The organism is Haloarcula regularis, from assembly GCF_029338315.1.
GTDB classification, from domain to species: domain Archaea; phylum Halobacteriota; class Halobacteria; order Halobacteriales; family Haloarculaceae; genus Haloarcula; species Haloarcula regularis.
In genome coordinates, this window is record NZ_CP119795.1 from 56,322 (window position 1) to 112,831 (window position 56,510).

The 56,510-nt window shown below is 57.3% G+C and carries 45 protein-coding genes and 7 pseudogenes (1 of these 52 only partly in view); 20 read left to right on the forward strand and 32 right to left on the reverse strand.

Features of this window, described 5'->3' with window-relative positions; translation table 11 throughout:
* The 4 genes and pseudogenes from P1N55_RS19270 to P1N55_RS19285 all read right to left on the reverse strand — a co-directional run.
* Positions 1–239, reverse strand: partial view of a DUF7558 family protein gene (locus P1N55_RS19270; protein ID WP_204749963.1) — the 5' portion only. Its footprint begins 97 nt before the window's first position; only the first 239 of its 336 coding nucleotides appear in the window; it begins with the start codon at positions 237–239; the stop codon falls past the left edge of the window.
* Positions 239–529, reverse strand: coding sequence for a hypothetical protein (locus P1N55_RS19275; RefSeq protein WP_276278774.1), 291 nt, complete (start codon positions 527–529; stop codon positions 239–241). Before P1N55_RS19275 ends, P1N55_RS19270 begins: the two co-directional genes overlap by 1 nt.
* A gap of 73 nt (positions 530–602) precedes the next feature.
* Positions 603–1,147: pseudogene (locus P1N55_RS19280) on the reverse strand (hypothetical protein).
* Between the two features lie 195 nt (positions 1,148–1,342).
* Positions 1,343–1,771, reverse strand: a pseudogene (locus P1N55_RS19285) (hypothetical protein); the annotation flags it as partial.
* 805 nt (positions 1,772–2,576) lie between these two features.
* Here P1N55_RS19285 and P1N55_RS19290 point away from each other — a divergent pair.
* The 3 genes from P1N55_RS19290 to P1N55_RS19300 all read left to right on the forward strand — a co-directional run bounded on the left by P1N55_RS19290 (position 2,577) and on the right by P1N55_RS19300 (position 6,334).
* Positions 2,577–2,783, forward strand: a complete 207-nt coding sequence (locus P1N55_RS19290) for a hypothetical protein (protein WP_276278775.1) — start codon at positions 2,577–2,579, stop codon at positions 2,781–2,783.
* Positions 2,784–3,206: 423 nt separating this feature from the next.
* Positions 3,207–4,376, forward strand: a complete 1,170-nt coding sequence (locus tag P1N55_RS19295; protein ID WP_276278776.1) for a hypothetical protein — start codon at positions 3,207–3,209, stop codon at positions 4,374–4,376.
* Entirely contained in the window at positions 4,376–6,334 is a 1,959-nt protein-coding gene (locus P1N55_RS19300) for a hypothetical protein (protein ID WP_276278777.1), read from the forward strand. Before P1N55_RS19295 ends, P1N55_RS19300 begins: the two co-directional genes overlap by 1 nt.
* 109 nt (positions 6,335–6,443) lie before the next feature.
* Here the strand turns inward: P1N55_RS19300 and P1N55_RS19305 are convergent.
* The 16 genes and pseudogenes from P1N55_RS19305 to P1N55_RS19380 all read right to left on the reverse strand — a co-directional run bounded on the left by P1N55_RS19305 (position 6,444) and on the right by P1N55_RS19380 (position 25,182).
* A pseudogene (locus P1N55_RS19305) lies at positions 6,444–7,966 on the reverse strand (primase-associated protein).
* Positions 7,963–8,846: pseudogene (locus P1N55_RS19310) on the reverse strand (DNA primase). The pseudogenes P1N55_RS19305 and P1N55_RS19310 overlap by 4 nt, the downstream one beginning before the upstream one ends.
* On the reverse strand, positions 8,843–12,667 hold the full coding sequence (locus P1N55_RS19315) for an ATP-binding protein (protein ID WP_276278778.1): 3,825 nt from the start codon (positions 12,665–12,667) through the stop codon (positions 8,843–8,845). Before P1N55_RS19315 ends, P1N55_RS19310 begins: the two are co-directional and overlap by 4 nt.
* Positions 12,660–14,894: a VirB4 family type IV secretion system protein gene (locus P1N55_RS19320; protein ID WP_276278779.1), complete on the reverse strand. Its 2,235-nt coding sequence runs from the start codon at positions 14,892–14,894 to the stop codon at positions 12,660–12,662. The genes P1N55_RS19315 and P1N55_RS19320 overlap by 8 nt, the downstream gene beginning before the upstream one ends.
* The gene (locus tag P1N55_RS19325; protein WP_276278780.1) at positions 14,878–15,999 is read right to left on the reverse strand and encodes a hypothetical protein; all 1,122 of its coding nucleotides are present in this window, start codon (positions 15,997–15,999) and stop codon (positions 14,878–14,880) included. Before P1N55_RS19325 ends, P1N55_RS19320 begins: the two co-directional genes overlap by 17 nt.
* A gap of 6 nt (positions 16,000–16,005) precedes the next feature.
* Positions 16,006–17,067, reverse strand: coding sequence for a hypothetical protein (locus tag P1N55_RS19330; protein ID WP_276278781.1), 1,062 nt, complete (start codon positions 17,065–17,067; stop codon positions 16,006–16,008).
* A 2-nt stretch (positions 17,068–17,069) separates the two neighbouring features.
* Positions 17,070–17,927: a hypothetical protein gene (locus tag P1N55_RS19335; protein WP_276278782.1), complete on the reverse strand. Its 858-nt coding sequence runs from the start codon at positions 17,925–17,927 to the stop codon at positions 17,070–17,072.
* The gene (locus tag P1N55_RS19340; RefSeq protein ID WP_276278783.1) at positions 17,924–19,657 is read right to left on the reverse strand and encodes a hypothetical protein; all 1,734 of its coding nucleotides are present in this window, start codon (positions 19,655–19,657) and stop codon (positions 17,924–17,926) included. Before P1N55_RS19340 ends, P1N55_RS19335 begins: the two co-directional genes overlap by 4 nt.
* Positions 19,658–19,685: 28 nt before the next feature.
* Entirely contained in the window at positions 19,686–20,105 is a 420-nt protein-coding gene (locus P1N55_RS19345) for a hypothetical protein (RefSeq protein WP_008580508.1), read from the reverse strand.
* A gap of 6 nt (positions 20,106–20,111) precedes the next feature.
* Positions 20,112–20,390, reverse strand: a complete 279-nt coding sequence (locus P1N55_RS19350; RefSeq protein ID WP_008580506.1) for a hypothetical protein — start codon at positions 20,388–20,390, stop codon at positions 20,112–20,114.
* 208 nt (positions 20,391–20,598) lie between these two features.
* Positions 20,599–20,781, reverse strand: a complete 183-nt coding sequence (xseB, locus tag P1N55_RS19355; protein WP_135822919.1) for an exodeoxyribonuclease VII small subunit — start codon at positions 20,779–20,781, stop codon at positions 20,599–20,601.
* A 2-nt stretch (positions 20,782–20,783) separates the two neighbouring features.
* The gene (xseA, locus tag P1N55_RS19360) at positions 20,784–21,836 is read right to left on the reverse strand and encodes an exodeoxyribonuclease VII large subunit (RefSeq protein ID WP_276278784.1); all 1,053 of its coding nucleotides are present in this window, start codon (positions 21,834–21,836) and stop codon (positions 20,784–20,786) included.
* Between the two features lie 78 nt (positions 21,837–21,914).
* Positions 21,915–22,556: pseudogene (locus P1N55_RS20185) on the reverse strand (DUF7504 family protein).
* A 150-nt stretch (positions 22,557–22,706) separates the two neighbouring features.
* Complete coding sequence (locus tag P1N55_RS19370; RefSeq protein WP_276278786.1) at positions 22,707–24,494, reverse strand: PAS domain S-box protein; 1,788 nt, start codon at positions 24,492–24,494, stop codon at positions 22,707–22,709.
* A complete protein-coding gene (locus P1N55_RS19375; protein WP_276278787.1) occupies positions 24,436–24,939 on the reverse strand; it encodes an exodeoxyribonuclease VII large subunit in 504 nt (167 codons plus the stop codon). The genes P1N55_RS19370 and P1N55_RS19375 overlap by 59 nt, the downstream gene beginning before the upstream one ends.
* 75 nt (positions 24,940–25,014) lie before the next feature.
* The gene (locus P1N55_RS19380) at positions 25,015–25,182 is read right to left on the reverse strand and encodes a DNA-binding protein (RefSeq protein ID WP_004048632.1); all 168 of its coding nucleotides are present in this window, start codon (positions 25,180–25,182) and stop codon (positions 25,015–25,017) included.
* Positions 25,183–25,318: 136 nt separating this feature from the next.
* Here P1N55_RS19380 and P1N55_RS19385 point away from each other — a divergent pair, with 136 nt between their 5' ends.
* From P1N55_RS19385 to P1N55_RS19395, 3 genes are all read left to right on the forward strand, one after another.
* Positions 25,319–25,618: a helix-turn-helix transcriptional regulator gene (locus P1N55_RS19385; protein ID WP_276278788.1), complete on the forward strand. Its 300-nt coding sequence runs from the start codon at positions 25,319–25,321 to the stop codon at positions 25,616–25,618.
* Positions 25,619–26,704: a competence protein CoiA family protein gene (locus P1N55_RS19390; protein WP_276278789.1), complete on the forward strand. Its 1,086-nt coding sequence runs from the start codon at positions 25,619–25,621 to the stop codon at positions 26,702–26,704.
* A gap of 68 nt (positions 26,705–26,772) precedes the next feature.
* Positions 26,773–27,738, forward strand: coding sequence for a competence protein CoiA (locus tag P1N55_RS19395; protein ID WP_276278790.1), 966 nt, complete (start codon positions 26,773–26,775; stop codon positions 27,736–27,738).
* 323 nt (positions 27,739–28,061) lie between these two features.
* Here the strand turns inward: P1N55_RS19395 and P1N55_RS19400 are convergent, their stop codons facing one another.
* The 3 genes from P1N55_RS19400 to P1N55_RS19410 form a co-directional block, all read right to left on the reverse strand.
* A complete protein-coding gene (locus P1N55_RS19400; protein WP_276278791.1) occupies positions 28,062–28,274 on the reverse strand; it encodes a KTSC domain-containing protein in 213 nt (70 codons plus the stop codon).
* Entirely contained in the window at positions 28,271–29,986 is a 1,716-nt protein-coding gene (locus P1N55_RS19405; RefSeq protein WP_276278792.1) for a HesA/MoeB/ThiF family protein, read from the reverse strand. The genes P1N55_RS19400 and P1N55_RS19405 overlap by 4 nt, the downstream gene beginning before the upstream one ends.
* A gap of 125 nt (positions 29,987–30,111) precedes the next feature.
* A complete protein-coding gene (locus P1N55_RS19410) occupies positions 30,112–31,095 on the reverse strand; it encodes an E2/UBC family protein (protein WP_276278793.1) in 984 nt (327 codons plus the stop codon).
* A 192-nt stretch (positions 31,096–31,287) separates the two neighbouring features.
* Between P1N55_RS19410 and P1N55_RS19415 the strand changes: the two genes are divergently transcribed.
* Positions 31,288–31,980, forward strand: coding sequence for an HFX_2341 family transcriptional regulator domain-containing protein (locus P1N55_RS19415; protein ID WP_276278860.1), 693 nt, complete (start codon positions 31,288–31,290; stop codon positions 31,978–31,980).
* 9 nt (positions 31,981–31,989) lie between these two features.
* On the opposite strand, the gene P1N55_RS19420 is transcribed toward P1N55_RS19415, so the two are convergent.
* The 3 genes from P1N55_RS19420 to P1N55_RS19430 form a co-directional block, all read right to left on the reverse strand.
* On the reverse strand, positions 31,990–33,225 hold the full coding sequence (locus P1N55_RS19420; RefSeq protein ID WP_276278794.1) for a phage integrase SAM-like domain-containing protein: 1,236 nt from the start codon (positions 33,223–33,225) through the stop codon (positions 31,990–31,992).
* 379 nt (positions 33,226–33,604) lie between these two features.
* A complete protein-coding gene (locus tag P1N55_RS19425; RefSeq protein WP_276278795.1) occupies positions 33,605–34,090 on the reverse strand; it encodes a hypothetical protein in 486 nt (161 codons plus the stop codon).
* The gene (locus tag P1N55_RS19430; RefSeq protein ID WP_276278796.1) at positions 34,083–34,955 is read right to left on the reverse strand and encodes a ParA family protein; all 873 of its coding nucleotides are present in this window, start codon (positions 34,953–34,955) and stop codon (positions 34,083–34,085) included. The genes P1N55_RS19425 and P1N55_RS19430 overlap by 8 nt, the downstream gene beginning before the upstream one ends.
* A gap of 493 nt (positions 34,956–35,448) precedes the next feature.
* On the opposite strand from P1N55_RS19430, the gene P1N55_RS19435 reads away from it, so the two are divergent.
* Both P1N55_RS19435 and P1N55_RS19440 read left to right on the forward strand, forming a co-directional pair.
* Complete coding sequence (locus P1N55_RS19435) at positions 35,449–36,123, forward strand: helix-turn-helix domain-containing protein (RefSeq protein WP_276278797.1); 675 nt, start codon at positions 35,449–35,451, stop codon at positions 36,121–36,123.
* Positions 36,120–36,815, forward strand: a complete 696-nt coding sequence (locus P1N55_RS19440; RefSeq protein WP_276278798.1) for a nucleotidyltransferase domain-containing protein — start codon at positions 36,120–36,122, stop codon at positions 36,813–36,815. The genes P1N55_RS19435 and P1N55_RS19440 overlap by 4 nt, the downstream gene beginning before the upstream one ends.
* A gap of 84 nt (positions 36,816–36,899) precedes the next feature.
* Here the strand turns inward: P1N55_RS19440 and P1N55_RS19445 are convergent, their stop codons facing one another.
* The 4 genes and pseudogenes from P1N55_RS19445 to P1N55_RS19460 form a co-directional block, all read right to left on the reverse strand.
* Complete coding sequence (locus P1N55_RS19445) at positions 36,900–37,172, reverse strand: hypothetical protein (protein ID WP_276278799.1); 273 nt, start codon at positions 37,170–37,172, stop codon at positions 36,900–36,902.
* Between the two features lie 155 nt (positions 37,173–37,327).
* On the reverse strand, positions 37,328–37,762 hold the full coding sequence (locus tag P1N55_RS19450) for a TRAM domain-containing protein (RefSeq protein WP_276278800.1): 435 nt from the start codon (positions 37,760–37,762) through the stop codon (positions 37,328–37,330).
* Between the two features lie 37 nt (positions 37,763–37,799).
* Positions 37,800–40,649 (reverse strand): UvrD-helicase domain-containing protein, encoded by a 2,850-nt coding sequence (locus P1N55_RS19455; RefSeq protein WP_276278801.1) that lies wholly within the window; start codon positions 40,647–40,649, stop codon positions 37,800–37,802.
* A pseudogene (locus tag P1N55_RS19460) lies at positions 40,646–43,229 on the reverse strand (PD-(D/E)XK nuclease family protein). The gene P1N55_RS19455 and the pseudogene P1N55_RS19460 overlap by 4 nt, the downstream one beginning before the upstream one ends.
* A 291-nt stretch (positions 43,230–43,520) precedes the next feature.
* Here P1N55_RS19460 and P1N55_RS19465 point away from each other — a divergent pair.
* The 5 genes and pseudogenes from P1N55_RS19465 to P1N55_RS19865 all read left to right on the forward strand — a co-directional run bounded on the left by P1N55_RS19465 (position 43,521) and on the right by P1N55_RS19865 (position 48,501).
* The gene (locus P1N55_RS19465; protein WP_276278802.1) at positions 43,521–43,889 is read left to right on the forward strand and encodes a hypothetical protein; all 369 of its coding nucleotides are present in this window, start codon (positions 43,521–43,523) and stop codon (positions 43,887–43,889) included.
* 12 nt (positions 43,890–43,901) lie between these two features.
* Positions 43,902–44,642: a DUF6338 family protein gene (locus P1N55_RS19470; RefSeq protein WP_276278803.1), complete on the forward strand. Its 741-nt coding sequence runs from the start codon at positions 43,902–43,904 to the stop codon at positions 44,640–44,642.
* A 91-nt stretch (positions 44,643–44,733) separates the two neighbouring features.
* Positions 44,734–45,375, forward strand: coding sequence for a hypothetical protein (locus tag P1N55_RS19855; protein WP_346430047.1), 642 nt, complete (start codon positions 44,734–44,736; stop codon positions 45,373–45,375).
* A gap of 545 nt (positions 45,376–45,920) precedes the next feature.
* Positions 45,921–46,880 (forward strand): annotated as a pseudogene (locus tag P1N55_RS20080) (DNA methyltransferase); the annotation flags it as partial.
* Positions 46,881–47,160: 280 nt separating this feature from the next.
* Complete coding sequence (locus tag P1N55_RS19865) at positions 47,161–48,501, forward strand: Eco57I restriction-modification methylase domain-containing protein (RefSeq protein WP_407067205.1); 1,341 nt, start codon at positions 47,161–47,163, stop codon at positions 48,499–48,501.
* Between the two features lie 155 nt (positions 48,502–48,656).
* Here P1N55_RS19865 and P1N55_RS19480 read toward each other — a convergent pair whose 3' ends face one another.
* A complete protein-coding gene (locus tag P1N55_RS19480) occupies positions 48,657–49,577 on the reverse strand; it encodes a hypothetical protein (RefSeq protein ID WP_276278804.1) in 921 nt (306 codons plus the stop codon).
* A gap of 608 nt (positions 49,578–50,185) precedes the next feature.
* On the opposite strand from P1N55_RS19480, the gene P1N55_RS19485 reads away from it, so the two are divergent.
* The gene (locus P1N55_RS19485; protein ID WP_276278805.1) at positions 50,186–51,214 is read left to right on the forward strand and encodes a Cdc6/Cdc18 family protein; all 1,029 of its coding nucleotides are present in this window, start codon (positions 50,186–50,188) and stop codon (positions 51,212–51,214) included.
* Between the two features lie 18 nt (positions 51,215–51,232).
* Here P1N55_RS19485 and P1N55_RS19490 read toward each other — a convergent pair whose 3' ends face one another.
* Positions 51,233–51,919 carry an SOS response-associated peptidase gene (locus P1N55_RS19490; protein ID WP_276278806.1) on the reverse strand — a complete coding sequence of 229 codons (687 nt, stop codon included), beginning with the start codon at positions 51,917–51,919 and terminating at the stop codon, positions 51,233–51,235.
* 281 nt (positions 51,920–52,200) lie between these two features.
* Here P1N55_RS19490 and P1N55_RS19495 point away from each other — a divergent pair, with 281 nt between their 5' ends.
* The 5 genes from P1N55_RS19495 (at position 52,201) to P1N55_RS19515 (ending at position 56,461) form a co-directional block, all read left to right on the forward strand.
* Entirely contained in the window at positions 52,201–53,544 is a 1,344-nt protein-coding gene (locus tag P1N55_RS19495; protein ID WP_276278807.1) for a ribonuclease H-like domain-containing protein, read from the forward strand.
* A 378-nt stretch (positions 53,545–53,922) separates the two neighbouring features.
* Positions 53,923–54,762, forward strand: coding sequence for a hypothetical protein (locus tag P1N55_RS19500; RefSeq protein ID WP_276278808.1), 840 nt, complete (start codon positions 53,923–53,925; stop codon positions 54,760–54,762).
* Positions 54,763–54,764: 2 nt separating this feature from the next.
* Positions 54,765–55,085: a hypothetical protein gene (locus tag P1N55_RS19505; RefSeq protein ID WP_276278809.1), complete on the forward strand. Its 321-nt coding sequence runs from the start codon at positions 54,765–54,767 to the stop codon at positions 55,083–55,085.
* 26 nt (positions 55,086–55,111) lie between these two features.
* Positions 55,112–55,522 carry a hypothetical protein gene (locus tag P1N55_RS19510; RefSeq protein WP_276278810.1) on the forward strand — a complete coding sequence of 137 codons (411 nt, stop codon included), beginning with the start codon at positions 55,112–55,114 and terminating at the stop codon, positions 55,520–55,522.
* Between the two features lie 372 nt (positions 55,523–55,894).
* Complete coding sequence (locus P1N55_RS19515; RefSeq protein ID WP_276278811.1) at positions 55,895–56,461, forward strand: hypothetical protein; 567 nt, start codon at positions 55,895–55,897, stop codon at positions 56,459–56,461.
* Positions 56,462–56,510 lie beyond the last annotated feature (49 nt).

Sequence of the window (56,510 nt, forward strand, 5' to 3'; positions counted from 1 at the left end):
CCTTCCAGATGGCCGAGTTCGACCCGGAATCGCGTGAGCGCCGCGAGCGTGTCGACGACCAGTCCACAACCGTCACAGGCAACGTGATCGCGCTCGTCGGGATTCGGCTCCGTCTGAATCGCGCAGTCGACGCAGATCGGGTGGGTGACCCGTTCGTCCTGCCCCCAAGTATGCGCCTCGCCAGTCTCGGTACCGGGCGGGGCGTCGCAAAACGCACAGCCGACGAGGGTCTGCTGCATCACTCGCCCTCCGTGTCGGCGTCGCGGCCAGCCGTCCAGCCACGGTGGAAGACGGCCAGCTGCGTCGATGAGTCGAACGCGGTGCCGCTCGGCTCGTGAACCAGAACTTGGTCCTCGGGAACCGGAGTGACGACGTCCGCGTCGACGAGGTCGCTGACCAGGCGTTGGGCCGTCGTGTCGTCGACGTCCGCCGTGTCGACGCCGGCGGCGTCGCGGTCCTGGGCGAGCTGTTCCTTCTCAAACCGTTCGTAGTCGCGACTCGTGTCGTCGTGCGGATCGGGACCAGGCATGGTGATTCACGCAGCGCACACTATTGTGCGCTGCACGCCTCCCGGCGCCGACAAACAGTCGGGAGTGACAGCGTCAGTCCGGTCGCGGGTCGCGATAGCCGATGACGGCGACGTCGTCGATGAACAAGACGCCCTTCATGAAGTCGAGCTTGGTCAGGCTGTGCTGGTACAGGTTATGCCGGCCGAGATAGTTCACCGGCACCACCAGACAGCCGAACTCGATCTTCGGCCGGCCGTCCTTCTGGGTGCGGTACCCCTTCTGGAACTTGAGGAGGTCGTCGCTGACGTTCTTCCGCTCGCTCTTCTCGACCTCGATGGCGATGCGGTCGTCGGCGTCGTAGAGGTCGACGCTGTAGTTAAACCCCTGATGCGACCAGGCTTGCAGTTCGGGTTGTAACCGCCGGCGGCGTCCCCTTCGTACTCGTACTGCGAGAGCTTGTCGGCGATCGCGGCATCGAAGCCGCCGACCTCTGTGTGCTTCGTCGAGCCGTCGAAGACGCTTGCTGGGACGGCCTCGACGGCCGACCGAATCGACGCCAGCGCATCGTCCGGAAATACCTCGGACGAGGTTTGGGTACGGCGCTCGCTCAGTTTGGTGACCTCCTCGACGACGACCATACTCGCACTCGACGAACAGTGCCCCGATAAAACCCGTCGCGACCGCCGTTCGAGCCGACCGGCCGCCAGGATGCACTCACTCGAGGAGTCGGGCGGAGGGTGGGGGCAAGGGAGTGGATCCAACCCCAGCGTTAACCAACACTGTGTCGGTTCCAGCCGAGAATGTTGGTTAAGTCTAACCGCTACGGCGTTCGGAAGCTCTCGAACTGGCTTCACGACGAAGGTGTCTGTCTCGCTGGCTGCTCTCTCACCTGACCGCTCCGCCGGCGTCGAGGGCGACCGCGTGAGCTGGGTGATGAGTTCGTCGCGAACGGCTCGTCGAGGGACGGTGGTCTCGTGCCAGCCCAGCCGGTCGTCGAAGTGCCGCTTCTGGAACTGCTCGCCGACGTCGTCGGCGGCCACGTACTGCGTCCGCGTCGACCTCCCGACCTGGTGGGCGACGAAAACCGCGCCCACGGCCTCGTGCGTGATCTCGACGAGAGCACATTCCACGAGGGCGACGACCGATGCGTGATCCCGGTCGGTCGGAACCGTCATCTCGAGGTCCGCCCACGGCGCCTCACCGTCGGTGGTAGTTCCTGCGTGATCCGCTGCTCGTGTCTTGCTGCGTCGTTCCGAAGCCATCGTCTATCGGGCACGTGATGCGCCCCGCCACCCTTTCGCGGGGGCGACAGACACCACCGAAACGCACCCCGTCAACCTATGCGCTACATCTGATACTTCTGTAGTTCCGCTACCCCTGTGATGGCCCCTCGGCCTGAGAGAGCCGGCGGGCTTCGCACACTGCATATCGCCTCTTTCTTTGGACGAAAACCGCGATATGCAAGACATTATGACGCCTTCAAATCAAAGGAGAACCTCGTCGGGCTGATTTGAGAGCGTAGAAAGTACCTCGACGAGTTCCGAGATGATACTTTAACATCAAAAATTGCTCGACGCCGGGGTAACGAAGGTGATATCGGACGTATCTGGATATCCGAGAACCGCTGCTTCACCTGTTGTTTGTCTCTCGAGTCCTCCGGCTCGGTACTTCGACTCGCGAAATATTCCTAATTCCCTCGATTCCGTTTGTGTTAGCTGCTGAAAATTGGTCGACGGGAGTTCAGAAGAACTTGATTCTAGTCCGCGGCATAATTTTCGATGTTCTGAGATGACCGGCTCTACCGGAAAGCTGCTGGCCTTACACAACCGGCTTGCTAAGTATAGGGATAGATACAGAAAGCTGCCGATGTTTGTTTGCATCGTTGGTGAAGAATTAGCCGTTAATTCGATGTGCGGACCCACAGAGGAATCAAGCGCAGAATGGATTGATCCTTACCGAAATGACGAATACGGAGAAGTAGGTCTCGTAGTCTGTCCCAGCTGCGACTGCGTACTCGGAGGAATGGCCACCGAAATCAATTGGTAACCACCACACCAACTATGAACCATGACGAACACAATCTACGCTCCAGCTCCGATCAAATGCCGAGAATGCGGAGATGAACTCGAAACCATCGAGAAAGGCCACCTACAAAGCCAGAACTGCACCGGCGAAATCGACGACGTCGAAGACTACCGAACCAAGTATCCGGACGCACCTACACGCTCCACAGAAATGCGTGACAAGATTGTCGACGGCCTCAAAGACGAATAAACTAGTCTGTTCTCAATCGGCGGAAAGCACTTCCAGTGCCATTGATAAACACACAGTATGACTGGAGTAGAACACATCGCCGGTACAATTCTTGGAGGCGCAGCAAAAGGAACAGCCAGCACACTTCTAAAACACGGACTGAAATCCAGCAACGGCCGGGACTCTCCGGTCTCGAAACCTGAAGACTGCTTCTGGGGGGCAGACGGCCAGCTATACTGCCCTGTTAACAAGCTCCCCGGGCAGAAACGCCAAGTGAACGATAGGGAGGTGCGCGGTCGAGATCTTCTCCCAAGGCCAACTGAGAAACCGCCCGCCAATCTCACTCAACCAAGCCCTGCTCCCTGGGAGGAAGAGTCGGACCAGGTCGGACTCACCGATTTTTAGTAACTAACTGTGAACCAACAAACAGCCATTCTTTAACTGATGAGTGAAAATGCCACTCTAAGTAGAATGGCTACACGAAGACGAACCGCTATCTCAAGTCTGCGGTCATCAAGATCATCTCTAATCAGACTCATCATCCTCACTGGATTCATCTCTGCGCTCCTTATCGCACTAAATCAGGTTTTCGCCGTGGATTGGCAGATAATCCTAATTGCCGTTACCTCTGTCACCATTCTTGTATTATCGAGACTCTGGTACCGTGGGATCTTCATATCACCTTGGTCACTGCGACTAAAAACCCTCTACAGAAAATACAATCATTTCGGTATTATACCACTTCTCAGCGTGTTCAAGTCCCGTAGACGTCGGACTGTAGAACTACTGAAAGGGTCATTGGTTATCGCGGGGGCCTCTTTTGTAGGGATTATCCTCGGCTCCCTTCATTCAACGTACCAAGAACAACTTCCATTCGATATATCAGTTCCAGGTAGCGTGCTTGGGACAACATGGCAGGTACACGCAGTTATTATCGGCTTCAGCTTCGTTGCCCTAACCTTCGTCTGGGAGGAAATCCACGCAAACTCACTCAAGGATGAACTCACAAGACTATTCGTCGAGGACATCGGATCGATCTGGACGGTTACCTTCGTCTTCGGCTCTAATCTGGTAATAGGATTCATCGTATTCACACAACCCTCTTCTGAACCAGCGGGGTATCTGGCAATCTACACCACTGCAGTACTATTCACCGCATCAATAACTACCGTGGCGAACCGATTCCTAGACGCATTAGATCTCTTGTTCTACACCGATTTAGACGAGAAAGTCAAAAGCTTCGCAAAACAAGATTTAGAGAAGGACATCATTAGAACCTCTTCAACCCCGAATCAGGTTCTTGCGGAGTCTGTACCCGGATTTAATCCTTTGTCGATGCGTCTCCCTGACTTCGGATTAGATCAAACCACCGTTACCTCTAGAGATATCGATAAGACAGGGACAGTCACCGACATCAACCTGCACAGAATGAACAAAATCTCAGACATCGTCCGCGAAGAAAACACCGCCAGTATCGATCAAAACCCGACCATGGATATGACACTGGCTGAAGATACCACTGTTCTTACCCTGGACGGAGATATCTCTGAAGACAAACTGGATCAAATCCGGACACACCTACGCCGAGGACTCAAGACACGGGGAGGAAACTGATGCCGAATTACGAAGACTATCTTGAACACTTCTTCGAGAAAGCAGAGATCTCTATCCAAGAAGGGAAAGGGAACCAACTCTCTGACAATCTTCTTAATCTCAATGAATTAATCCACGAGCTGATTAACAAGGAACAGGTTTCAGAAGGACAATTCAGATCGGACTATAAGTTCTGTAAACGCCGATACGTCCGACTATACAAACAGATCCTGGATGACGACGCTGATGAAGACCTGAGAGAGAACGTAATTGGTTCGATCTCAGTCGAAGCCAATTATGCAAGTAAATCAAACGATCTAGTAGCCTATCAACAACTACTGACAGCTCTCAAACAATGCTACGAAAAGTCATACCCTAAACCAGGATTCGATGACGCAACTGAGAAAATCTTTGAAAGATACGCAGCACAACGAATCGGAATAACACAGAGCTTCCGAGATGCTGACGACGTAGAACGACTAGCAGAGAGTAAAGAAATTGTTGAAACCTTTCTTGAGTCCTACCGTGATCTTTGGAAGTGCGCAATTGAATACGAGTGTGAAGACTCAATCAAAAGGCTTCACCACAATCTGAACGAGATACGGGCTTTCGAGAGAGCGACCTACCATACAGGCATCCCTGAAGACGAGAACGATCTGCTACAGAAGCAGGAACTCGCCGACAGTTTCAGAAAACGGATTGAAATCCAGAAATTCGCGGCATATTCCTGGGCATACAAACTCTACATAGAAGACGTCTACTCCAACAAATCCTTCATTCAAACCCTGTATCAGGATTACGCAGAACAGAATTTCTCATCCATCAAAGACCTCTCAAAGATTTACTTCCATATCAAGTCCAAGCCACTTGCGGATCTCTACTGGGAAAACTGGGAGACCACCAGACAACTCGAAAATGCGATTGGCTCCAGTTTTGCTTCTATGGGTGCCAATACCTGGCTCACCAAATTCTACCTCGCCCTCTCACTCCATTTGTTCGATCAAGATACCCAAGAACGGTTCTTGAACTCAACGCCAGAAGAACTGCCTATTCCAGCCGAAAGACAACATCGTATAGAACTCAACAGTCTCCACGACCAAGTTCAAGAATTTAAAGACGACTACCCGCTCGACTTCCTGTTAGACGATGACGTAGACCTCAATAAGCGGGTGGAGAATCTTTCTAAAATCCTTGATCAAGCCCACTCACACGCAGAGAAACAGCAGTTAATGTGGGTACGTAATCAGCCGATTGAACCGGAATACATCAAATCTGTAAAAGAAAACATAAACGAGGATTTCGACAACACCGCTATACTAAGACAGGGACTCAAAGAAATCGGATTGCTTCAGCAGAAGCCGTTCCCACCCGATACAGACGGAATCAGATTAGCAGAACTCCACCCTGAGAAACGAGTATTTGTACAGCAAGAAGGAGTAGCTGCACCGACTACATCCAACTTCCGTGGCGTCTTCGATAATTACAATGAATACGTTCTGAGAGGTCTAAACTTAGAAGAATACAACGTTGACAGCATCGATGAGCTGATTGACGAAATAGAAGACCAAGTCAATAAGCGAGATCCTGCACTAATTCTTCTAAACCCTGGTCAACATCGGATGAAGCTTTTAGAAGACGAAAGGTTCACACACGGAGCAGATTTCCCCAACGCCCACCACTCATTTCTCGACATACCTGTGCTCACTGAATCAACGGACACTTACACCGCACTCCTGCTACTAGAGAATGAAAGCCGTGGTGTAGAGTACGCAAACAAGGATGGCAAAGTACTGGACGTGGAAGCCACTCCTGGAGAAGAAGCAGAGGTAAAGGATATGCCGAATAAACCCTTAGAATCAATTCCATACCTCGAAGCACCTCACGACTACGTACAAATTGATATCCGGATTCGCGGATTCATACAAAGCGAGGAGCTTGACGGCGTACTTCTGCATTTAAACTCTGAGGACTCGGATTAGTTTCTTTATTTAGCGATTCAACGTGATGGTCGATACGCTCTCTCTATTCAGCAGAGTCGCCAAACCAATCAATATCTAAGGGTTCCACATATTCGGGAGAGTCTATAATTCAGAATTGCTCAACAGAACCAGTTGATTCCTCTTCAACCTGTTCGTACATCTCATCCGGGAACGGAAGACTGCCCCAGATCGAGTAGGGACACTGATCCTGGCCGATACAGTAGCGCTGTAGATCGTCATTGTCGCAGTTCATCGGCAACGGCGTGTCACCGTCGATCGTGTTCGAGAATTCGTAGCGGACCTGGTACTCGGTCTCCTGCTCATCGTACCACGGCCACCGGGAGAAGACGCCCTTGAGGTCCGCGACGATCTCGTCGAGGCTGCTGTCCTGGTACTGCGGCAGCCACATTACCATCCGCGCGAAGTTGTAGAGGTCCTTCCGGACGGGCTTCTTCTCGTGTAGCCGCTCCTCCATATTCGCCATACAGGGGAGTTCGAAGAGGTCCTCGATCTCTCGCACTTCGATCTGTTCGGCGCCGGTTCCGGCTCGCCCGATTCGGTACGTATTGACGCGCCCGTCGCGGTCGATCGTGACGGCCGAGTGGGACTCGTGGTCGGCCAGCGTCTTCGCGAGACTGCTCGGACTCGATATCCAGCCCGTTATAGAGGATTCCCAGTCATCCTCGGCATCGTACGCCGTAACCGCTCGATAGAGCTCTTTCGCTGTGTGGAAATCGCCCTTTTGCGCGACGTCGTCGGGCGCATCACTTAGGGCCCGTCGAAGGACGCGGATCGTCCGTTCCCCACGGTCCCAGTTCCGCCAGATTCGCTCGTGATGGCCGGTCTCGAGGAAGCGGTCGATCCGCTCCGTGATCGCCGACTCGTTCGTGGTCAGCCACGATAGCTGGTCGTCGGAGAGTCCGTCTTCTTGCACCCGCAGGAGCTTCTTGAACGCCCGCTCAGCGTAGTCCCGATACTTGCTGTCGAAATCACCGACCGGGACGTACAGGTTGTTGTCCTTCACTCGCGTCAGTATCTCCCCGCCGTCATTCCCCGTCGATGACTCGCTCTCCGCTCGAACGAGACATTTGCGTGACGCCGCCGCCATCGGGATTTCGAGGTAGAGGCCCTCCCCGAACTCCGGCATCTCCGTGATACCCGTACAGACTCGACCCGGATGTGGGCCATCCTCACCGGGCTCCTTGCTGTACAGCACGTCGGCGATGTCCTGCTGGAGTGATCCATCGCCGTGGGCGCGGATGAGGGAGGCGAGATTGTTGACGTACAGCTCCCGGATATCGTAGAGCACCTGGATGTTCCGTGGTGACGCGTGCTCGAACTTCGGGTGCTCTTTCACACAGATCGCGCTCAGCGTCGCGAGCACGGCAAGCGTCCCCGGTTCGTCGACGAACGGCTCCTCGGCAGCATCGGCACGAACCTGCTCTTTGAACGCCGCCGTCCCGAACCGCTCGATGTCGTTCACGAGGTCCTCGGGTTGGTCCTCACCGTCGACGACGTATCGATTGTATCCACGCGTAAACACTGGTTGATGCGGGTCTCACCGTACTCCAGGGGGAGTGCCGCAACTCGATACGCCATGTCTTCGTCGTCGGTGGGCGTACTCGAACTCATTCGTCGATCACCTCGGGTGTCGCCGACCGAACGTCGAACGCCGGGCTCTCGATTGGTTGAACGATGCTACAGACATCGGCGTGCAGCGAGTAGGGCAGGCGAGCGACACGCCGGCGATCGGCCGTCACGACGGGGTCGATCGGGATGTCGTATGTCTCGAGGAGGAGGTCGTTCAACACTTCGCGACTCTGCTCGTCGTATCGGTGCGCCGGGTCGGTATCCAGCAGGTAGACGTGGACCCCCTGCCCGCTGTAGACGACCATCGTCTCCTCGGCGTCGAAATCGTCCTCGAAGATGTCGCGCACCTCGAACCCGTACTCGATGGCGCGGTCGATGTCTTCGAAGGCGTACGGATACCCCGCTGGATCGGCGTCGAGGATTCCTGCCGCATCGAGAAGCGCATCGCCGTCCCGTTCGTCGACGGCCGCCGACACCATCTCGTCCGCTCGGTCTCGGGCGATCTCTTTGGCGTCGATGTCGACGAGGAGGACCCACGGTCGTTCCCAGTGATCCAGCGCGTAGTAGACGGCGTCGGGCCGTGGGTCCGGTTTCTCCAGCACCTCCGGATCAGCAAGCGCGAACTCGCTCCGCCCCAGCGGGTCGTTGCGAGCGGGGTGTCGAATGAACTCGACGACGTCCTCGAAGTCGTCGAACTCGTGCGTCGTTCGGTCCCCGATGGATCTGTTTGCCACGTATCTCGCCGGATGAAGTCCTTGTCAGGCACCTCGTCTTTGCGCACTGGGTGGGGCTCTCGGAAGGCGATGGCGTACTGTTTCGGGCCGGTCGCCGTGATGAATTCCGGCAGGTCATCCAGATAGCGGGGGAATTCTTCGGCGTAGTAGGCGTAAATCTCCTCGCGGGTCGCCTGTCGCCAGGTCATTGGTTGAGTTCTTGATCGAGATTTTTGAAGCCCCGAACGGTGGTCAGGCCCGCAGCATCGAACTCGTCGACGGCGTCTCTGATGGTCGCAAACGACCGTGCCGCCCGCCCGCTGACCCGCTCGCCGATCCGATCGGCGTCGGCAAGGCTATCCAGGACGTCGAGCGCCGTCTCGCGATTGTTGAAGGCCCAGATTGCGTCGGCGTCCACCGCGCTGAGTTTGTCGTAATCCTCGACCGGGGCGTGCCGGTTGTTACTCGCGAGCTCTGCTTCGCCGGCCCAGACAAGCTCGCCGTCCTCGTCGAAGCCGGCCACGTCCAGTACCGTGCCGTCTTCGGTTTCGTAGTACGGCTCCACGCGACAGACGTCGTCCCGCTGCTGGAGCCACAGCTCGAGGAGCCGGACGCCAACCTTGTGTGGCGTTTTCTCGCCGAGATCCCCCGCTCCTGGCCCCGTCTTCAATTCTTTCCCGAGGAGGTCTCGACCGTCCGGGAGGACGGTGTAGTACTTGCGCCCCGCCGCGGAGTCCGCTTCCAGGAGGTCCTGCTCCGTGAGCCGCTCCACATGGAGGTCGTCGTATTCGTCCCGAAGCTGGCTCATCCTGTCCAGTAGCGTGTACTCGTCGTCCTCTCGATTCATCACGTCGAGGACCCGATTCAGGAACCGAACGTTGTCTCGACTGAGCCCGCGTTGTTGGAGTTCGTCATCGGGGACGGGCACGCTACTTTCCTGAACGGGTGTTGCCCCATTCTCCGGCTGTGTTGCTTGGTAACCAGTTGGTTCCTCGTCCGTCTCGGTGGCCTGCCCGAACAGGGGGCTTATTTCTGACTCGTCTGCATCTGGGTCGCTGTCCGTCTCGGGCTGGGTGGTCGACGTCGATGCGTCCTCGGTCGTCGATTCGCTGATGAACGCGGATTGCGTCGGGTCGGTCGCTGCATCGCCGTCGGCAGCCGAGCCCGTCGTCTCACCCCCCGAACTCCCCCAGCCAGTCTCCTCTGGGGAAGTGGTCGACTCAGTCGGCTCTGTCAGCCCGTACTGGGCCTGTGTCCGCTCGACCATCCGTGGCCGGGACACGGACTCGAAATGGTCTTCCTGGGGCTCTGTGAGCGGCTGGTCGCTTTCTGGATGCCCCGGCGCAATCGGCAGCGGCTTCAGCGAAAACGGCGGCGGCCCAGTCTCTCCGAACGACGGACTCGGGAGTTGGGCGATCCACTCGCCACTTGGGAGCGTGTTGATTCGGTTGCGGAGTTCGGTCGGGCTGAGGTCCTCGTGGGCAAGCGATTCCGCGAGGTCGCGCTCGATCGAGATGTTGCCGATGAGCTTCGTCTTGATGTTGTTCAGCACCTCGTCATAGGCCCGCTCGTTCCGATTCCGCACCTGTTCGGGGAACTGCATCACGAGTCCCATACTCAGGCCGAACGACCGGCCCTGCGGCAGGAGCTGTTCGGAGACGAGCTTCGTCGACGCGACCGGTGCCGCCTCCTCGATGATGAGGTTCGTGAGCTTCTCGTAGTCGGTCTGACCGTCGCGCCGGCGCACCTGGACGGCGTCCCAGAGATTGCTCAACAGTAGTAGGGTGATCGCTCGCTGGGCCTCCGGCCGCAGGTCGCCGAGGTCGAAGATGATCGTGGCGTCTTCATCGAGGAACTCGCGGAAGTCGAACCGGTTGTCGACGTACTCGCCGGCGTCATTCTGCTCGGGGACGTGGCTGAAGATCCGCCGGAGATGCGCGTCCTCTTTGAGCTTGTCGAGGCGGTTCCCGACGGCGTCCATCGACACCTGGAACTGGTGGTTGTCCTTCGCGAAGTGGCGCGTCAGCGATTCCTCGATGTTCTGGTTATCCGCTGAGACCGGGGGAATCGTCTGGTCGCGCTGCATCCGGAGCGCGGCGGCGAAGAGGTCGTCCAAGCCGAACACGTCGCTCCCGTACTCCTCGTCGAACAGCGCCTTAATCAGGTAGCTGAGGATCTCGTTCGCGACGAACGCCTGCCCGTACTGCTCGCGGCCCATAATCATCCGGAGGATGTCGTGGAAGTGGTCGACCTTGTCCTGAATCGCGTCCTCTCGGTTGCGACCCGCCTCGAGCGCAGGCCGGATGTCGAAGAAGGAGAACGCGGGGATTGTCTCCGGGACGCGGAAGTGGTAGACGTCGTCGAGGCCACTGAACCGCTCGTAGTGGCAGCGCAGGTAGTTCTCACACATCCCGTCGCCCTTCGGGTCGACGAGGACGACGGGGCCACCAGTCGTCTCACGGAGCGAGAGCGCGTCGTTGATGATGGCCTTCGACTTCCCGCCACCAGTCGACGCGAACCGCCCGTAATGCGTCGGCAACAGGTCCGGCGGGATCCGGATGGGATCCGGCCGCGGCTCGCCGTTCTCGTCGAGCGCGTAGCCGATGGCCATCCCGTCTTGGAACTGCTGGATCAGATCCGGATTCGGCCACGGGAGCGGGTTCCGACTCTGCTGTTCGGCTCTGGTTCCCCGCGTCCCTTCGACGGTCAGCTGTTCGGAGGAGGGGACGAGGACGAAGTTCGCGAGCTCCGTCCCACAGAGGACCAGCTCGGGGCGTGTCTTCCCCCGGCCCGTCGTCAACTCGCGATTGAGGAGGCGCTGGAGAGCGGCCCGTGCCTTCTTCTCCTTCGTCTTCTCACGGAAGCCGCTGTCCCGGAGGCGTTGTCCCTCGACCTCGTAGAACGGTCCATCGAGCGGGTCGAACACGGGGAGGAGCGAGTCCATCCGGCCATCGAGGTCGTCGCGGGTGTCGTCGGTGGGGACGCCGACGGCTCGGATGTTGACCGTGAACGACCGTTTGGCGTTCTTCGCGTCGATGTACTCGATCCGCTTCTGGACGGCCTCGCTGAGCTGTCGGTCGTCCTGGTCGCTCCGCTGCTCCTCGACCTCGAGCAACGACCCGACGACCTCCTGGAAGAACGTATCTCGGCCGTCGACGAGGTCCTCTTTCCGCACCTCCGCGTCGGACTGCCAGCTAGCACGCCGTTGGAAGACGACTTGGAACGCGGTCGGCGCTGTCGCCTCCATCAAGTGGTCGATCAGCGACGCCAGCGCTGCGCCCGGTTCGTCGACGGACGAGAGATCGCCGTTCGTTTCCTCTGCCGTGAACGGTGTCAGCGAGGTCATCCAGTCCTGCTTCCGCGACGCGGCGCCACACCACCGAACCCCGAGCGGCGAGACAGCGTCTTGGGCCGGGCGAGCCAGAATCGTTCCCGCCGGTGTCATCGTCGGCTTCTCGATGGCCCGTCGCTCTTCCTCGTCGTCTGGAAGTGCATCGGGCGGCGCTAGTTCCAGGGCTGAGTCCCCGACAGTCACGTGATGATCGGGGACGCTCGTGGATGCCGTACCGCCGTCGACAACGGGGTCTGCTTCGGCTGACTCGGAGTCCACTGATTCCTCGTCGACGATGCCGTACTGTTCTGCCGGGCCAAACTCGTACTGCAGCCGCCCGGCCTCGTAGTATTCGGCGAATTCCTCCGGTGTGAACTCGACTGGCTGAATGAGCCGGGCAGCGACGTCGACGTCGACGCGCTCGATGTCGAACGTGGCTGGATAGATGGAACGGAGGCGCTTCTCGAGCGTATCGAGGTGCGCATCGGCCCCGTAGAAGAACTCTACCGGGTCGTCCGGGCCATCACTGATCGCGAGGAACTCGAATCGGGGTGGTGTCTCACTGTGGAGCGGGTTCAGCTTCGCCCCGAGGCCCGACGAGCCGGGCGTGGTCAGCTTGTGGAGACTGTCGAGGACGCGGGAGATGCTCTCCGGGTCAAGTCGCTCGGATGTCGGTGTGACGCGCAGGTACTCAGCCATCGTTGGTCTCCTCCGTTGACCCGCCGTCTGGCTCAGCTTCGACGGCGTCTGATTCCTCGTTCAGTTCGCTCGTTTCGTCCGTTCCGTTCGTTGCTCGATGCTCGAGCTCTTCCTGGAACTCCTGCATCTCGGTCTCGACGGCCTCATCGCCAGCGCCGGGTAGCGAGGACCGAACTTGGGAAGTCGGGTCGAAGTCGATGACCTGCTTCTCCTTGGGCATCGCTTTGACCTGGATGCCGCGCCACTCGCCGTCGACGCCCACCAGCGCCTCGGAGAAGCCGGCGTCCTCGTTGCCGGGGACAGCGTCCTGAACGAACCGCATCTGCGCGTAGTTCAATCCGAACTCGTCGGCCCACTCCTCGTCCATCCCGTCAAGGCGGTGGAACTGCTTGACCGCACACTGATCCAGGATCGCCTCGGATTCGGCGTGCTCGAAGAACTCGTCGACGGTCTGCGTGACCAGCCGAATCGAGAGGTCGTGATGCCGGTGATGACGAAACACCGTCTCGAGGAACGCCAGGCTCGCGGCGTCCTGCATAATGTAGCGCGCCTCGTCGATGTAGAACACGACTTCCTTCTCCGAGACTTTCGCCCGCTCGTACACCAGGGAGATGAGCAACTGCATCGTCAGCGCCGTGCTGCTGTCAACGCTGCCTTCCTGCTGGGCGAGGTCGAGGTAGATGACCTTCTCGTCGCGGATGTCGAAGTCCGATGCTTGGCCGAGGTTGGCGTGCCGACCGTCGTCCTCGAAGGGGCGGAGCTGGTCGAGGAGCCACGTCGCGTCCTCCTTGATCTTCCCCGCCTCCTCGTCGGACCGGACAACGAACTCCTCGGGCTCATCGACCATGTCCTCGAAGACGTCCATCATGTCCCGGATGGTCGGGTTCGGGTTGTCGTGCGTGGAGATGTCGTCGGTGATCCCGTTGCGCTTGTACGCCCGCTTGAGCCCGAGTTCCAGCGTCGTCCGGCGGTCGCCCAGCGAGATGCCGCGGAGCGCGAAGAAGTTCGTCAGGAAGCTCATCGCGTCGTCGAGCTTCTCGTTGAACGGGCTTGCGTCCTCGCCCATCGCCCGCTGGACGTGCTCGGGCGTCTCTCGAATCTCCAGGGGATTGAGGCCAAGCGTCCCGCCGACCGTGATGCGTTTGGCGTCGAGGGCTTCGGCGACGCCGGCCCAGTTGTTCAACGGCTCGAGGATGATGCCGATACGGTCCTTGCTCTGCTCGATCGACCGGATGAAGTTCTGTTTCGAACTGAACGACTTCCCGGAGCCGGTGTCGCCGACGGTGAACATCGCGTACCCGTTGTCCCGCGCGAACGGGTCGATGACGACCGGGCTCTGGTTGTCTTTGTGAATCCCGAACTCGACGCCGCCCTCCTCGAGGATCGTCGCGTTGTGCGGCGAGGACAGCAGCGCGCCGACGGCGCCGCCGAGCGCAATCGACGTCCGCCCGAACTCGTTGTCACCGATGGGTGCGGCGGACTGAAGGGCGAGATCCTGCCGGCAGATCGCCGTCTTCGGCGTGAGGTTCGCCGGGTCGTCGCGGAGCGCGCTCTTGACCTTCTGGACGGCGTCGCGGAGGTCCTCCTTCTCGTCGGCCCGGACCGTGATGAACATCCCCTGGTCGAAGACATTCGCGCCGTTCTCGACGGCCTTGTACGTCGCTGCGGCCTCGTTGGCGCGCTCCTGCAGGTAGGCACTCCGCACGCTCTGTTCGAGGTCAGCGTCGACCTGAAGGTCGTCAGCGATATCCTGCAGTTCGTTCCGCGCCCGCTCCTGGTTCTTCGGCGTGATGTGGGCCGTCAAATCGAACTGCACGTCCGTCATCTCGAAGAGCTCGGAGAGGTAGCCGTCGTTGGGGTAGTCGGGGTAGTCAGCGATGTACAGCGTCGTCGTCCACTGCTCGCCGACCCGTGCCGCGCGCGTTTCCCACTCGATTGCCGCTGGCGCCGTCACCGTCTTGTGTGACTCAGCGATGTCGTCGAGGAGCTGGCGTTCGGCCGCGCCCTGTTCGATGGTCTCCTCGTCGAGCAGGTCCGAGAACTCGACCTCTTCCTCGTCGTCGTCGGTGTACCAGTCCCAGAGGAGTTTCCCGCCGATACCGACCAGTACCGCGAGCAGGATGTAGAGGGCCGCCCCTTCAGCTGAGGTCGGATTCGTGAGCCACTCTGTGAGCTGGCCGACGGCTCCGCTGCCCGTCTGGAGGACGAGGTTACGCATCGTGGTCATCCTCCCGGCGCGAGTGGCCGATGATGGATTGTTCGCGAACGACGCTCTCTGCGTCGTCGTACTCGTGTTCGCGGCCGTTCCAGAAGTCCATATTCAACACGAAGAGTTCGACCGTGCTGAGCCGGCGTGCGGACCACCCGGAGGCCTGCTGGATGAACTCCGACCGCACATCGTTGACCCGGCTATCCAGCTTCTCGAACATCTGTGCGCGGCGCTCGACGTCGGTGAGATCCTCGCGGCGGGTCACGAACGGGTTGAACAGGAACCCGATGACGGGGAACTGCGTCAGCTTCTCAGCCGGCGTCCCCTCGTCACGGTAGCGGTCGTAGACCTCCAGCGGGGTGACCTCGACGCCGATGTAGTACCGCACCTGCTGGATGCCCCGTTCTCGCATCTCCTTCGGCCGCGTCTCCCGATACTCCTCGAGGAGTTCCCGGAAGATCGGATTTTCTTTGACGTCCTCGTCGTTCAGGCGGTCTTCGATGTTCTCGGTGATCTGTTCGACCGGGAACGAACGGGTCGTGGCGTGAAGTTTGAGTTTCGAATCCAGTTCCTTGTTGGCGAACTCTTCGCCGGCGTCCTGGAGCTGTGCCCAGTTGTCGGACATCGCGAAGTCCATGTTGCCGGGGTCGATCTCGATGAACGCCTCCATCGTGCCGTCCGCGCGCTGGATCGCGCCAGCGCCCGGCCACGCCCGCTCGATATTCGTGAGGTCCTGCGTCCGCTCGTCGGGCTTGAATGGCGTGTAGTTCGCGAGCCCGCCCTCGTTGCGCTCTGTCTCATTGGTACTACTGTCGGCTTCCTCCGGGGCGCTGAACGTGATCTGGGGGCGCTTGACGTAGCGATAGACGTCTTTCGTCCACGTCCACGCGTTGAGGTGGTCGGGCGAGACGTAGACGATCGCGACGCCGAACCCGAACCCACCTGCGACAAACGGGAGGGCGAGTGATTCGATGCCGGTGAGGCCAGCGATGAACAGGCCGACGATCGGGAAGGCGATCAGGACGCCGACGTCGCCTTCCTCGATGTTGAGGTAGGGGATGCGGCTCTCCTCACCGAACTGGTCCATGATACGCCGTGCGGCTGCGTCTTCGTCGATGGACATGGATTGTTAGTAACCTCCAGGGTCGTTCTCGGTCCGCCGGTAGGACGGCGTCCCGCTGTCTTCGTCGCTATTCGCGCCCCGGGCTGCTGCTTTCTGCGCTACAGCGTGTCCCGCTGCGGCCTTCGGTCCCCACCGGGCCGCGGTCGTGGCGATGCCGGCGCCGCCGATGTAGGCTCCAGCGGCGACACCGCCGATGAGGGCCGCTCCTTTCGTCGCACCACCGAGAACCTTCGCCGTGAGTGGGGTCGCGTATTTGAACGTCTTCCAGGTTAGGTAGAGTGCGATCAGCGGGAGCGATGCCGCGACTAGATACCGCAAAAACGGACTACTCGGAGCGATGGCGTTCTGAGAGTACAGCAAGTCGTATCCTTTGAACACCACCGCTGCAGGCAGAGGTAGGACCGCTAACGGGACGAATTTCTTACTGAACCCCATCGCGATATCCGAGAGCACGGGGACGTTTCCGTAGGCCAGCGCGAACGCAATCGGCATACCATACACGTAGACGTAGAGCAAGACTTCGCGAATGTAGTAGAGTGCCTCCAAAGCCCACATTGAGAGCCCTCCAATCAGTGCGAATACGAGTGAAAGCCCAGGGTTTGTGATTGAAACTTCGAGCAAGTTGAGCATCGCATCGCCCAGAGAACCCAGACTCGGCATCAGGGCGATAGTGAACCCGTCCACTATGTAGAGTCCAAGAATACTGACCCAGTACCAGCTGATAATCAGAAACGCGCCGACCCAAGCTGTTTTCTTGGTGCGCCTGGCCTCGTATGCACTTCCAATATTGAATATACGGATCGTGTGACGCCCCTGAACGCACATCACGAGGAGAAGCAGCGAGATCAACATGATCTCTCCACCGACAAGCGCGTCCTGAATTGACGGCCAAGGAGCATTGCTGGGCTCTCCGAAGACGAATGCCCCATCTGTCTCCGGCGTTGGTGTCCCGAACATCTCCTCGGTGAGGGTCTCATAGCCGGAACGCAGGCCATCCATGAAGAGGCCGACAATCCAATCGACGACCTCTTTGAATCCCTCAAGGACGACGTCGATTAGATCAACCATGGTTAAGCCTCACTGATGGAAATTTCGCAGTTATCGGGTTCTTGGGACGCTGAATATTGGATACGGTACGTTTTGGTGACTCGGTCCCCGCCAACTCGCGTCTCGAGTATTAGTTCAAACTCACCGGTCTTCGATTCCTCCGAACAGGACGTGCCTGCCCCAGGAACGAAGGCGAACGGCGAGCGTGAACTATAGAGCGTAATTTGTTCTTCGGGCGCGATAATGACCTGCTCGACCTCGGAGTCGGATTCCGGGTCGTAAATCCCGCTTACGTCTTCATCATCGACATAGTTCGTCCCCTCATCGTCGGACGGATAGGGGACATCACCGATGAAGAGCAATTTTGTAACTGCATCGGGGCCAGTTCCCTGGTTTTCGAGGGTGACGAAGGCCTCCTCTTCGGTTTCGCTTTCTGATCCATCCCACATCTCTTCAGGCTGGTTTCTACCGATGCCCATCTCGACGATCCCGAGGTTTGGCTTGACAGAAAGCGAACTTTCACCAACTGTTTCCTCACCGCTGAGGGCTACTATTTCGTACTCGCCAGGAGCGTACGTTGTGCCGAGATCAAATGAGACTTGTTGGGAACCTGCAGCGACCTCCCGCTGTCCGAACAGTTCGCCGTCCGGTTGGATGAGGTTGATCTGGTCGAACTCCGAATCCGAATCGAACTGGACTATGAGTTCTGTTCCTTCAACAGTTACCTGCTGGAACACACCAGATTCATTTTCTGGACTTGAACTACCGTTAGGACCGGTGCTTCCGTTGCCATCCAGACAGCCGGCCATGCTCACGAGAGCGGCGCCGGTGACTGTTCGGAGGGCGGTCCGTCTACTAAGGTGGGGATTGTCCTGAGTCATGGTTTCTGTCCGAAGATGTCTTCTGGGCCGAGCATCCGCAGGAGGCGCTTGCCAGCGTAGAACATCACGAAGAACGGCAGGAGCTGCCAGCAGACCTCGAACACCAGCGCAAACCAGCCGTCGATCGTCCCTAGTGGGTGCCAGCGGGCCGTCGCGGTATCGCTCACGTACGCCGGGTCGTGACCGAGCCACGAGCCCGGATGGTACCGAGCCGTGTAGATGCCCGGTTCGTCGATGGTCACGATGGCCACTCCCGAGGCGTTGGTCTCGACGCGCTGATCCGCGACCGTGATGTACCCGTTTCGGGTGGTGCCGCCGATTGGATACTGACGGCTATCGTCGAGCGCAATCGGCGCACCAGTTTGATTGTCCCGCAGTTCGACCCTGAGCGTGGCTTGCGACTGATTCTGTTGGATGACCTCGACAGTGAGATTACTGCGGCGGAGCTGTCGCTCGGACCCTGCATCCGGATCGACGATTGACGCATTCACGCCCCGGACGATGCCCGCAACGTGTAGCGCCTCTCGGTCGACGTTCTCGGCTCGAACGGCGACGCCGTACGTCGTCGTGTACGACTGGTTGACGATGTCGATATTGATGTTCTCACCGATGGTGCCGACCGGAGACGGGCGGTCAGTCCCCCAGGTCTCGATGAGCTCCGGTCCGTCTCGAACCGGCTCGGCACGCGGCCCGATCCGCGAGGGATAGGCGTGGACGTACACCGGAATCGCGTCCGACTGAACGGTCGCACTAGTAGTCCGGTTCGACCGAACGAGTGTGTCCCAGTTGGTGTTCCGAGCGGTGTAGAACCGCCAGATGCCACGGACCCGTGCCTCACCGTCCTCCGTGAGCGTGTACCCCTGCCACGGCCGCGACTGGAAGATGGCTACGCCGGCATCGCCGTTCGGATACTCGGCGTAGTAGGGGTACGCCGAGAGGTCGTAGATCTCGACGGCGATCGAATCGGAGACGTTGCGTGATTCCGTCCGATAGGTGACGTCGACGTCCGTCCGGTCACCCAGGTCGGTCCTGACGGTCTTCTTCAGCCGGACGCTAATCTCCGCTTCCAGCGTGAGATTCGCACTCCAGTCGTCCTCGATCTGGTAGTCGAGGGCAGGCGTATGGGCTCCGTCACGCTCGGCGATGGTCTCGCCGTCCTTCTTCAACCGGACTTCTTCGATCTCGTGTTCCGTGAGCGACCACGAGATAGTCGTGTTGCCGGAGGAACTCCCGTTGGGGACGCGAACGCGGTAATCAACGAACCCGCGCATCGTCCCACTCGGCGCGATGTAGAGTGGGGTTTCACCGGACTCGAGGTGGCCACGAGTAGAGGGCTGGACCGCGAAGATCGTCGCGTGAGCATCTTCGATGAAGACGCCCTCCTCGAGGTCCGCGTGCGGTGGATGTACGGACGTATCTGGGCCGCCGGCGTCGAGGTCCTCAAAGTCGTTCCGCGTCCACGTCGCCGCAGTCGCCGGCGGTCGTTTGAACGTAACGTCCGTTCCGTTGGCGACCTGATGGACAGCGGAGCGGTTCTCGCCGTAGCGCTGGCGGTACTCCTCTTGAGTGATGTAGTTGTCCGCATCACGTGACCACAGCGTTGCCGACTCGTTTTCCGTGAGCCCGTTCCCTTCCGTACCTGGTCGCGGCGGGTCAGCGGCGACGATACCCGTGACTAGGCTCGTCGCGAGCAAACCGGCCATGAGCACGGAGAGCTCTCGATGGTTCATAGGGCTCGCAACGGGGACTGCGGAGTGGTTACCAGGGGACGAGGTCGACGCACTGCGCCAGCGGGAGGCCCATCATCGACCCGGCGACGGTGTACAGTGGGCCGAGCACGACGAGGACGACCGCGGACTTCATCGCCGACCGTTTGTGGCGCTTCAGCCCCTTCTTCTGCTCGGGATTGAGGGTAAACATCTCGATGAGGGAGTCAGCCTGCCAGACGATGGCGAGGCCGACGATCCCCAGCGCGGTGGTCAGCTGGAAGAACCCTTCAATCATGCTCGGGAGGTTGTCTGCGCTACAGACAGCGTTACTCTGCGCGGCAACCGGCTGGACAGCGAACAGGCTCAGGAGGACGACAGTGAGCGCTGCCTGTCGAGGGATCTTCCCGGTCAGCGGTGACTGGTTTTCGACGCTAGGCTCAGGGTCGGAGGGAGTCTGATCCTGTGACATAGCGAGTCAATCATCTGTGGCGTCTCCAGCTGGTGGCTGGTTCTGTTGCTCTTCGACGAGCGACTGGAGGTCGTCGAACCGGTTGGTGTCTTCTGCGATCTCGTCGAGAGTGTAGCCCTGCTCGCGGGCCCGTTCGAGGAGGTCGCGGAGTTCATCGGGGTCAACACCGCGGACTTCCATTTCCTCGCGGAGGGCGCGGCGATAGAGGGCGGAAGCGTTGATGTGGTCGTTCCACATCAGGTACAGGTCATCGATGTCCTCGATGGTGACTGACCTCGTAATCATACATGCGGGTATGGGTATGCACCGGTTGAGTCACGGTACATATTGGCGCGGTAGTTGGATGATACCTAAATGCTTTCTGGCCAGCAATAACTGCAAATTTGTTGGGTAAATTATAACCAAATTACTTGTTGGTCTCGTAGAAAAGGCTTAACCAACACCTGCCGAGTGCGGTGGGGAGTCTGTTGGTTAAAGCTGAGAATCAGATCGCTTACTCGAGCTCCACAACTTCGCCGCTCCCCTCGTCGAGGATCTCTCGCACTTCGGCCAAGAGTTCCTCCCCTTCCTCGTGGAGGGCTGTACCTTCATCGAGGTCGCATTCGTCCGCGTCGAGCTGTTCAATGATCTCCTCGACGCGACTCAGTCGATCGTGGATTTCGGAGTCGTTTGCCACGGTTAGATCACCCCCAGCCAAAGTCCGGTGATGACCAACAACAGCAACAGCAGCACTACGATGGCGACCTTGTAGTAAATCGGTGGGAGGCCCTCGGGTGCGGTCGCTTCATCGACTGCTTCGGCGAGCTCCTGTTCGTGTTCGTGGTCCTGCTGGAAGGTCTCGTACGCGGCGTCGAGCTGTTGCTCCAGCGGCTCGATCTCACTCGCAAGGAACTCTTGGCGGGAATTCACGATATACTCTCCGGCGGCGGTCGGCGTGATCGTCGCGACGTCCGCCACCTGATCCGCGATGAGCCGGTCATCGGTGTGTCCAATCGCGGTGACCACCGGGGTATTCGCGGTGAAAATCGCCTCCGCAACCCGCTCGGTGTTGAAGGCTTGGAGGTTCGAATCGCTCCCACCGCCCCGACCGACGATGATGGCGTCGACGTCCTCCGAGCGGTCGAGATGGTGGATGCCGTTCGCGATGGACGTCGGCGCCTCCGACCCTTGGACGGTCGCGTCCTTCACCAGGATGTCGACGGTGGGGTCTTGTCCGTGGATCGCGTTCTGGATGTCGTACCGGGCATCGCCACGGAGGGAGGTTACGACCCCAACCCGCTCTGGAAACGCCGGCGGGCGCTGTTTCTGCTCGTCGTCGAACCAGCCACGCTCTTCGAGTTCGCTTCGCAGTCGCTCAACGGCAGCCGCTTGGTCGCCGTCGCCGACGACGATCACCTCCCACGGTTTGAGGTCGATTTTCCCACCTTCGACCCAGTAGTCGATATCGCCCTCGAGGATGACTTCGGTCCCGTCCTCAAGGTCGGCGTCCATCTCCCGGTAACGGTTCGCCCAGATCATACAAGGGAGTTCGGCGTCGCCGTCGGTGAGCGTGAAGTAGAGCGCCGTACTGTTCTGGTGGAGGTCAGTGACTTCTCCGATACAGCGGACACCGTGGAGTGCGGGGGTGTCCTTAACAACCGATGTTATCCGCTCATTTAGCTCTGTAACACTGAGAACACTAGTAGCGTGTTGATCGGCCGCCCGCCGTTCAGTGTCCGATGAATCCGCCATTCACCTCTTCTATATTCCGAACAGGATCTTCAAAGGCACACCATAAATAACCTTACCAGAATTTTGTGGTGCAGCCGATTACTGCTTGATTGTCTGTTCGCCATCCTCGCCGATATTGATGACTGCGTCAAAGAGCTGTACCAGCGTATTCCGTGTTTGAGCGTCGTGTGCCCCTGGATCCATATGGAAGTGTGCGACAGCGTCGATCAAATCAATCCGTGCCGTCAGAACGTGTAGAAACCGAAAGACGCGCTGCAGGTCTGCATACTGAATAAGCGCTGTCAACGAATGGAAACAGATGACAGTCTGGTTTTGATTTTTGGCCCACACCTAAAGGTAATTTGTTAGTGTAATCCCAAGGCCGGTCAGATCGGTAGGGTCAGAAATAACGTCGATCGAAACAGATCCTGGCGGCTGTAGTGTAGCTGTTTGTTGAGTACCGGTTGACTCAGTTTGTTCCCCCACTGTAACGATCCCAGCCTGTGCCGGAAGACCATCGCCAACGTGGGTCTGCCAGAGTTCAAGACGGTCCTGTGCTGGCTGCGTAAAGGTGACTGAAAGGACGTTCTCGTTAGAAATGTCGGTGAGTGTGAGCAGATTCATACAGGCATCATCTCCAGCAGCAGATAATGAAGGCACAAGAAGGAGCACGTTTGAGGTATCCCCTTCTTCTCCGTGAAAGAGGGCACCGAACTTGGTGCCGGTGACAGCCAAACCCATGCGTGCCAATAGTAGATTTATCAATATTTCGAGTCACATCTTACACCCGCTAAATACTCTCAAGATGCTACAACCGGCGTTCGAGATGTTGAGCTGACGGAGAAAATGATATTGAAAGATACCATGGCCTGACTTGCGAGGGCAAATGAATCAATTCGCTTTGGGGAGTCTCAGAGTGAACACTGCTCCTTCTGGATCGTTATTCCGTACCGCGACATCCCCTCCATATTGTTCTACGATCATCTGAACGAGGTAGAGCCCGATCCCTGTCCCACTACTCTCGAGGCTTTGCTCCCCTTTCCCGAAAATTGTCTCTTGCCGACTCTCAGGGACACCCGGACCGTTGTCCCTGATTCTAATTTCTACGTTGTCGGCGTCTTCTTCAGCCATTACCTCGACGACAGGCCTGTCTTTGTCGTTGTGCTGTACAGCGTTATTCAACAGGTTTCGGAACACAGATGACAGCATCTCGTTGGCCTGCACTTCGACATCCGGAATCAATCCGACCGTGTTAATGTCTGCATCTGGATAAGACTCTTGCCGGAGAGTGAGTTCTGTGTCCAGAACTGACCGTAATGGTGTGGGCCTGATTTCAACAGTTTCCTCGCTCGTTACTGTCTCGACATAATCACGAGCGATTTCAGTGAGTTCGACAATGTGCTCACCACTTGTGAGAATCTTCTCAAGATGATCTGACCCGGCATCGTCAACGTGCTCTTCGAGTAATTCGGCCCAGCCGAGAATCACCGCCATGTCGTTGCGAATATCGTGACGAACAACGTGATTCAACATCTCGAGTTCTTCATTGGCCTGTCTCAATTTCCGTTCTTGTTTCTTACGCTCGGTAATATCGACGAACGAGGACATCAAGGCGATTGGTTCGTCGGCATCATTTTCCACATAGCTGGCCGAACAGTAAGCGGTAAACGTCGTTCCGTCTTGTCGGACGGCCTGGAGTTCTCCTTCCCAGCTTCCGGTTTCTTGGATCGTGGCGACAACCTCTGCGGCGGCTTCTGGCTCACTCCAGAACTCGGTGACTGGTCTCCCACACACGTTTTCGGTATCAGCAAAACCCCACATCTCACAGAATGCAGGATTCACCGACCGTAACTCGCCGTCCAGACCTGCAATTGCAATCCCACTGAGAGCTGAATTACAGGCGTACTCATAGATCTGGAGCTGCTCTTCCTGCTCTTTCCGCTCGGTGATGTCCCGATTGATCGCGACGAATCCCTCTACATCACCATCCTCAGTTTGGATTGGTGCAATCGTTTGGTCAAGAATGACCTTCTGGCCGTCATTCCGTTCATCGATCATTTCGTGTTCCCAATCGTCTCCTGCAAGAACGGTCTCCCAAAGGTCTGCATAGAAGGACTCGTCGTACGTTCCTGAACTGAGAATAGCGGGGGTTTCACCTTCTGCCTCCTCGGCAGTGTAACCCGTGATCTCCTCAAATGCTGGATTTACGTATTCAATTGTCCCGTCGGTATCGGTAATATAGATGGCGTGAGCGGCGTGCTCAACGGCTTCTCTGAATTGTCGGAGTTCTCGCTCCCGCTGTTTGCGCTCAGTAATATCATGCAGCACGCCCCGAACAAGCGTGGTTTCCCCGTTTTCGTCGGTATTGACTTCGCCCTGAGCACGGATGTCTCGAACGGTGCCGTCAGGGCGAACAATACGTAGTTCACGATCGTACGGTTCTCCCTGTTCAACCGCTCGATTCACAACGTCTTTGATCACGTCGCGGTCGTCCGGGTGATAGAAATCGATTGCCTCCTCCAAGGTCGGCTCGTACCCCTCGTCAACGTTGTGTATCTGATGGACACCAACAGACCAGCTGAGGGATTCGGACTGTGGATCATACTCCCAGACACCGATATCAGCGATATCCTGAACACGACGAAAGAGGATATCGATGTCGGTACCTGTAGCAGACATATCCATGCAGAGACATAGCACACAAATAAGGATGGTGAAGAACTGAACAGCGTTCACAGCGCTGAAGACTCGGATTTGGCGAGCCACCAGCAAGGACGGTATTTATATATCTACGTGTCAATAATTCTGTATATCGACACTCAGTCCAGTAGTCGATATCGCCTTCGAGGATAACTTCGGTTCCGTCCTCGAGGTCAACATCCATCTTCCGATAGCGGTTCGCCCAGAGCATACAGGGAAGCTCGGCGTCGCCGTCGGTCAGCGTGAAGTAGAGGGCCGCACTGTTTTGATGTCGAGCAGTGACTTCGCTGATACAGCGGACGCCGTTGAGGGCAGGCGTGTCCTGGACGACCGACACGATCCGGTCGTTTAGCTGGGACACGCTAAGGACCTCTCTCGCATCGGGTTCGACCGCCTGCCGTTCGGTATCCGGTGCGTCCGCCATCTCCGTTTCCTAACTTCTGAACAGGAACCTCAAAAAGCTACGTTCGAGTGCCGGGGTGGGCTGCGTTACGCAGGCCTACAGATCGCGGGGTTGGACCGTCTTCCGGTCGTTGGCCTCGGCACGCTCTGCGGCGTCGTCGAGCAGTTCGGCGACCTCTTCATTGAGGGCGTCGTAGAAATCTGCCGAGACGTTGTGGTCCGAAAGTGCGTCCTTCACGGCTGCTTTGACGATGAGGTCAGACATTCCATCGCGGATTTCTCTTGTCCACCATATAAAGGTTCGAAGTTCCCACGCCGGGTTCTCACCTCGTTGTATCGAATAATGGCCTTTGAGCACCAGAGAGAACATATGCCACCCCTCAAAAATAGGGAACGGACGGATGCACGATCTAACTGGGTTCCAGCGGGACATCTTGTACGTGATCGCCGAGCTCGAGGAACCACACGGGCTCGCAGTAAAGGACGAACTCGACGACTACTACGAACAGGAGATCAACCACGGCCGGCTCTATCCGAATCTCGACGACCTCGTCGAGAAAGGGCTCCTCAAGAAAGGCGAACTCGACAAGCGAACCAATCTGTACTCGCTAACGCAACGAGGCTCCCGCGAAATTGAGGCACGTCGAGAGTGGGAAGACGAATATATCGAGTCTACAGAAGAAGTCGCTCCGTCGACCTAGATGCCATTTATCGCACAGTCTTCTACAGGCGAGGAGGGAGGAACAGTTCTTCCTGAAGAGGTAGAGGACGGTACTGACGTCGTGTGTCCAGCCTGTGGCGGAACGATGCGACCACGGGGCCCATTTGATGATGGCCGCGCCCGCCATTTCTATCACGTTACTGCGGGCTCAGGGGATTCGACGGCCAATTGCTCCGGAGGAGAGTCGGATCCGCATCGAAAGATGAAATCACTCGCAGTATCAGCGTTGCGGCAGCGGTTTGACCAATATGTCCGTTGTGGACCCGAGGTCACCGTCGATGTCCCCAATACGCCGACGCTCACTGATTCTCGCCGAGCAGATGCCCTCGTCGAATTTCCCGCTGATGACACAAACGACTACCTTGGGCGTGGATTGATCGTTGAGGTACAATACGCAAACGAAGACAAAGACCTGTACGCGGTCACGCACGACTATCTCTCGGCCGGATATAGCGTCTACTGGGCCAGCCCTGACGATTTTACGAACGACCGATTCCGTATTGAGGAGATGGTCGTCGCATTCGACAAACGGGCTGAGGCCGCCTTCGCAGCTTCGTGGGCAGACCCTCCAGAGGTAGATCCTCCTGAGGAGTATCTGGAGCGGTTCGTGAACGGTGACTCCCTAACTTTCTCCGACCCAAATCCGGACTGTGACCATACCTGGAAATACGGAGGGAGTGACCTCCACGACCGGGATTTCTGTAAACACTGTCGGCTTGAGCGCTGGAAAGACACTACGGTAGAGGAGTATATCTACGATGAGTCGACCATCAAGACAAACTCCGATCTTTCTGACAGAGCTGCTCAAGCAGCGTTTGAACAGCGAGAAAAGGAGAAGAAGAAAGAAGACCATCAACACGTCTGGGAGCCGCGAGGAGAGAACCGCTATCGGTGCCGGTGTGGGGCCCGTCTCAAAGAGCACAACGGAGAGGAGACCATCTCAAATGATCCGTTCGAGGACTTCTCTGAGATGACGACCACGGACCCCCAGTACTGTGACCACATTTGGGAACGTGAAGACGGCTGCATGCGGTGTATCTCCTGCGGACTCGAGGACCCGCTCTAACCAATTCCGTCTTGCACTGACCTACGACTGGGAGAGATTATTTGCTTACCGAGATGTTCTTTGCCGGTATGCCCTTCCGCGGTCGTCGTGACGGTCGTCCGGTCGTCCCCGCCATTATCGACGATGGAGAAGCCGTCACCTGTCCGGTATGCGGCGGGACGATGTACCCACGATCGGCGCCGGGCAAGTCTCGACATTTCTACCACGTATCAGATGACGCCAGCCAGCGTTGCTCGAATGGTGGCGAGTCGGAGACCCACGAACGCGCAGTCGCCCGTGTTGAGGTCGCTCTGCACCAGCAATTCGGAGAAAACGCCCGCATTGAGACGGAGGTGGACGTCGACGTGTCCGAGGTGCCGACACCTGTGACCGAACGCCGGGCCGACGCACTCGCGACCTTTGATGATTGGAACCCTTATTTCGGGGAAGGTCTCGCCGTTGAGGTACAGCACAGTCACGAGGACAAGGACGTCCATCAGGTGACGCATGACTACTTGGCCGCAGAGTACTCGGTCGTCTGGATACGCGCGGCAACAGTCCTTCTCGATACGTTCAACTACGACACAATCGGTGCCGAATTTGAGCAAGATGACGGTTCTGGATACGCCCAACGAACGAGCAAAGCGAGCCGATTTACGAACTGCCAAGTGCTGCTCTACGACGGCGAACACGCGTGGGAGCGTGTGCCGCCCTATGCCCATCCCCGCGGACAGGATGACCTGATTACGTACGATATCTGTACTGCCCAGGGTTGCGAGCTACGCCGGCTTAACGAACCCGACGGCAGTTACACCTACACCGCGAGCGACGAGCACGGCCCCGACTTTCCTCTGAAAGCGCTCAAGAACGTGATTGTCCGGGAGTACGACCGAGACCCGTTCTGGAAGTGGGCAGGAAGCCAGTACCAGTCCGCACAGGTAGAGAAACTGCTTGCGACACGACCTGAGATAGAGCGCTGCCGGGCCGAAGGGGTTTCACGAATGGGGGCGGCGAGAAACGCTCTGGACGAACCATTCCGACCAGCCGTTGATTGAACTCCGCGAGTGTATGTACTGTCCTGTTCGGTTAGTGACGAACCACCGAGGGCGATCAGGACACAGTTCATTCTGTCTCTACGGTCGAGAGCCTGATCTCGACTGGGATGACGTGTATTTCCAAGCCAGCCCTCCCGAGTGTGATCACTATCTCTACAATGAGGATGCGATCGAAGATTACTGCCCCAAGTGCGGGGCGACGATGGAGACTCCCGAGACTACTCTCCGCGACCACACAAGCTGGATTCCGCCGTAATGGTAACACCAGTCGCTCATCCCATCAACGGAAGAATCCAGTCAAAGCTCGATTGAGACTCGGCCCACTACCGAATCCGAGAATATCGATAGCCGTCTTTGATTCGGCGATGGTGATACTTTCCGTGAGAGGATGCCGCCATCAGTCCTTGATAGATTCTCTTAGGGACGTTGTAGTATTGATAGACTCGGCCACCGTGGAATTCGATCTCGAGGGTGTTTGAACTCTGGTCGTAGCCGACACTTCTCAGGTTACTCGACGAAACGGGTGTTCGGTTCATAGCTGTGGGATATAGCGGGCTACCGTACTCTTGATACGAGCGAGTAGACTATCCTCTTTGGACGAGTCAGCACCTTCAGGTTCAGCCTTGTCCTCGGCTGGCTCTTTCTCGACGACAGCATCGAGACCCAGTTCTGCGACACTCCCCGTCTCGACAGTCGACGGCGTTGTCCGATAGAGTCCTGTCTTCGCTATTGGAACGCCACGATCGCCGGCAGCTGTGAACGCCCCATTACAGAACTGGCAGTCGGGAGCAGCCTCTGCGTCGCTCACAAGGCGGTCTGAAGTTGCGCTGTACGTGCCGGTTCGGAATCCGTGCCGGTCGGCGAGGAGTCCCGTGAGGAACCGGTGCAGAGCGAACGTCAACCGTTGTACTGGTTCCTGATTGATCGTGATGACCGACGGTTGCTCTCCGGCAACGAGTTCAAGCCCGTACTCGAGATTGTCTTCGTCTTCGCCTTCGGCATCAATCCGATCTTCGTTAATCGCATCCAAGCAGTCCAGACACGCCCGGTTCGCGCCGGACACCTGAAAGCTGGTCGCGATGCTTCGGAGTCCAGCGTCGTCGTCAACATCGATATCCGTGCCTGCGTTGAACAGTGGCCGAAGGTACTGCTGGGCAGCCTCCGACACGAATCGACGTGACGTGGCGGTATCGGTGCCAGTGACAATCACGTCTGCAGCGACGACCTGTTCTAGAGCTCTCGGAGCCTGTACTTCCTCGTGGATGCCGTGATAGTAGATCGACGGATCAATATCGGAGACAACGCGGCCCAAGACCTCCGCCTTGGGTGTTCCACATCCGTCGACGGCCTCGGCCCACGCAGCTGGGACGACACCATCCTCGTCGGGCGTCCGCTTGGGATCACCAGCATCGGCCGGGCGTGCGCCGACGATTCGCGAGCGGTTGGATTCTTCCACGACGTCGGGATCAACGACCGTGATTTCGCCAACGCCGAGGTGAGCGAGCGTCTGGACTATTGGGGCACCGAGTCCACCAGCACCGACTACGGCGACGTGAGCGTCCCGTAGCCGATTGTTACCGCCGTCTCCGTGGAGCAACGCCTGCCGGTCGCGCATCTCGTCGTCACCGTTTGAAACCGGAGGGAGTCGTGAATCCGTCGTCCGAATCCGCTCTAGTTCACGGTCGTGAATAACAACGAGTTCATCAATCGGCGACGCGGCGGCCGTAATTGGCTCATGCCTGATCGTCGGGACGTCAGAGAGCCACGCCCGGCCGGTCAGACCTCCTTGGCCAAAGATGAGGCTTCCGTGCGGACCAGCAGTTCGACCGGTCAGCGACGCCATATGGGCCGGCTCGTTCTCGTCGTCGGTGCCCGAGTAACACGGCTGGCTCGAGCGGGGATGGCTATGGCACATCAGGAGGGCCATATCGTCGAGATACCGGTGGTCAGTCTCGCTCCCCCGCATCATCGACCGGATCGTTGTGTGATCGAATCGGACGATTCCGGTCGACTGGTCGAGATATTCATCCCGATCCAGCAGGTGAACCTCTCGAATGAGATACTCGAAGACCCGCTGCCCACGATGAGTGTACTCCTGTGTACCGGCAACGAGATAGGCGGCATGTTCTTTCGGACAGTTCTGCTCTGGACGTACGAGGTGCTCGCGTAGCCGCTGGTAGTCGGAGCCTCGGATCCGAACCCGTATCCGGTCAGCGACCGGCCACTCGTGATCAGGGTCTTCTAGCACAGAGCGAAGCCAGTGAGATACTCGTGACTTGCTCCCCGTCGCCCGCTCTCGGCTGCCGTCAGTCTCATGTCCCTGCATAGATGTATTATCGGAGGGGTGATCGCCAGCGGGAGGGGTCGCGTCAGTCACCCTGTCGGAGTCGTCCGTTCGCGACGGTCTCCAGATACCACTCGAGATCGGTCTCGTAGGGTTCCCACTCGATACCGTCCAGTTTGTTGATGTGCCAGGAAAGAGCCAACCAGCCCCGGACTTGGTCGTCGCGAGATTTCCGAAAGCTCGCCGCCTCCTTCAAGCCGGAGATCCTCGTCGACGTAGACCCAGTCCGGAGCCTTCTGGGGGTAGTTCTCGTGGACGCGGATCATCACGTCTGTCGTGTCCGCACTGTAGGCATCCGACGGGATCTGGTAGTCCCGAACGGTGACGTGGACGAACTGCGCCTCGGCCTCGGTATCGACATCGACCTCGTGGTTTTCTCGAAGGACTTCGATGTCCGCTGCGAGCACGTCGTCGAGCTGGGTGCTCCCGTAGGCAGTGTCAACGGGGATCGCGTCGAAGACGTTCTCTTCGGCGAGGTTGATGTCGCTGTCTTTGGGGACTCGATCGTCCTCGTCTGGAGGGTAGAGGACGTACTGGTTGGGATCGTACTCGAACGTGCGCAGCAGTTCGATCGGCTCGATGTACTGCTGATCGAGTACTTTCGTTTCCCCACTGACGGTCACCTCGTAGCCGTCAGTCTCTTCGTCGTCCTCATCACCATCACCTTCATCAACATCCTCGAGCGCCTCGTCAAGACCGTCCTCGACTTCTTCGATGGCCTCTTCGAGTGCTTCGAGTTCCTCGGCGTAGCTAACATCGAACCCAGCCGCGTCCTGGAGGGTGTCGATGTCGTCTTGTGCTGACTGAATGTAGTCGGCCGCCCGATGGAGCGCGTCGTAGCGGGATTGATTCTCGTCGGTGTCTTGAGACTCGTCGATAGCGTCCTCTGCGGCTTCGAGTGCGGCACGGAGGTCGTCGGCCGTCCCTTCGTCGAGAGACTCGAGCTGAGCGTTCAGTCCTCGGTAGCGGTCTTGGGCATGCTGAGTTGCTTCCTCGAGATCAGTTGGTTGCATGCACTTTCGCCTAACAGCGTCATCCCCTTAAGCACCACGCGGACTCTACCATCAGTAGCAGCATTGAGCGCACAATCCGCACCAAACGCATAAATCACAGAATCCCCAACAGCGAGACATGCGCCCCAGTGAACGAGTCCATATCGCGCCACTCGGGTTCGAGCGCGATCGTGTTGTCGAGGCTGCGAAACAATTGAAGCTGATCGATTAATCCTACTCGAATGGGGTGAAGGGGAACGACCGCCATTTGTCGAGGAGCTGTATGAGGATATCGAGGCGGCTGGGATTGACCGAGAGATCCGATCCTGCAACATTTTCGATCTGTATGAGGTTGTCCGGGTAACGGCACGAGAGATCCAACAGCACGCAGATGATGACGTGTTCGTGAACATTGCAACCGGGAGTAAAATATCCGCAATCGGCGGGATGATCGCGTGTATGGTAACCGACGCTGTGCCGTACTACGTAGAGCCAGAACGATATGGTGAAAAAGACGCTCAACGGGTCAAACCGGTTTCCCACGGGGTGAAGAACATCAAGGAACTGCCGGCGTACCCAATAGATGCCCCCGAGACACAGCTCATCTACGTGATGGAGTACATTTACCGAAATGGCCCGGTCACGAAGAAGGAACTAATCGACTTCGGCCAGGGGAACGGTAAATCAATCCCAGCAGGAACGCTCGCGGAAGGGCTGCCATTCATAACGGACCACGAGGCAGACTCAGACCGAGCTCGCTACCGATTACTCGAAACGCACGTACTAGAACCACTGGCCGAGAAAGGGTTCATTCAAACCAAAGAAGTGGGTCGAAGAACCGACGTAGATCTTACCGAGGAAGGAGAAAATACACTTTCCGCGTTTAGACACCTCATCGAAACGTGACCGATTCGCTCAGCCGTCTACCGAATCGACATCTTCGAGAGCTTCTGTAGCGACATCACCTAACTCGCCAGCTTCGATATGCGAATACCGTTCACGGACCATTTCTTCGGAGTTGTCGAGATATCGAGCCGCGACGGTATACCCGAACGCGCGGACTAGCACCTCGCCCATCCCACGACGGCCACCGTGTGGAGCAAGGTAATCGTGTTTCGGATGGTCGATGTCGATCTCTGCAGCCTCCGAAAGCCGTTGGAGAATCGACCGTGCACCGTCCGTCGTGATTGACGGCGGCCGGATATCCTCATCGAGCGCCAGCAGGAGGTCGCGAGCGTACTCATCACGCCCCTCAGCAATTGCCTCTGGGCGTTCCCCTCGGTCGGCGAGCTCTTCCCGGACGAGCTCCGCGAGCGTCCGTTGGTCGAACGTCGGAAACACCGGCCACCGCTCCGTCGGTGGGTCCATCAGCTGACGATAGCTTCGCAGCGGAGAGATTACCGGGTCGGGGAGACTCGCGGCGTCCCACTGCTGTTTCTTCCGGTAGACGTCCATACTCCCGTCGTCGGGGGAGAGGTCCTCCCAGCGAACGCCGCGCCGGCGCGGGTCGTTCGGGTCCCGGAGGAGTTCCCCGACGCGGACAGCTGTGTACGCCAAGACGAACACCAGAGCCCGGTCACGAGCCGCCTTCAGCGCCGCGTAGCGTGCACGCTGCTTGTCGAGGGGGTCAGTATCCTCCGGGAGTGTCGTGTACGCCTCGACGGCGTCGCGTGCCTGTTGGTCGACGTGGCGGGTGAGGGCGTGGCGCTGTCCGGACGTCCAGGCCTGCTGGTCGCCGGGCTTGCGGCCGTCGTCCTCCGGCAGTGGCGCCATCGCACTCGCTCGCTGCGCGTAATGCGCTTGGAGATATCCCTCGTTGACGCACCAGCCACACCACGCAGAGATATAGCGGTAATAGGTTTGTACCGTGTTCTGCTTGAGTCCCCGTTCTCCTCCGAGATGCCGAGCGTACTCCCGGAAGACGCGTTCGTCGAGATCGTCGAAGGTGGGCTCCCGGGCGACATCGTCGGGAACGATCCCGGTCCAGTCGTCGGCGCCGCGGTCGCCGGCGGCCCACTCGGCGAACCGCTCGAGTTCGCGGGCTGCGTTGCGTCGATAGTTCCCGCCGTCGCCACCACGGCCTTTCCCTTTGTCCTGGAGGTAGCGCTCGAAGCTGTCGTCGAGCGGCGTCGAAAGCGCGCGATCAGGCATCCACCGGCCCTCCACCGTCCTGCGGGCCCGGTCTCGGTGCCTCTACCCTGGGAAGCGCCGTCGTGAGGCGGTTGCAGCATCCGTACTTCACCGACGGCGGCGGGGTACTTCAAAGTGGTCGTGATTACCGGCGTAATCAGGACCACCGGAGACAGAAGTCTCATAACCATTTTTCCTATGATAGAAGGGTTCTATCCCCCGAAATTCGGATTTGGTCAACGGTATAAATCATATGCCGCTATACCAAAGCCGCGACCGCCATTCGGACCCGGTTCCGAGAATAATCGCGAGACTGGAAGCAGATGGCTTGCTACACAATCTGCATAATGTACAATGCGCCCGAAATCTGAATGATGAGGGAAATCACCCAAATCCAATGTTAGTCGTTCGTAGCTTGCTCGCTCAGCATCTCCACAACTTCCTGAACACGTTCCTCATCGGCTTCGATACCACGCTCCCGGAGGATCTGGAGGGCGACCTCAGCACCGTGGTCCGCAATTACCCGGAGACACGCATCTTGAAACTCTCTTCCCTCAAATTCGGGAACATCAAACATAGAGCACGCAGCAGTTACCGATGATCGCATCCGGGTGACGCCATCCCACGTGTCCTCCCGGACATAGAAGCCGTGCATATCGGTCTCATCAAAGGAGAAGGCCGGTCCACCGGTGGATTCGTCCACATCCTCCTCATCCTGCTCAGGAATGGACTCAGTCTCCGACTCTGTGTCCTCAGTAGTTATCTCTTCATCCGGTTGCGGTTCATCCTGGGTGTCAGTACGTTCGTCGTCATCCGATTCGGTTCCTTCCTCCGTTTGTTTGAGCTGTTCAGCGACGTCCCCGAAACGGTCGTCCTCATTAGGCATGGCTGTGTTCCTCCACGAGGTCCGCTAAGTGGTCGAAATTCGGGATCTGGTCGCAATCTTCGTCGAACTGCGAGACCGGCATTCCTTGCTTGAAGGCGCGGGAAATTGCGGTCCGTTCGCGAATCCCTGGCTTCGGAATACTATCGATGGTGCGTCCCGAATCATCGAGGGCGTCGAAGACCTCCGGGTCCACACGAGCGTACTCGGGGACGAATGAACCGAACTCCCGGTTGAGATTTTCAACGAGAGTCCGATGCTCGTTGCGTTGTCCCATTGTTTCGCGAATCATATTCGGAGTGACTGCGAGGATATCCAACCCGATATTCTGCCGGATTGGGGAGATCTGGCGTTCAATCATCTTATTGAGGCCGTTAATCGAGCCAGCACGCGGGATTAGCGGGATTATGACGCGCTGGACGGCGATGAGGGCGTTGTCGGAGAGTTTCCCACGGCCGCCTGCGGCATCAATTATCACGTAGTCGTATCCGTTTTGAATGAGCGGATCGACAACGTTCCGCCGAAGCTTCACGTCTGCGAACCGTTCGTCCTTCAGCCTCGTCTCAACATTCTCGAGCTCGTTACTCGACGGGAGGAGGTGAACGCCGAAGTCCGTCTCGATAAGCAGGTCTTCGGGGTCCCCACCATCGATAAGGGCGTCACCGAGGTTCGCATCTCGGTCGTACGCATCGTCGTATCCCAACTGGGTCGTCATGTGCCCGTCCTTATCCAGATCCAATAGTACCGTCTCATGGCCACGAGCAGCGAGTCGATCAGCGATGTTGAGCGCGATCGTGGATTTCCCTACCCCTCCCTTGAGCAACGAGACAGCTGCTCCGGGGAGCCCTTCAAACTCGTCAGCACTCATAGCTCAGCACCCCGTAAGAAGCGGATTTTGTACATTTTGTAGGTAATGTACATTGGGTAGATGTTGAAGATTGTGCGAGTTTTGTCGATAATGTACGTTTTGCACTGGTCATACGCGGTCAATGAAGCTCGTCCATCTTAATTCTGTGTCAGACAGATTGCGTACGCCACCTACACAATCTACATTTTGTACATTACGTAGATTGTTGGCACAATCTCAATTGCCATAATCACCGTCGACCCTACGCAATCTACATAATTTAGATTATCAGCATTTCATACGTATTCATCGCAATCTTTGCCACCCACACGAACCAATTGAAGAAGCCCAATTTGCATTATCTACATTATTCACATTATGCAGATTGGCTATGAGATCTACATTCTTCAGTCATTCAATGGGAGAGTCCTGAGTGATAGAACTCAGACAGAGCTGTTCTACCCCGTCTTCTAGTAAGACTTTTAACTGTTACCGGATTATTGGTAACCACCAGATGTATGAGGTTCTCGACGACACCGCGGCGCAGGTCATCCTCACCATCGAGAGTGGTGACTCCATCCGCCGTGTCGCCCAACACCTCCACACGCCCTACGAGACAGTGAGACAGGCCGTCAATCGGCTGGAAGACGCAGGCTACGTTTCCTATGACGACGGCCTCACTGTCGTCGACCAGCGCGTACGCGACGCAGCGCTCGAGCTCGTCGCTGCCAGCGCCGGCGTCAGTCCACCATCCATCGAGGAAACGTACGTCATCCCACAATTCAGTGACTGGCCGTTCGCGTTCACGCGGATCGACGCCGTCTACGTGTGGACTCAGGGCGGCTACCAGGTCGGTCGCGACCCCGACGATTATCCACTGTTCCTCGCTGTTCGTGAGCAGGACGTCGACGCCTGGAAGACATTTTTCGAGTGGTTCGACCTCCCGACCGCATTCGAACGACAGCCCCGAGACGAGTTGGACGGACCGCTGCAGATCGTCCTCGAGCCACGCGCGTCACTCGATATCGAGCACGTCGAAGGGTACCCGGTGATCCCGAGAGCAGAGACAATCGAGTATATGCGCGAGAACTACGCCCAGTTCCAGTCGGGGCTGGCGATGCTCGACCGGATGTACGAGGACCTCGACCTCGGCGTCACGTATCGAGAGACCGAACGGGCACAGCCATGAGCTTCAACAACCGAAGTGACGCGCTCATCGAACTGCTCGAGGAGCTCACCCAAGAGGGCCACGAGTACGTTCTCGTCGGCGGGTACGCTGTCTCAGCGTTCAATGCTCGCTTCTCCACGGACCTCGATATCGTCGTCGCGCCGGACTCCAAGGCTGACTTCGTCGAGTTCCTCGAACAGCAGGGATTCGAGGAAACGGACAGTCACGCCAAGAAATGGTTCTACGACACCGAAGTAATCGAGTACGAGAAGCGGCTCACGCCGCAGCAGCCGATCGGCTTCGATCTCCTGGTAAACGGACTCGGGTGTCGCCAGACGGAGGCACAGTGGTCGTTCGACTACCTGTACGACCACAGCCACCAACAGGAGGTGAGCGGAGGTACAGTGACGACCACAGCCAGAGTCATCGATGGGGCAGTCCTCGTCGCGGCAAAGCTCCATAGCGGCCGTGAAACAGACCTCCGGGACGTCCTGGCAGTAGCACAAGAAATCGATCTCGACACTGTCACGCCTCACCTTCGGCGAGGGGACGACGATGCGCTACGGGAGCAGCTTGAGCGTGGACTGGAGATCATAGAGAGCGATGAACTCAAGCACGGGTATCGGAGTGACTTCGGGGCCTCAGCAGTCTCAGAAGAAACGGTCACCGCTCTCCAAGAGTATCTGTCTGCACAGATTAACCACCTGAGCTGAAGCGGTCGGGACCCCCTTGATCGGAAGTGAAGATAGGGTCCTTCAGCGGTGTTTACAGTCAGTCAAAAAATTGGAGGGGCGGTGTCAGTCGACCGTCGCTAACACACGGACATCCGTAGCTGAGTGTCGTTCCCGTTCAGTACGAGCACCATGCTCGCGGAGGAACTCCTCAATACGATCGACAAGGAACTCCGCATCCTCCCTATCGACGTGAACGATCAGCGTCGGTCGCTCCTTGTCGCTGTTCTCAATCACGAGCGAGACATCCTTGAATTCGTCCGGCTGTCTATACGCCTCGAACTCATCGGCGACCTGGTCGGCCAGGTCATCGAGTACCTCAATCGGTTCCTTTGTCATAGATTGAATTTCGGCCTTGGAAGTTGTGCCATCGTGAACGAACGGAGAGGGCGTAACGTGACTTTCAGAACCACATCCATCAGACAAACTCGAACGGAACCTTCTCACACCGATGGTTTACCGAGAAGCAGATTGATCCACAGAAAGAACAGCAGTTAGAATGCTCGTGGATCGCTATCGACAATGCTCGCAAACGCGACATTCTCCTGAACTTGTTCAATTTCGACGATTGGCTCGTCGCCGGGTTGAGCGCCGGGAACGATCACGACGTAGCCACGTTCGACTTTTGCGATACCATCGCCCTGATCGCCGACTGTCTCGATGGTCACATCACGTACTTCGCCTTCCTCCACGGGAGGTCCTGAGGAAGAATGGCTCGCAGTCTCACGAGAAGGTGCTCTCTGTGACCCCTGTTGTACTGACGACCCCGTCGAGACAGAAGATTCCAGAATAGCTACTCGATACGTTTCGTCAGCTGATAACGCTTCATAGTTGATTTCATTCGAAGGGACCTCCACTATGTACGTCCCATCCTGCTCTTTAATTGGAGCACTGAACAGAGAGCGAAGGGAGCTGGGAATTTCGACCATTGAGTTTCTAGTGATCAGTATCCACGAGACAAGTAATTTAAACACTATGTGTTAGCACTAGCTCTCGAAGAGCCGCCTTATCGAGAGGGGTAATATTGTGACGAGTGCCATCATCGGTGTAGAAAATAGACGCAGTGACCGACCGCTCTGGATATTGGTCGGCGACGACGTGGTAGTATATACTGAGCTGTTTCTGGTATTCATCTTCTGCGTGCGTTGTGAGATCGGTTTTGTAGTCAACGATCTCAACACGGTCAGATGTCACGTGGAGCAAGTCGATGATGCCGCCGATCGTTACCTTCTCGCCGTCGACGGTAAGCGGAAGGAACGCATCGATCTCGGCTCTCGTCTCACCCTCGAGTGAGTCGAGTAACGCCTTGACGTGCTCTTTGTCAGGGTTATCGCCGGTTTCGACTGCTTCACCGAGAACATACCGTTCCGCAAACTCGTGGACGTCTGACCCGAACTCCATTCCCCGGCCGCCGGTATTCCCTTCGAAGACTGCGTCATCGATGAAGGTGTGTGGTGAGTAGCTTGCCGGTCCATCAGGCTCCGGAATATCGACCGTGTAGGTCGAATGCTCGCCGGGTTCTGGGTCGAACGCAGATAGATCGGGGTCGATATCTTCGACATCAACGGGGAGTGAATCGAGGAACGAATTTGGGTCAGTACCGCCAGTCAAGACGAGGTGGCTCTCAGCACGCGTGACAGCCACATAGAGAAGCCGACGTTCCTCGTCGTAGTTCTGGGGGAGGCAGCGATTGAGGACGTCTGTCTTCCAGTTGTCGTAGACGTGTGGGACATCGTGTGCGTCCTCTGAGTACACCTTCCGCTGACGGAGGCCAATCGGGTCGGTGTAGGCGATGTCGCTTCCACTGCCACCGGAGGACGGGAATTTGTTCGCGTTCATATTTGCGAGGATGACGATCGGGTATTCGAGCCCTTTCGTCGCGTGGATCGTTTGGACAGTCACCGCGTTCGTCCCAGCCCCGGCGTCGACGTCGTGTGTACTCCCATCAGCAATCGCCTCCTCGATGAATCGGATCAGCTCCCCACGGGTGAACGTCGTCGTCCCGTGAACCGACTGAATAGTGTCGAGAACGACGTCTGCGGTCGGGCCGGAACGGCCGTACTGTTCGAACACGCGTCGGGCGACGCCGCCGAACGTCTCCAAATCCCGTAGATCCTCTCGGAATGCGACCATAGCTTCGGGATATGCCTCACGCTCGATGATCGTCTTCGTCTCGTCAATCGTGTAGCCAGCCTCTTCGAGGACGAGTGCCCACCCGCGTTCAGCGTCACGTTCGAGGATACGCAACCACGCTAACACCAGCTTCGCGGCGTCGGTCCGGAAGACCTCGATCCCACCCTCGTAGGCCATCGGCAGACCGAACTTACTCGCCGTATCGAGCAGATCCCGACCGAAATCGCGGGTTCGCGTCAACACAGCGATGTCGCCGTACTCCGGAGCGCGATACGTGCCGTCTTCGCCTTCGACGGCGTAGTCGTCGTTGTCGACGATTGCGTCGATCTTCGTGAGAATGGCCTCGTGTTCGTCCTCACTCGTGAGCGCCTCGATGTAGCTATCATCTCGATCTGTATCGGCAGTCAGTGGTGTTGCCTGCTCGGAGATAGCCTCCGCATCCAGAGATTCGTTCTTTGTCGCACGGGCAGTCAGGGCGTGGGTAGAGAAGTCCAAGATGGACTGCGTCGACCGGTAATTCCGCGTCAGCTGCTTATCGTCAATCGGCGTCGTCGGGAACGTGACTCGATCGACGTCCCGATTCAGCTCCGCGGCAAATCGTTCGAGGCGATCGTCGAACTCGCGGATGTTGTCGACGTCCGCGTACTGGAAGCTGTAGATGCTCTGTTTCCAGTCGCCGACCACACAGATGTTGTTCGTGCCGGCGAGCAGCAGCGTGAGTTTGAACTGGATCTCACTGGAGTCTTGGAACTCGTCGGCCATCACGTACTCGTACCCCAGCTGCTCTCGGAGGTCGTGATCCTCACATAGAAGCACGAACGCGAACAGCTGAAGGAACCCGAAGTTCAGGTAGTTCCGCCGAAGCGCAAACTCAAGATAGGCGTGATATACGTCGTGGACGAACCGCTTGAGAGCCGTTCGGTCCTCCTCGAAGACACGTTTAGCGAGGTCCGCCGGGACTTGCTTGCCATCGCCGCGGATGTCCCACTTTGCGGGCGCCTTCGGGAGATACGTCTTATCTTCACCATACTGATAGAGCTTCTTTCGAAGCTTCGATTGCTTGCTTCCGCCGTTCCGTGGTTCATTCCGGTCGGTGAACAGCGTCTCGAACGCCTCAAAGTCCCCATCGAGGTGTGACTCGCTGTTCCGGTACCAGCCATCCGCAGTGGGGAACACACCCTTTGCGGAAAGTTCCTTGATCAGATCGAGTAGCTCCGACGTCTCCGACAATGCCGTGAAGAACTCGTCATACTCTGGGTGATTATCGATGAACTGTCCGATGAACTCACGAAACAGTGCCTGTTCAATGATTTCGTCTTCGATAATCCGTGTCGAGCCAGTGATCGTCTCATCAATCCCGAGGGACATCGGTGCGTCGTGTCCGTATTCGTCGAGCAGGTCGTGTGACAGCGAGTGGAACGTTTGGATCGGTGCGTTCGCGAGTTCCCGCATCCCGTACTCGCTGTGACGGACAATCCGCTCTCGCATCTCCTCGGCCGCGTTGTTCGTAAAGGTCACCAACAGCACGTCTTCGGGTTCGACGCCATCTTGGGCGACAGTGTTTGCGTATCGCCGGGTAACGGTGAACGTCTTCCCGGTGCCAGCACCCGCGTCGACGAGATAGAGGCCATCAGTCGCCTCGATGAGGTCGCGTTGCTCCGGGTTTGGGTCGGCGCCGCTCATTGTTCACCCTCTAAGAGAAGGTCACGATTGTCTACCCGTCGGTAGTTCGTCTCGTCGGCAAGCCCCTCGATGGGGAATTCCTCGTCGCCAGTGCGGCGTCGGTTGAGTTCCGTCAGTCGCTCGTCGACAAATGATTCGAACGCATCGAGATCACTCTTGAAGAATGCACCCTTCTGCCGGTCGACGATTGCTCGCATCACCTGCTTGCTCCCCGTCGTCACGTACTTGTACTCGCCAATCTCCGCTTGGAGTCGATCGATCATCGTCTGTCCGAACTCGGACTCGATGAGTTCGTCGCTATCGGTCGTCTCGACGAGCTGCGCAGCATCGAAGAGCGCGGCGTACGTCTGATAGTCAATCTTCGAGAGAATCTTTTGGCACTTCTGTGCCCCCTCCTCACGGAGATACTCGAAGAATTCCTCACGTTGCACGTGCTCGGTGAGCGACTCCGGGTAGTATGTCACAGTCGTCAGCGCGTCGTCGACGTCGGCGTCGCCGGCGATCACGTCGTCGACGAGTTCGGTGACGTAGAAGAAGGTGAACGAGAGTTGGTCACCCGGACGTTGTGATCGCCAATAGGTGAGATAAAGTGCTGCCTGAAAGTCAGGCTCGTCTGTCGGCTCGTCAATCGCAGCGTGTTTGACGATTGAGGTGGCGCTGCTCTCGCTGCCACTCTTGTAGTCGAGCAGTTCTTGCTGCGACTGAACGAGGTCGATCATTCCGTTGATGCCCAGTTCTTCATCAGTAAACCGGCGTTCAGTCACGGGAGTCAACATCCCGACCGAAGTGGGCGGCGACGGCATTGTCACCCCCACTGGACGGCGTCAGAAACGCGCCCTCGGTCGGCTGGTTCGCGTCAAAATATGAGACGATCGTTTCGAGGCTCGCACGATATTCAGTGCGCCGGGTCCGTTCGTCGACGGAGCGAACCAGCGGACGGACGTCCTCGAGCATAAGTTCGACGACCTCCGAGAGTGTCTCCTCGCCAACTGCGTCCGGATGGTTGACGTAGAACTCCGCGAAGTCGTGGAGAAGGTTGCCTTCGGTAAGATACGCCTTCTCCGGACCGTCGACGACCCGGCTGAAGTAGTAGTCCCGCGGTGAGTTCACGTAGGTGTTGAGACTCGACTTGCTGATCGTCTCGACCGGGTCGGGAGTCACACCGACAGGTCCGTTCTCGAATCCGTCACCAACTCGTGCTGCGGTTTCGATCTGATGACTTGTCGAAGGTAGATCGGAGAAGCGGTCGTACTCCGGTTCGAGGAGCTCTTCGAAGTACAGGCACGGCGTCACGGGTGATCCGCCGGTCGCATCTTGGACGAGATAGTGTTGCTGGCTGCCGCTCTGCAACAGCAGCTGGAAGCTCTTAAGATTCCGTGTAAACTGGGCGTCCTGGTCGACCCACGGACGACGTGGGGCCGAGTGGGTCCAGCGGTCGTCAAGCCCGAGGTAGAAGACAACCTCACGACCCACGTACGACGCTGATTTCGCATCGGCGAGCAAGACACCCTCGTTCTCTCGATCGACCGGCACCTCGTAGGTCTGGAGATAGAACGACAAATCGTCGAGGCGCGCTTCCGTGATGGATTCGTCCGCGATGGTGAGTGTCTCCAGTTCCTCCCGGAAGGCATCCAACGTGTCGCCGGCGTGGCGTTCAAACACTGAAAGAGCATCCGAGAACGTGTACTCTTGGACATCGTGGCAGAAGTCGATCAGCCACTTGAGATCTCCATCGTCAAGCTCGTGCAGTCGCTTGTTTGTGTCAGCGTCGACGACGTCACAATCGAAGACCGTCAACAGCGACCGGATCTCGCTTATTCGGGTATCAGTCCCCCGGTGGGCGGTTCGGAGGAGGTGGAGGAACAACCGATGTTCGCTGCGATCTGTGAAACCCGGCCCGCCAAAAAACGGGATATCAGCCGCTTCGAGCGCGGACTCAATAAGCGGTGAGTATTCGCTTTCCTGGTCGAGAACAATCCCGACGTTATCAGCGTTCTCGTCATTGACGGAATCAACGACGGTCTCCACGATCGCCGTCGGTGAATCGTGTATACGGAACGGCGGGAGCTTGAACTCCGTGTCAGTAAAGAGGTCGACCGTGTCGTACTCGGCGGGCAGATACGCTCGTTCGAGTTGGGTGAGCATCGCCGGCTCGACGACGACTACGTCGAGATCCGGTTCGATGGTCTCGTTCGTGAGTTTCATCGAGGCGGTCTCGAGTTCCGCGATTCGCTCCACAGCTCGTTCGGTGGCGTCGTCGACGTAGCCGTCGTACTCGAAAATAGCGTCGTGTGATCCTCGGTGTTCCCAACACTGGAGGATATTCCCAACCGCGTAGGCGCACCGTTTCCACGAAATATCCTCGTTGGCGATCATACCGAGAAATGCAAGGCGGTCTTCAGACTCTTGACGGCGACCGACCGCGAGGCGACGAGGTGGGATGGCAAATGGCCCAAGATGTGGCCGATCGAGGTAGCGGTTGAGGGCACTCGCAAGCGGTCCGTCCGGGGTAATCACCCGGTCGTACGATTGAATCTCTTCGTAGAGTTGGCGTGGAGATTTGGCGCGAGGAAATGGCACGCACAGAGACAGTTAGCGATGTCGGTTAAATCTTTGTTAGAATACCATACCCTCTGATCGATAGAGGTACTCAATAATATCACTCAGCCGTAATTCAAACGGTGATTCAGGCTGTGATTAGCGCATAATCAGGACCACTCTGTTGAATTCCCAGGCAGCGCGGGAATCGAGAGGGAATACACGGCCATCAGGCTCCAATGCTAGCGGATCCTCACACGCGAACAGTCAGTCGATTATACTTCCACCTTGCTTGGCGACGGTTTAGTGCATTCAGCGCCCACAAATCTGTGTATGAGTGACGATTCAGGCAGCGATTCTAGCAACGATTCTTCGAACGACACGTCCTCTGGCGACAGCGGCCGTGACGCACTTGCCGCCAACAAAAACCGGCATGCTGAAGACGAACGCTATCAAGCCGCCAACAGCGCTCAAAAATCCGGCAACCGCGAGACCAAACGTCGCGAGAATGCTGGCATAAAAGACACGAGCAGCTCGGACTGGGATACCCACGAAAAAAGTGCTGACAAGAAACCGTCTGGTGGCAATGAGGTTCCCTCAGCCGACGAAGTATCGATCCCCAGCAGCGTTGACCCTGATGCACCCTCAAACTCTAGCGGAGACCAATCCGACACATCCAGTAGGTCTGAGAGCAGCGAATAACCTGGAACACGAATGGCCAGCCTTCCGGGTAACGCGATCTTCTACGGCGTCCTCATAGCCCCGGGCTTCGTCGCGGTGATGACCGCGGTTTCGCTGGCCGCGATCGAAGACGATATCAAACAGTTTGTCCTGCTCGTCTGGAGCCTCGTATCCAGCCTCTTGATAGACGCCCTGTTTATCGGTGCGTACCAGATCTTCGTCGAGCCTATTACCTCGTTCTCGCAGTTCCAGGGCATCCTGTTCGACCCCGCATTCCGTATCGGGTACATCCTTGTCATCTTCGCAGTATCTCTGTTCGTCGGCGTGATGTACGCTGCTGCCATCCTCATCGATCTTCCGGGTATCCTGCGGGGCATCATTCAGGCGAAGATGCAGGTGTCATACTCACGGCGCCAGCCGTGGGAGAATTACCTCAAACACGCCGACCAGGTGATGGTAAAGACCAGTGACGACCAGTTGTATATCGGTGATGTCTCCGGGTGGAGCCGTGCCAACCGCCAGAAAGAGCTCCGTATCACCGACCCGCACCGGTACAACGAGAAGGAACAGGAGTTCGAGCCGGTCGGTGGGCCGGAACAGCTCTTCCTGAATGATGATATCAAGCGTATCACCGTGTTGAAGACCGACCAGATCCTCTCGATTCGGGAACGGGTCTGGGGTGGGATGGTTGCGTTTGGGAGCTGGCTCGATCCTAGAGAGAGTTGGATCGATCCCAGGGATTCTGGCAACCAACCCGATCCTGACACAGAGTAGGTCCCCGCGAGCAAACCCAAGGAAGTGAATGAAGAAGCGTGGGATTTCATTACCCCAGCGCTAATCGTTCTGATCAACACCAATGTCTGCTATGGGTCATCAGACACAATTCGATATATCTGAATTTGAGACTGAAATAACTAAGGCGGGAAAATCAGCAGTTATCAACGCGATCTCCGACGCGATATCACGCCTTCGCGACCAGATCAAAGACGATACCCTCGAATCCATGCTCAGGGCCGACCCCGGCTCCTACCAGCTCCGAGGAGACTTCACCAAAGACGCTCTCGATCCCGAACCCCTCACACAAGGCGTCATCATAGAACCATTCCTGGACGCGCTCGGACACCAGAACTACGGGTGGGAGGCAGGCGATCTCTCCGATAAACGCGGAGAACAAGCCGACTACGCGATCTCCCTTCGTGATGTCGAGAACGTCGATTCCTCACGGCTCCTCATCGAAGCCGAACCGGTCAATAAATCACTGACCAACACGCGCGGACACGGTGTCGACCAGGTCAAAGCTGGCTCAGCCAACGCGAGTTCCAGACCGATTTCGGGTTCGCAACTGACGGCATCCGCTGGATCTTCATCCGGTACGACCCGGACAGCTACACCCACAACACGATCGAGCACGTGGACCTGCAACCGGTTTTTCTCAAGCTGTTCGAGAATACGGTCGGAGAGAACCGGCCGCCGGTTGAGGCGCTCAACGATGAGGAAGAGGCGCTAGTCGAGGACTTGATACGGACATTTGCATTCGACAACTTCGTCTCGATCATCACGGACGCCCGTGAGGTCATCAAAGAGAAACAAGAAGCAATTACGGACGAGTTCTACGATGACTACGTCCGCCTTGTGTTCGGTATCGGCGCAGAAGACGACGAAGAACGCAGATCAAGAAGCCTCGTAGGCGGGGGAATCATACCTCCGGAACAGGCCAGCGGTGATGATGTCCGCCTGTTCTCAGTCCATCTTATGAATCGGATGATCTTTGTCAAGTTCCTTGAAGACAAGAAGATCGTCCGCCCCGACCTATTGAACACGCTCAAACAGGTCTACGACGATGGGATGTACCCGCAAACTTTCTACCAGACCTTTCTCGAACCATTGTTCTATGATGTGTTCAACGTCAAGCCAGAGAACCGCGATCCCCAAATAGACCAGATCGATCCCTTTGAGGGTATCCCGTATCTGAACGGTGGCCTGTTCCGCCCGGAGCTGAACGGCTCCGATGAACTGGATGAGCGCGAATTTAACGTCCGGGACAGCGTCTTGATGTCTATCATCGAACTGCTTGAGCGCTACCAGTTCTCCGCAGACGGCGGCCCCACAGATATCGACCCCAGCGTCCTGGGCAACGTGTTCGAAAAGACGATCAACTACATCACGATCGACGATAAGAACAAAAACAAGGAACTCGGCGCCTACTACACTCCCAGCGAGATCACCCGTTTCTGCGCCGAAGAAACCGTTCGCCCCGCTCTGCTGGATCTTTTCAAGACTCACTTACAGGAGGAGTGGGGATGGCGCCAAGCAGAACTTGATCACTACGACCAATTATACGATCTTATCGACGCACTCACAGAGAACAAAGACCTGATCACGGGGTTGCTTGACGAGCTCAACGAATTCTACGTGGTCGACCCTGCCTGCGGCAGTGGCCACTTCCTCACCTCCGTCGTCGAAGAAATCGTCAACGCCCGACAAGCCCTCTACGCCCAGATGGGGTCACACCCCAGCCGCCACCGCCTGAAATCGACCACCGTCCAGAACAATATGTACGGGGTCGACATCATGGACTCCGGTATAGAGATAACAAAGCTCCGCCTGTGGCTCTCGATTATAGCTGAACTCCAGGAAGACGATTTGAATTCACTCAGCCAAGAGGAACTCGCGCTGCCCAACATCGTGTTCAACATCCGCCAAGGCAACAGCCTGATCGGGTACCTCGGGTTCCCGGATGAAACCGATGACGGGGAATACACGTTCGAAAACTGGTCGGACGACAGCGTTGAGCGCCGATACAAGGATATCATCGACGAAATCAACGCGTACCAGGAAAGCAGCGCATTCCCTGAAAAGGCAGAGGAGCACCGCCAAAACGCAAAAGACCTGCTGAAGGAGTACCGCTCCGATCTGGACAACAAAACCGTCGACCAGTTCCGTGCTTTCACCGAGAACGTCACCGACGAGGATGTTCGGGCTCATGATACCTTTCACTGGGTGCTAGAGTTCGCAGAAGTCTTCGCTGACGAGGGGTTCGACGTCGTCGTAGGGAACCCACCGTGGGACGAAATCAAAAGCGACCGCAAGGAATTCTTCGTCAAATACGACCCTGTGTTCCGCAGCCTGCCCACTCACGGGATGGACGAGCGCCAAAGAACTCCTGGAGGACAAGGACATCAAAAACGAGTGGGAGACCTACCAGTCACGGGTATCCCAGCTAGGGGATTACTTCAAACACAGCACGGAATACGAACACCAGCAACCCGAAATCGACGGCAGAAAACAGCCTATCGCGAACAATCTCGCCGCATTGTTCCTCGAACGGATATACGATCTCGTTCACGACGGCGGCTATGTCGCACAGGTCCTGCCGGACATCATATTCAACAACGCGATGGGGAAGGACCTCCGGATGCACCTACTGAATAATACATCTGTGCAGTCACTAGTAGGATTTGAGAACAAGGGAATCTTCGACGGGCTACACGACCAATATGTCTTCCGGCTGCTCACATTCCAGAACACCGGGGAAACCGATTACCTGAACGGGATCTCACGGCAGCACGACGTTAGCATCCTGAACAACATCGAGGAACACACTTTCAAAATCCCGAAAGAGGTGCTCGCAGAGTACTCACCTGAGGTCCGGCTGTTCCCGATAATACGGACCGAAGAAGAGCTCGGGGTTATCAGCAATGTGGTTCAACACCCGTCTGTCGGCGACCGGATAGACGGCGCCTGGAACTCTGACCCGTACTACGAGATCAAGAAAGGCCCTGACAACGACCGTATCACCGACTCCAAGGATATCGGTGAATACCCCGTGTACCAGGGCAAGAACATCTATCAGTTCATCCACGACGATTCTATCCTTGACGATATCGAGGATATCGAATACTGGAGCGTGGAGGACGACACAGACACTGTCAAAAGCGCTAAACAGCGCGTCCGGGAGAAGAACCTCGGTAATCTGAAACGGTCTCTCTACTACGCCTTCGGCGGGGATGAAACGAGCCAGTCCCAGGTCCAGTTTGTTGACGACCTGCTGAAAAAGCACCGTGGCGAACCACTCTCAGAGGATGACGTGAAACTGGACTGTACCGATTATCGGATCATATACCGGTTTATTACGAACGCCACCAACGAGCGGACGTTCATTGCGACGGTCATCCCGCCGAGCATCATCAACCTTCACTCGATCTATACGATTCGGCCGTTCGAGATAAATCCATCAAAGGATGATTTGGCGGAATCACCGTTGTGGCCGGCGTACGAACCCGCGTTCACGGATGAGGAGATGATGGCAGCAACAGGGTTGTTGAACAGTATCCCGTTCGACTTCATTATGCGTACCAAGGTGAACAAAGAGATCTACCAATACACGTTCAAGGAGACGCAGGTTCCCCGGTTGACCGCTGGCGATGAGTGGTTCGATTACATCTGGACGCGTGCTGCCCGCCTGAACTGCTACGGTGAGGAGTTTGCCGATTTGCGTGAGCGTCTTGGAGGGGTTGAGCCGGTAACCAATGTTGATGAGCGCCAGGAATTGCAGGCTGAGATTGATGCTGCCGCGTTCCACGCGTATGGGCTGAATGCAGCTGAGACTGAGTTCGTGCTTGACGATTTATAAAGTAAATAATCCCCGCTTGATGACAGACGAGTACTTTGAATCTGTATTCGAGAAGTTTGAGGAGTTGGCTGAGACGGCGCGGGCCGCCGAACAGTCGTAGCTCCGAACGTTCGGAGATCTAACCCCTCGATTCCAATGGAACCCGTCCCGAGGCGTCACTCAGACGGATTATCCGCCTCAACCAATTCCTCATCTGTCTCTTCCGCAGGATCATTCAAAAACGTGTCCTGGTACTCACCGTCAACGACCCGGTGCGCACGGACCTCGTAGTTCAGATGCTCCTGGCCATACTCTGATCGATCCGGCGGATCATCCACGTACTGGAAACACTCAACAAAGACCGTGCGTGGATGCAGCTTCTCACGCTGATTCAGCTGGATGACGTCCACAGTGTTCCAGACATCCCAGTCCGTCTCCCCAACAAAACGGTCAATCAAATCGTCCAGGTACTCTTCGCTGGCCTCGTAGTTAGCCGCCCCACCGAGTTCAGTATCATACGTCTCGTGATGCGGTGCCGGATCATCCAGTCGAGACGGCACCACCGGCGCCGACACGTCGTGCTCATCTAATGTCTCCTCGACCTCTGCCCGGAGCTCATCATCAGCTCCCGGCGAAAGGATGACGCGATTGATCAGCGTATCCATATTCGCAGACAGGTTGACGTGGGACGGATTGTCCGGCCTGCTCTCGGGTGGCATCTCTTGACCGTCCGTCCGGATTATCGGGTTGCCGCCCCGGTTCGTGAGCAGCCGGAACTCTTGCTCGCTGTCGAACGTTCGATGTTTGTAGAAGTACAGGACGTATGGAATCCCGGTCGGCGTAAATTCCTCCTCGTAATCCAAGTACCGGACAATACCCATATACAGATCCTCTTGATCGGGCGCGATGAACTCCTCTATCTGCCGGTACGTGGTCTCGATCGCTACTCCTCGACCATCTGCGTACATCTCCCAGATCTCTGGGTCCTCATCCGTCCCGAGCCGCCAACAGCTCGCGTAGTAATTCTCACGGGCCGCTTCACGTGCCTGTTCTATTCCGCTGGCAAGATCCATCTCCTCGCCGTTGTTGAGAATCATCGATTCGGTCCGCTCCGAACGCTGCCCCTCGTGTTCACGGGCTGGTTCAGAGGCCTGGCCCTCGCGTTCTTCGTATCCCTCGGCTTGGCCAGCGCGGAACCCGTTTCGAGTGTGTCGGCGAAGTGTCGGAGGGGTTTGTAGCGCCGGACGATCATCTGGTCTGAGGGTATCATCCACTCGGTGTTTTTGCCGGTGACCGGGCGGCGGGAGGGATCGCCTGATGTCATTTCCTTCGAATTATCCTCTTCACTACTTGTAGGCGACGACGATGAGGCCGGGTACGAACATTCGGTGTCACGACTTTCGAGGAGCGAAAACCAGTCGAAGAGCGTCCCGAAATCTACGGGTTATCGTGGCTGTCGAGAAGGGTGTGGAAATTATATACACAGGAATATGAAACAAAAAGAAGCAATCCATATCTTCGATATCGTAGAATGGGCACCACACTAGTGAGTGGGTATTGGGTGTTTCCGGAAAAGCTGTTTTCCGCAGTCAAATTTGGGGGACGCAAAGCGATAGCGATGACTCTCCACAGCAGTAAGAGCTTTTCCGGAAACAACCCGGTCAGGCTTTTATGACCTGACCGAAAATCAGACTATCAGAATCAAATGATCCGCGATGCTCGCGTTCTCCGCGCCGGGTTCGTCCCTCGGGAAGTTGAGCATCGCGACGCCGAAGTCAACCACCTCTCCAGTGTTCTCGAGCCCATCACGAACGGGGAACCCGCCGACACGGCCATCGTCACTGGACCCAGCGGCGCCGGCAAGACCTGCATCTCGAAATTCGTCACGGAACGGCTCCGGGAAGAGGTCCTCGACGTCGAGACGACCTACGTCAACTGCTGGCGCAACTACACCCGGTTCCGCACGCTCTACCAGATCCTCGACGATCTCGGCGCGACCATCGACATCCACCGGCAGTCGACGCCCCACGACGAACTCGTTGATCGCCTCCAGCAGCATGACGGCCCGCGAACCGTCGTCATCCTCGATGAGGTCGACCAGCTCGAAGACCCCAGCGTCATCTACGACCTCCACAGCCTCCCGCAGTTCGCGATCATCTGCATCGCGAACAAGGAAGAGGAGCTGTTCAGCCGCGTCGACGACCGCCTCGTGAGCCGCCTGCGCTCCAGCGAGCACGTCCGGATGGACAAGTACCACGACGAGCAGCTGTACGACATTCTCAGTGCGCGGGCGAAGTGGGGACTCGATGAGGACGTCATCACCGACGACCAGCTCTACCGGATCGCCGACGCGGCCGCCGGCGACGCCCGCCTCGCAATCGGCATCCTCCGAACGGCCGCCGGCAAGGCCGATCGCGAGAACCACGAGCGCATCATCGACGATATTCTCCTGGACGCCGCCGAGGATGCTCGGGCCCAAATCAAGCAGAAGAGCCTCGACTCGCTCACGCCGCACCAGCGCGTCGTCTACGACATCGTTCGCGAGCACGGCCCAGTCGGGCCGAGCGAGATTCACGAGCGCTATACCGAGGACGTCGATGACCCACGGACGAAACGGACTATCCGAACGTACCTCTCGAAGATGGAGCAGTACAACCTTCTCGAGGCGGAAGGGACGAGTCGGGACCGAGAGTACTCGCTCGTCGATTCAGCGGCGGCGTCGCCGATGCAGTGACCGTGACCCCGTCAGCTATCAGGAACTGAACTCGCCGAGGCCCGATTGTTCGTGGTCCAGTGGCTCGATAACCTGGGGATCGTCGTTGCCGGGGTTGTTGACCCGCGTCGAGATCTCGTAGGCATCCAGATCGTCCTTTGGATACGGCTGGCACAGGTCCTTGCGCGTGTTGGGGTCTGCAGTGAGCCAGTCGGATTCCGCGTCCTGTGGGAGGACGACCGGCATCCGGTCGTGGATTGAGTTCATCAGGTCGTTCGGCTCCGTCGTGAGAATCGTGACGCACGAGATCGTCTCGTCGTCGCCCTCCCAGATGTCCCAGAGCCCCGCCATCGCGAACGTGGGGTCGTCCTCCCGGTAAATCCGGTAGGGCTGCTTCGACCCGCCGTTCGGCGATTTCCATTCGTAGAACCCTGACGAGGGGACGAGGCAGGGACGTGATTCCCACGCCCGCTCGAAGACACGTTTCTCGTCGGCAGTCTCGGAGCGAGCGTTGATGATGCCCTCCTCGGGCTCGTCCGCCCAGAACGGAATCAGCCCCCAGTGGTAGGCGTCGATCTCGTCGGAGGCTTCGTTCGTGATGATGTGTAGATTGTCGCCAGGCGCGATATTGTATCGGGGTGTGTACCCGCCGTCTGCGACGACCTCGGCGTCGAAGCGAGCCTCGAGGTCGGTCTGATCGATGAAGAGCGAGTTCCGGCCACACATACCGAGGAGTTCGGAGGGTAGCATCTTCAACGTAATCGCACAGGAATCTCACTGTTAACCAACAGATTGTCCTGATGAACCTGAGTTGTTGGTTAACGACAACGAGGCAGAGAATCTCCTAATGCCAAATGGTACACCTAAACAAACGATAGAAGAGGCTACACTAACTACGCTCATACAAATGACCCACATACTCGCCGTATCTGACTGGCGCTCTCAACCTATTGACGATCTCTACACCATTCTCGAGATTGTAGAACCAACTCCAGATTTACTACTATATGCCGGCGACGACCTCTCACGTTTCAAACGCCGATACTGACACAGATCATCTTGCAGAACTTGCTCGCCTCACGAAGCACCAACAATCACTCTATGTCCGAGGAAACGACGACTTCCCCCCGTCAACCGGTCCGCAATTCGATTCGGAATTTACCACCGACCTCCACAGGACACCATACACTTACGAGGACCTCGTGTTCATCGGTCAGGAAGGATCAACCCAGGGACCTGGTCTCATCACCTATTCCGAGGACGACGTCCAACGGCACCTTTCCGAACAACGCACCGGTTGGGAAGACAGAACTCCGATTCTTGTCACTCACACCCCTCCCTTCGGCATTCTCGATATCGGGAAGCGATTCGGGCAACAACGTATCGGGTCGAAGGCCGTCAGGAGCTTCATAGACGACATCCAGCCCCCAGTCACCGTCTGCGGTCATTGCCATCAATTCGGAGGCAGAGCTGAAACCCTCGAGTACGGCACAGTGATCAACATTGCGTCCCACGACGGAGTAGACGATCCAGGAAGGTACGCACTCATCACCATCGACGCCTCGAATGAGTCTATCGAGTACGAGTTCTACGACACTCGCCATCTGCTAGGGAGCCGGCTGACTGATCTCGTCCAGGTCGGGAGAAACCGAGTGGAACAGTTCAGTGAGTTAGGGATCACTAGCCCAGATGAGATTACCGAAGAACGGCGTACCCAACTCGAAGCCCTCCCAGGAGCCTCGTCATGGCACGTGGACCGGTGGATTGCTCATCGACAGGCTTTCGAAAACGATGAGGTCGTGATTCTAAACAAGTCTGCCTTCGACGACCTTCACGATACGGAGCCTCTCCTCTTGGACATAGAAACGGATCTTCAGCAGGATCGGATCTGGCTAGTCGGTACCTACAGTTACCAGAACGATGCGTACCGACAATTCTTCGATCCGGACGACGAGTCAGCACTCCTTCAGGAGCTGTCTGAGTACCTTAATGATCATGGCTCCGAGCCAATCATCTACTACGGAGGGAACTACTTCGACGAACAGTGTCTTAGTCGGAGATTCGACGAACACGGCATCACTGAGGGGATCGACCATCTGGATCGAGCACACGATCTCGGGATTACTGCCCAACAGGAACTCTTCGGGCCCTTCAATCGGCATAAATTGGACGTCGTAGCGAGCGCGCTCGGATTTGAATATCAAGATCCAGCCGTGGATGGGTTTGTGGTCGGGAGCAAGTACACGCGATATCTCCTCGACGGCGAAGAACCAGACTGGGATCGACTCAAACAGTACAATAACGACGATGTAACCGCGCTGAGAACAATCGTCGATCACATCAGATCGTAGGCTCGGGAAATATGCGGGCCGTCAACCGAATTACGTGAGGGCGAGATCACCATGGGTTCAGAGAGTCTTAACCAACAATTGAGCCGTGATCCTCCAGATTGTTGGTTAATCCGACGATGCTGTCCGCCTTCCTCTCTGGAAACGTTCTCGGAAACGGTCGAACGATGGCAGAAATCCGTTGCCTGAGTCCGGTTCTACATACCTTCCAGCCCTTCCCTGAAACGCGGAAGCGCCACGCCGCGGCTTATCGGGAACGTAGTCAACTAGTCGAGTATGGGAGAACACTCAACGTCGAACCGATTGGCGGTGGACCAGCCGACACGGGGCGCAGACCGCAATCGGTCCCTTGCTGACCAGGCCGATCCGGCTACGGACGAGATGTTGTTGCCGTCACTCGGCGACGGCATCACGCTGCTCGACGTCGAGGGAGGCCGCGGCGTCCCGATCCTGCAGTCGCTCGTACTCGACCATCTCCTCCTGCACGACGGGCCCGCCTTCTGGGTCGACGCAAATGGTCACGCGACGACGACGACACTCGCCCAGATCGCGCCCAGTCAACGGTTGCTCAACCGAATCCACGTGGCACGCGGATTCACCGCCTATCAGCACTACGGCGCCGTCTGTGATCTCCCGACGGCAGTGAACAAGTCGATCCAGATATCCACCACCGACGCCAGGGCGGCCGGTCGAGGGGGACCGAGTCGTGACGAGGACACGTCGCCCCACACACCCGCCCTCATCGTCGCGCCGGCCGTCGACGCCCAGTACCGCGCCGACGATACCCTCGGCGAAACCCGCGCGAAAACCCTTCAGGCCCGCACCCTCGCCCGGTTAGCGACCTACGCCGATGGGTACGACATCCCGGTGCTCGTTACGCGAAACGAACGAAACGAATTCACCGAGCCAGTCGCGACGGTCGCCGACCATCACCTCGAGTGCGAGCAAACTCGGATGGGCCCACGGGTCGTCGGCGAGGACTTCGAGACGCTCGTCTATCCCGTCGACGACGGCGCGTACTACCAGACGACGTTCGCGTACTGGCGGCAGCTGCTCGCGGCACGCGCCACGCAGGTCGGCGTGGAATCGGCGACGTCGGCGCCGTCGACGCCGACCCCGGAGGGTGTCGGGACAGGGGTCACCGCTGACGGTGAGACGGTGGCGGCCACCGCGGATCCCCTGCTCGATGCATGGACGGCGACCGGGACAGGAGGGCGATAGCGATGGGACGCACGAACCCGACGTACCGAGATGCACTGCGGGCCATCGAAGAGCGCTGGGCAGAGTTCCGGCAGGCACTGCGGCGTCGCGACCAGCCGCGCTTCGACCGGCTGTTCGAGTACGCCCGCAAGCACGCCGACGCGAGTGGGCTGTTGAACCACCAGAACCCGCTGCTGCCGGCGCTGCTCAGCATCGATCTCGAACAGGAGGCCCGCCTCGACGACCACGAAGAGCGCCTCGGGGAACTTGAGACCGCACTCAAAAACAAGGGCGGAAGTACCGAGAGGCAGTCTGGTCACGACTCCAATGACCGGGAAGTTTGATTATGGGAGTATACAATAGGACAGATATGGCAAACAAAGAGCAAGAAGAGAATCCCTTAGCGGATTTGTATGTCGATGCCAGTGAGGATCGGGAAAGAATACGGGACGCGATCTCAGGCTTGATCGGAATTGATACCGAAACCGCAAAGCCAGTCCTGCGCGAAAAGTTCAGTTCCTCAACATCGAAGAAGCAGTTTACAGCGCTTCTACTGTATCGGCGAGCCTTACTGAGCCTTGATGAGCTTGAAGAAGAGGAGACAGTCGGGCAAGACTCAACCTATTTTGCGGACCTGATTGGTGTTGACGACAGTACCATCCGACACGCAGCGACCGATCTGGATTTTGTCGTTAATGACGACGAACAGGGAGGGTACCTCATTCCGCCTCATAAGACCCATCAGGCTACGAAATGGCTTAATTCAGGCGAGGAAGATTGATGAGTTACGCGACACCCCGAAAGGACGCCTCCGTAGGAAATCTACTCTCTCTGTGTGAAATTCTTCGAGAGGGCCCCCTCCCTCGCGAGGAAATATATGAGGAGGCAGACATCGGGCGAAGTTTAGTTGGCGATACAATTGAATACGGGAGTCGACTGGGATTCCTAACGGACTCGGAAGAGGAAATTAAAGCGACTGAACGGGATTGGTGCAAGCTATTGCGACGAGGGGGATAGTGATCTTGAAGAACACATCATAGAAGGGCTCAGCGAGCATGATCTCTACAGAGATGTACTCGAAACTCTGGCTCCAGAAGCACAAGACAGCGGGGTAATTACAAAGAAAGATGTCCTCCGGACCTTCCGAACCGAGATGGGATTGAGTGGGAGTGAAAGCACGTTAGGAGATGCTGCAATTACTTTCCTGCAAACACTCGATGCTGGTGGGTGTGGGGACTATATCGTCGGTCGACGTGGAAAAGAATCTCGGGTAGAGGTTACGGAGGACTTCGAAAATATCGTAGAGAAGATAACAACCGTAGATACTGAAATTGGACAGAGTGACCGAGACGCGTCTCCGAAATCGAGTGCTAATCCCGAAGTTGAACCAGACACCTCCGAGAGGGATATCCCATCTCAGCGAAGTCCGAATCAGGACGGGAGGGGCCAACACAAGTCAGTGAATCGAACTCAATCAGACTCGTTCACTGTCAGTCTAGAATTGAGCGGTGATGATGAACCCGAGAGTGTTGAACAACTGATTCTCGCAATACGTCGCGGTCTCGAGAAGGATCTCAGCAACGAGTTAACGAATACGGGTGGAGTAAGGGGTGATTCTACAAACAATCAAGATTCTGAAGAGGATTCAGACTCTACAGACCAATCACTAGATTCTTTCATGAGTCAGGATACGACGAATGAGGAAAACGGAGGCGAATAGCGAGGAAAGGTCCAAAATATGACAGAAATAGTATAGTTTTTTTACGTTA

Excerpts from the sequence above, each read along its gene's own strand:
- P1N55_RS19465 (WP_276278802.1), top strand. The coding sequence starts at position 43,521 with ATGAGTGACGATTCAGGCAGCGATTCTAGCAACGATTCTTCGAACGAC.
- P1N55_RS19490 (WP_276278806.1), bottom strand. The coding sequence starts at position 51,919 with ATGTGTGGCCGGAACTCGCTCTTCATCGATCAGACCGACCTCGAGGCT.
- P1N55_RS19340 (WP_276278783.1), bottom strand. The coding sequence starts at position 19,657 with ATGAACCATCGAGAGCTCTCCGTGCTCATGGCCGGTTTGCTCGCGACG.
- P1N55_RS19370 (WP_276278786.1), bottom strand. The coding sequence starts at position 24,494 with ATGTCTGCTACAGGTACCGACATCGATATCCTCTTTCGTCGTGTTCAG.
- P1N55_RS19350 (WP_008580506.1), bottom strand. The coding sequence starts at position 20,390 with ATGATTACGAGGTCAGTCACCATCGAGGACATCGATGACCTGTACCTG.
- P1N55_RS19330 (WP_276278781.1), bottom strand. The coding sequence starts at position 17,067 with ATGGTTGATCTAATCGACGTCGTCCTTGAGGGATTCAAAGAGGTCGTC.
- P1N55_RS19430 (WP_276278796.1), bottom strand. The coding sequence starts at position 34,955 with ATGAGTGCTGACGAGTTTGAAGGGCTCCCCGGAGCAGCTGTCTCGTTG.
- P1N55_RS19335 (WP_276278782.1), bottom strand. The coding sequence starts at position 17,927 with ATGACTCAGGACAATCCCCACCTTAGTAGACGGACCGCCCTCCGAACA.
- P1N55_RS19505 (WP_276278809.1), top strand. The coding sequence starts at position 54,765 with ATGGGACGCACGAACCCGACGTACCGAGATGCACTGCGGGCCATCGAA.
- P1N55_RS19510 (WP_276278810.1), top strand. The coding sequence starts at position 55,112 with ATGGCAAACAAAGAGCAAGAAGAGAATCCCTTAGCGGATTTGTATGTC.
- P1N55_RS19440 (WP_276278798.1), top strand. The coding sequence starts at position 36,120 with ATGAGCTTCAACAACCGAAGTGACGCGCTCATCGAACTGCTCGAGGAG.
- P1N55_RS19345 (WP_008580508.1), bottom strand. The coding sequence starts at position 20,105 with ATGTCACAGGATCAGACTCCCTCCGACCCTGAGCCTAGCGTCGAAAAC.
- P1N55_RS19395 (WP_276278790.1), top strand. The coding sequence starts at position 26,773 with ATGCCCTTCCGCGGTCGTCGTGACGGTCGTCCGGTCGTCCCCGCCATT.
- P1N55_RS19325 (WP_276278780.1), bottom strand. The coding sequence starts at position 15,999 with ATGTCCATCGACGAAGACGCAGCCGCACGGCGTATCATGGACCAGTTC.
- P1N55_RS19290 (WP_276278775.1), top strand. The coding sequence starts at position 2,577 with ATGACGAACACAATCTACGCTCCAGCTCCGATCAAATGCCGAGAATGC.
- P1N55_RS19375 (WP_276278787.1), bottom strand. The coding sequence starts at position 24,939 with ATGGCGGACGCACCGGATACCGAACGGCAGGCGGTCGAACCCGATGCG.
- P1N55_RS19390 (WP_276278789.1), top strand. The coding sequence starts at position 25,619 with ATGCCATTTATCGCACAGTCTTCTACAGGCGAGGAGGGAGGAACAGTT.
- P1N55_RS19500 (WP_276278808.1), top strand. The coding sequence starts at position 53,923 with ATGTTGTTGCCGTCACTCGGCGACGGCATCACGCTGCTCGACGTCGAG.
- P1N55_RS19315 (WP_276278778.1), bottom strand. The coding sequence starts at position 12,667 with ATGGCTGAGTACCTGCGCGTCACACCGACATCCGAGCGACTTGACCCG.
- P1N55_RS19380 (WP_004048632.1), bottom strand. The coding sequence starts at position 25,182 with ATGTCTGACCTCATCGTCAAAGCAGCCGTGAAGGACGCACTTTCGGAC.
- P1N55_RS19495 (WP_276278807.1), top strand. The coding sequence starts at position 52,201 with ATGCCGGCGACGACCTCTCACGTTTCAAACGCCGATACTGACACAGAT.
- P1N55_RS19420 (WP_276278794.1), bottom strand. The coding sequence starts at position 33,225 with ATGCCTGATCGCGCGCTTTCGACGCCGCTCGACGACAGCTTCGAGCGC.
- P1N55_RS19385 (WP_276278788.1), top strand. The coding sequence starts at position 25,319 with ATGCACGATCTAACTGGGTTCCAGCGGGACATCTTGTACGTGATCGCC.
- P1N55_RS19275 (WP_276278774.1), bottom strand. The coding sequence starts at position 529 with ATGCCTGGTCCCGATCCGCACGACGACACGAGTCGCGACTACGAACGG.
- P1N55_RS19435 (WP_276278797.1), top strand. The coding sequence starts at position 35,449 with ATGTATGAGGTTCTCGACGACACCGCGGCGCAGGTCATCCTCACCATC.
- P1N55_RS19515 (WP_276278811.1), top strand. The coding sequence starts at position 55,895 with ATGGGATTGAGTGGGAGTGAAAGCACGTTAGGAGATGCTGCAATTACT.
- P1N55_RS19480 (WP_276278804.1), bottom strand. The coding sequence starts at position 49,577 with ATGATTCTCAACAACGGCGAGGAGATGGATCTTGCCAGCGGAATAGAA.
- P1N55_RS19295 (WP_276278776.1), top strand. The coding sequence starts at position 3,207 with ATGAGTGAAAATGCCACTCTAAGTAGAATGGCTACACGAAGACGAACC.
- P1N55_RS19400 (WP_276278791.1), bottom strand. The coding sequence starts at position 28,274 with ATGAACCGAACACCCGTTTCGTCGAGTAACCTGAGAAGTGTCGGCTAC.
- P1N55_RS19320 (WP_276278779.1), bottom strand. The coding sequence starts at position 14,894 with ATGACCACGATGCGTAACCTCGTCCTCCAGACGGGCAGCGGAGCCGTC.
- xseA (WP_276278784.1), bottom strand. The coding sequence starts at position 21,836 with ATGGCGGATTCATCGGACACTGAACGGCGGGCGGCCGATCAACACGCT.
- P1N55_RS19455 (WP_276278801.1), bottom strand. The coding sequence starts at position 40,649 with ATGAGCGGCGCCGACCCAAACCCGGAGCAACGCGACCTCATCGAGGCG.
- P1N55_RS19425 (WP_276278795.1), bottom strand. The coding sequence starts at position 34,090 with ATGCCTAATGAGGACGACCGTTTCGGGGACGTCGCTGAACAGCTCAAA.
- P1N55_RS19485 (WP_276278805.1), top strand. The coding sequence starts at position 50,186 with ATGATCCGCGATGCTCGCGTTCTCCGCGCCGGGTTCGTCCCTCGGGAA.
- P1N55_RS19300 (WP_276278777.1), top strand. The coding sequence starts at position 4,376 with ATGCCGAATTACGAAGACTATCTTGAACACTTCTTCGAGAAAGCAGAG.
- P1N55_RS19410 (WP_276278793.1), bottom strand. The coding sequence starts at position 31,095 with ATGCAACCAACTGATCTCGAGGAAGCAACTCAGCATGCCCAAGACCGC.
- P1N55_RS19470 (WP_276278803.1), top strand. The coding sequence starts at position 43,902 with ATGGCCAGCCTTCCGGGTAACGCGATCTTCTACGGCGTCCTCATAGCC.
- P1N55_RS19445 (WP_276278799.1), bottom strand. The coding sequence starts at position 37,172 with ATGACAAAGGAACCGATTGAGGTACTCGATGACCTGGCCGACCAGGTC.
- P1N55_RS19450 (WP_276278800.1), bottom strand. The coding sequence starts at position 37,762 with ATGGTCGAAATTCCCAGCTCCCTTCGCTCTCTGTTCAGTGCTCCAATT.
- P1N55_RS19855 (WP_346430047.1), top strand. The coding sequence starts at position 44,734 with ATGGGTCATCAGACACAATTCGATATATCTGAATTTGAGACTGAAATA.